Origin of the sequence: Acinetobacter sp. BEC1-S18-ESBL-01, from assembly GCF_014169935.1 — a bacterium.
GTDB lineage: Bacteria > Pseudomonadota > Gammaproteobacteria > Pseudomonadales > Moraxellaceae > Acinetobacter > Acinetobacter pittii.
Genome location: NZ_AP022302.1, coordinates 804,434 through 862,104 on the forward strand (window position 1 = coordinate 804,434; position 57,671 = coordinate 862,104).

Here is a 57,671-nt window from a genome sequence, read left to right on the forward strand (position 1 = left end):
GCGACTCAAAAGATAATGAAATTTGGTTGCCTGCACCTGTTGAAGATGACTGTAATGGCTTACATCGCAAACTACAGTTTCTCAATAATGTAACGCGTGAACCCATAGAAAAAGAAACTGTTTTTAAATATGCACAGCAGTTAACTCTAAATGGCACAATTGCTTTGAAGATTACTCAAACTAATAAGGGATTAGAGAAAATACAAGAAAAACAACCTGCGTGTTATGTACCTTTAGAGCTCTATTTACTTGGAAACACGAAGCGCTCCTATCCAGAAAATGAGTGTAAAGAGATTCAAACTTACGAATATCTACCAGATGAAACCAAAACTTTTATTGTCAATTATCCAGCATTTGACGTCATGAATGGTACTTGGAAATATGGTCTAGAAAGCACTTATTTGAAGAATGATCAAGAGTTAAAGCAATGTGAACCTTTAACTATCCAATTTAAAATAAGTGCACCACCTGAGCAGATTAAAATTAATTAAGTTGAGCAGCCCTTCAGCTAAGAAAAAAGCCTAATCAATTAAGCTCAATAAAATTTTAAGGGAAGCATGAGTTAAGCTTGCTCTAGCACTTTTTCATCATAAGTCATTTGGGCTGCTAAAACCTGTTCAATATTGGTTTCGGCCCATTCCTTTAATTGGAACGCCATTGAAGCGACATTTTGTCCCAGTGAAGTTAGTGAGTAATCAACACGAATAGGAGACGTATTCTGAATTTTACGCTCAATAAAACCATCTCTTTCCAGCATTTTTAACTTCTGTGATAAGACTTTAGGCGAAATACCTTGAATATTCTTTTTGAGCAAGTTGAAGTGCTGAGTTTCCTCTTCAAGCACATTTAAAATTAATAAAACCCACTTATCTGCAATTTTTTCAAAAAATAAACGAGCAGGGCAATGTTGTTGAAAAACATTATATTTTAGACATTCATTCATACTATTTACCTACTAATTTCTTAAAAAATTACCATAGTTACCAGTTAGTAACTAATTGACACCTAGTTTCTAAAATATATCATAAAGTGGAATTTAATAAAACAAAGGTTTGCTCCCATGTCTAACTCTAATATCGCGGTTGTATATTTCTCTGGTTATGGCCATACCAAAGTAGTGGCTGAAACGTTTGCAAACGAAATTAATGCTCAGCTCATCCAAATTGATCAAGAAGGTAATATTACTGAGCAAGATTGGCAGACATTAAATGATGCGAAGGGGATTGTTTTTGGTGCTCCGACTTATATGGGTACAGCACCATGGCAGTTTAAAAAGTTTGCTGATGCAACTTCAAAAGTTTGGTTTACACGTGGTTGGCAAGATAAAGTATTTGCAGGCTTCACAAACAGCGCGAGCTTAAATGGGGATAAGCAGGTTACGCTTATTCAATTACAGACTTTAGCATCGCAACATGGTGGAATTTGGGTGAGTCTTGGTTTATTACCAGCGAATACAAAAGATGCAACACGTGAAGATGTAAATAACTTAGGTGGTTCAGTTGGACTTTTAGTTCAATCACCTTCTGATGCAAGTGTAGAGGAAGTCCCTGCTGGAGACCTTGAAACAGCGAAACTCTATGCTCAACGTGTACAAAATATTGTGAACAAAATTTTTGGTTAATTTGACAATAAAAAAGGCGCTTTAAGCGCCTTTTTTATGAGGGATGGTTATTCATGTTCATTATGTTGAGGCGCTTGATATTTAAAACCTTTAGTTTTATAACCTAGGTATAAAATACCGAACATTGCCCACCATAATCCATATTTCAAGGCTGTCTCTTCAATCTCAAGCCATAGAGCGAAAATACTGAAGAAGCCAAGAAGTGGAATAATTACAAAGTTAAAAATATCTTTGAAATTCTTTGTACGGCCATCACGTAAAGCATAGCGTGAAATCACTGATAAATTAACAAATGTGAACGCAGTTAACGCACCAAAGCTAATCATTGAAATGACAATATCTAAGCTCATGAAACCTGCTGCTAGTGCTACAACACCAACAATAAGAATATTGTATGAAGGCGTATAGTTCTTTGGACTAACATGACCAAAGATTTTTTTATTGATTACACCATCACGTCCCATTGCATACATTAAGCGCGATACACCTGCATGAGCTGAAATACCAGATGCCATGACAGTAATAATTGCAAAAGCAAGAACGTATGACTGAAATAATGAACCACCTACAAGTAATAAAATGTCTGGCTGTGTTGCTGCAACATCTTCAAAGTAGTTTTTAGGATCATGTGGGAAGTAAATTTGCATGAAGTAAGTACTGATGACAAAGATTACACCAGCGATAAGTGCTGTTAAGAAAATCGCTTTAGGTAATGTTTTTTCAGTGTCTTTTGTTTCTTCTGCTAAAGAACTTAAAGAGTCGAATCCAGTAAACGAGAAGCAAAGTAATGTTGCACCAGTGACTAATGCCCCTACGGATGTCAACTCATTCCAGAAAGGCTCTAAGCTCCATAACTGATAACGGGTTGCTTCTGTAATTGGACCTTCTGCATTATAGCCCATTTGTAATTTGCTATAGACTAGATAAGTAAATATGCCGATCACGAGTAACTGTACAAATACAATCAGGCTATTAAAATTAGCAACAAAGCGTGCGCCACGTAAGTTAATACCAGTCATGAAAGCGGTTAATACAATTACCCATACCCAATGATTGACTGTAGGAAATAATGCATCAAGATAAATACCAGCCAAAATAATATTGACCATTGGTGAAAGCAAATAATCTAACCAAGATGACCAACCCACCATAAAACCAACATTAGGGTGAATTGATTTTTGTGCATAGGTATAAGCTGAACCTGAAGATGGATAGCGCTTAATCATATGTCCATAACTAATCGATGTTAGCAAAATGGCAATTAATGCAAAAATGTACGAAGTTGGAACATGGTAATGACTTTCTTCGGAAACTAGACCGAATGTGTCAAATAATGTCATTGGCTGAATATAGGCTAAACCAATAATAATAATATGCCAAAGACCTAGCGTTTTTCGTAGCTTAACTACAGACGGAGTCCCAGAGATAGTTGTCAACGGCGTTATCCTCATAATCGTTGATCAAGGATCAGCTTGGTGTTAAGGATCGTTTGAGACGAACGATCCCCCCTACAGAAAAAGATAAAGTGCGCCAATCTATCCTAAATTGATGCAAATTGTCAGTACTTTCATCGATTTTTTAGCAAATTTTTTGCCATATTTACAAATAAAATGATGAATATAGATTCACATCTATAAAAAAGGTCCTGATTTTATATAAAAATCAGGACCTTATGGGGGATTTTTGATTTAACTTATCTTATTACCATGCCTTTTGTAAAATATCGCGGATATCTTTTAGGCTTGCTTCTTTAGGGTTGTAAATAATTGAGCCGTCATTTAGTGCTTTTTCTGCAACTTCATCGAGCTGTGATTCCGTTACTTTGCCAGTTTCACGTAAAGTACGTGGTAACTTGGTTAAAGTAAATAAACGATCACGCATTGCTAAAATTGTTGCAATCGCTCTGTCTGCACGTTGAGTTGCTGGAGTTTGTGCATAGATATCAGCACCAGCTAATGGCAATAGTAATTCACCAATTTTCTGGCCATTTACCTGCTTATTATATTCAAGCACATATGGTAAGAATAAATTCATACATAAACCGTGGGGCAGGTGAGCAACAGCACCTAAAGCATGACCTAAAGAATGTACAAGGCCTACCATTGAGTTAGAGAATGCAATACCTGCCATTGTAGAGGCTTGTGCTAGTTCTAAACGACCTTGTGAGTCATTTGGGTTTTCTAGGACATTAAATAGGTTTTCACTAATCTTTTTAATTCCAGCACTTGCATAAGCATCGCTAAGTGGATTGGCAGCCATACATGTATAGGCTTCAACACAATGTGTTAAGGCATCCATACCTGTCATTGCAGTTAAATGAGGTGGCAATGTAAGTGTCATGCGTGGATCTAAAATCGCTGCATGTGGCATTAAGTAATAAGAAGCAAATGCCAATTTAACATTCTTTTGTGTATCTGAAACCACGGCAACCATAGTCACTTCAGATCCCGTACCTGATGTAGTCGGAATTACGAAAAATGGTTTTAATGGTTTTGGTAGGTTGTGTGCACCAGAATATTGAAGTAAGTCATCTCCACCTTCAGATACTAAAATGTTAGTTGCTTTAGAAGTATCGATAACTGAACCACCACCTACAGCAATAATCGCATCGCATTTATTCTTGCGATAAGCTTCTGCGGCAAGACGAACGACTTCTAAACTTGAGTCTGGTGGAACATCATCAAACACATGACCAATGACAGCATCAGTCGTACTGAACGCAGCTTCAATCGGGTTGAGTAGGCCATTTGCGCGCACACCTTTATCTGTAATGATGAGCGGACGTTTTGCGCCTAAAGTTGCAAGTTCAAACGGAATATGTTCTAACGCAGCATTACCAGCAATGACTTTTACAGGACAAAAGAATTCGTAATATGGTTTAGCCATGTTATGCGCTCCGCTTGAAATAGGACTTAGCTACTTTTAAGTAAATATTTGCAGCTTCGTTGAATTTTTCTTTTAGGGTGAGTTCGGTTGGGTATTCTTTGACTGCAAGAGACGCAACCAATTTAGGTAAAATGAGAGATTCCATTTTATTTAGACAGCGTACTAAGCGAATGGCAGCAGATACATCACCATCAGCAATCATTCGGTCATTAGCAAATGCTTGGGCAGTACTTTCTTGAAAAGAAAATACTAAAAAGGCATGAGTTAGATGTTTGAATGTAATAGTTAAGTCTGGCTTTCTTTCAGCTCTTTTGAGTAGCTCTAACTGTTTGTCTTCTGTGACTCGAGCAAAAAATGCTGGTCCATTTGGGAAAACATTCATTGAAAGTACAAAGTGAACAGGAAATTTAGATACTTCCTCTTGTATTTCAGTGTCCACTTGACTTGCCATGACTAAGCCACGACCAACAACATCCATCATGAGCTTAACGTAGGCAAGTTGCAGAGTAGGCTTTACAGCTTTTGTCGAAATCACTCGCGTATCCCTTGTTAAAATTATGCAAAAGCAAATTTAGAGTAATTACTCTAATCCATTTTTATTTCATCGCAAAGCGATTTATTCGGTTTTGACTTCTGGGTCATTAAAGTAACCAGTATTCTTAATATACTCAATAAAGTCTTGGCAAAGTTGAGTGAATGATGGATAAGGAGTCACCAAATCTTGTATACGCACCATTTCTAAGCCTGCGTAACCGCAAGGATTAATAGTTTGGAACCCATCTAAAGCACAGTCCAAGTTTAATGCTAATCCATGGTAGCTACGACCACGACGAATTTTAAAACCTAAGGAACCGATCTTACGGCCATCTACATATACTCCTGGTGCATCAGGCTTAGCATACGCTTCAATTCCGTATTTTTTTAAAACATCTATCATGAATTGTTCAGCAAAACTGACCAATGTTCGTACGTTCCATTTTAGACGATTAAGATCAAACATGAAGTAAGCAACAAGTTGGCCGGGTCCATGCCAAGTCACTTGTCCACCACGGTCAGTTTGCACTACAGGAATATCTGATGAAATTAGGATGTGTTCAGGTTTACCAGCTTGACCTTGAGTTAAAACATTATGATGTTGAAGTAACCATAACTCATCAGGCGTATCTTGATCTCGCTCATTTGTTAAGAGTTTCATGGTTTCAAATTTGCTTTGATAATCTTGTAAATCGTTCCATTGCCGAATGATTAAGTTAGGTTTATCAAGGCTCATCACAATCTCTTCCTATAATTAGTTTATGCGGCGCCCAGTTAATATCTACTAGATAAAAGCCGAAAACCTTGTAATTTTAAAGGATTTTATAAAAGGAATTCTAAATATTTGTAAGGTTTTTCGTGGTAGGGAGTTTTTAAAATTTCCAAAAAAAATACCACAGTAAGAATGCCTGACTGTGGTATTTATTGAAGAACTTAAAATTAAAGCGCAGTTCTAATCTGCGGACAAGCAGCCAAGTCAGCATAAAGTGCATGAACTTGTTCCAATTCTTCAAAGCGCAATTGTGCTGTTAAAGAATGATACTTGCCAGTGCGAGATTCTTGAACTTTTAATGTTGAGTGGTCGAAGTCTGGAAAATGTTTTACCAAAATATCGACTACAGCAACACGTAATTCTTCACCCGCATCGCCAATAAGTTTAATTGGATAATCCATCGGAAATACCCAAAGATGTTCTTGTAGTTCGCGAGATGGAGTGCGGTCTAACATAAGTTACCTCATGATTTGAAACGCCTGCATTATCGCAGGCGTTTATAGCTCTTTCTATTAAATGGGGCTTGGTTTTGAAATTTCAAGCTTTCAAAACTTAGTCATTTTCCAAGAAAGAACGTAAATGTTCAGAACGAGAAGGGTGGCGTAATTTACGTAATGCTTTCGCTTCAATCTGACGGATACGCTCACGTGTTACGTCAAATTGTTTACCAACTTCTTCAAGTGTGTGATCGGTTGGCATATCAATACCAAAACGCATCTTCAATACTTTTGCTTCACGTTCAGTTAAGTTTTCCAATACTTCACGAGTTGCTTCTTTTAAGCCTTCTGAAGTCGCAGCATCAATTGGAGAAGTGATGTTTTGATCTTCAATGAAATCCCCAAGATGTGAATCTTCATCATCACCAATAGGTGTTTCCATCGAAATCGGTTCTTTAGCAATTTTAAGTACTTTACGAACCTTAACTTCATCCATTTCTAAACGTTCACCTAATTCTTCAGGTGTTGGTTCACGGCCCATTTCTTGTAACAATTGACGAGATACACGGTTGATCTTGTTAATTGTTTCAATCATGTGTACTGGAATACGAATTGTACGAGCCTGATCGGCAATCGAACGAGTAATCGCCTGACGAATCCACCAAGTTGCATAAGTCGAGAATTTATAACCACGACGGTACTCAAACTTGTCTACAGCTTTCATCAAACCAATGTTCCCTTCTTGAATCAAGTCAAGGAACTGTAAACCACGGTTGGTATATTTCTTCGCAATTGAAATTACCAAACGGAGGTTGGCTTCTACCATTTCTTTCTTAGCGCGACGTGCTTTCGCTTCGCCAATTGCCATACGTTTAGAGATATCTTTAATTTCAGCAACGCTTAAACTAAGCTCTTTCTCAATATCTGCAATCTTTTGTTGGAATGCTAAAACATCTGGACGAACTTTTTCTAAATGTGCCTTGATTTCAGCAGGTGCTTTAGCAATTTGTTCATCTAACCAAGCTGGATTAGATTCCTGTTTAGGGAAAGATGTACGGAATTGAGTACGATCCATACGGCCACGACGTACTGCATAACGCATGATTTCACGTTCATTGGCACGAATTTGCTCATGTGTACCACGAATCATTTCAGAGATGATGTCAAATAAACGTGGTGTAAATTTAAACATCATGAACACAGTAGCTAAAGCTTCTAAAGCTTCTTCAGCCTCTGGACTGTTACGACCATGTTTTTCAACAACAGCTTTTGTTTTAGCCCAAGCAGCTTCTAGTTCAGTAAAACGAACTTTTGCAACTTCAGGGTCTGGACCTGAATCGCCTTCAGAGTCATCATCACCTTCAGACTCTTCTTCTTCATCGTCATCATCAAGCTTAACTTCTTTCGTTGATTTTGAAGATGATTCGTCTTCTTCTTCAAGTTCTTCAACTTCTTCTAAAACTTCTGGAATATCTTCATCAGTTTCAGGATCGAGGTAGCCTGATAAAATATCTGCAAGACGGCGTTCGCCAGTTAAAAAATCATTATATTCTTTTAATACAACTTCAACAGCATTTGGCCAGTAAGCAATTGAATTAAGGACATCACGGATACCTTCTTCAATACGTTTGGCAATGCTGATTTCACCTTCACGGGTTAACAGTTCAACTGTACCCATTTCACGCATGTACATACGTACAGGATCTGTCGTACGCCCAGGCTCATTTTCAACCGATGCAAGTACGGCAGCAGCTTCTTCTTCAGCAACCTCATCAGTTGCGTCAGCCGACTCACCGAACATGGTATCGTCAGATTCAGGTGCACGCTCGTGTACAGGAATACCAACGTCTTGAAGCATTTGAATAATGTCTTCAATCTGTTCGCTTTCAGTAATCGAGTCCGGCAGATGATCGTTAACCTCAGCGTAAGTTAAGTAACCTTGTTCTTTGCCTCGGCTAATCAGAGCCGCTACTTGAGAAGTAGGGGAATGCATATCGCTCATCTTTGCTTACTCTTTGTTGAATCTGTGGCAGTGAAAAACCGTGCATGATAGCACAATTTGCTTGAAATGTTTTGGCTTTGATCAGTAACCGTTAAATAAAAAATATCTTTGAATTCACGTCTGTTTTTTGAATATTGGGATAAAATCATTTTTTTCAAGCTTAAATCATCGAAAAAATCATAGAATTTTTTTTTGATCAAAAAAATAGTTCAGCTTTATAAATACACAATTTTTTGGGCGAAAAAAAGTACAAATATGCAGTTTAATGAAAAAAATATAAATAAAACTTGACACGATTTAATAACCAAGATAAATAGCGGCTAGACCCATTCACATTTTTTCATTAGAGGTAGTTTTAGTGTCTTCTACAGATTTTGAATTAGATGATAACTACGGTGATGATGATGATGTCGGTTTTGATGAGTCATCAGGCAAAATCACTGCGAAAGAATCATTAGAAAAACGTAGATTAATTGATGATCTATTGGCTCAACGCCGTTTAGAGCGTGAGTTAAAAGATTTTGATTACGATTTAGACGATGATGATCTTGATGATGAAGACTAATCAAATCTGAATAGGGCATCGTCAGCTTAGATGCTATGCTATCGTAGATTTCTTTTTTATAGTCAGGTAACACAATGAGTGCGTTAGATTTAGACCAATTAAGTGAATATCTAGATGGAGACCACAATGAGTATGGTCTGGATTTCGCTGCAACTCATGGTTTTCTGTGTGCAATTGCAGTAGGCCCTCAGTTTGATCGTTGGTTAGATGAATTATTTGATAATAACCATAAAAAAGTTCCTGCCGAAATTATTCAGCAGATCAAAGCGTGGTTAGAATCAATTCGACAAGACTTAGCAAATGAAAATGGAATTGAATTTCCGTTTGAAATTGAAGAAGCTGATGTTGAGTCTAGCTTAGGCGACTGGAGTGTTGGATTTGTTGATGCGATGTTCTTAAATGAAGATGCATGGTTTGCAGCTGAATATGAGGAACAATTAATTGATTTAACTTTACCAATGATGGTATTTAGTGGAATTGATGAAGAAGATCCACAGATGGAATCTTTCCGTCGTAATGGACAGTTAATGGATGAACTGGCAGAAGAAATCCCAGATAATTTGAATGAATTATACTTGATGTATCATACGCCAAATTAACTTATTAGAAGAAATAATAAATAACGTCCTTTCTAGGGCGTTTTTTATTGTAAAAAAATTAGTGGTATAAATAAAAAAGGGCAGTTAGAAATCTAAATGCCCTTTAAAAACTATATTATAGTTTTATAGGCGTTTACGCTTTGCAGCAGCAATTTGTGACTGGCGCATACGGAAACCAGCTTTTTGCTTTTCAGTGGTTTTGTCGATGCAATAAACGCAAGAAACACCGTGTTCGTAACTTGGTAGAGCAGACTCTTCAGGAGTTAAAGGCCAACCGCAAGCATGACATTTAATATTCACGCCTTCCTCTACACCATGAGTTACAGCAGTACGTCCGTCAAATACGAAACATTCACCTTCCCATAAGCTTTCATCAGCAGGGGTTTCTTCTAGGTACTTAAGGATACCGCCTTTAAGATGGTAAACCTCTTTAAATCCTTCTTGAAGAAGTAAAGAAGTTGATTTTTCACAGCGAATACCACCAGTACAGAACATCGCAATTTTTTTGTCTTTATGTTGCTCTAATTCTTTCTTGACGTATTCTGGAAACTCACGGAATGTTTCAGTTTTAGGGTCAATTGCGCCCTTAAATGTACCCGCTTTATATTCGTAATCATTACGTGTGTCGATTAAAATTACATCATCACGTGCGATTAAATCATTCCACTCTTTAGGATCAAGATAGTGACCGACTAAGTCACGAGGTTTAACCTCAACACCTAAAGTCACAATTTCTTCTTTAAGTTTAATTTTCATTTTGCGGAAAGGTTTGTCAGAACTATGGGATTCTTTGTATTCCATAGCGCCAAAGCCTTCATTGAGCAAAAACTGATGTAGTGTATCAATTGCTACGCGATCACCAGCAACAGTACCATTAATTCCTTCACCTGCTACAATCAGAGTTCCACAGAGGTTAATTGTTTTCACTAAGTCTAATAAACGTTGTTGAAGATCGGCAGGATCTTGAACTTCTTTAAATTGATATAGTGCTGCAACAACCCAACCTGCGGTCGCTTGCTGTTCTACAGGTGCAAGCTGTTCTACAGTAGCGTTCATGGAAAACTCCAAATGTATTAAGATAGAAATTTAAGGCGCATATTTTAGCGCGAAAATTAGTAATAAGCGAGAAAACCATAAAAAGTATATGGTTTATTTAAGGAGTTTGTTTTGAGTAATGATCATCGAACGCTCTCTCTCACCCCATGTGCAGGGCGTTGTTCAACAGTTTTTGGTGATCAGGTTTGTCGTGGTTGTCGCCGTTTTAACCACGAGGTGATTCAATGGAACACTTATACGGCAGAGCAGCGTTTAGCTGTATGGAAGCGTTTAGATGATCAATTGAATCAAATCTTAGTGCCGATGCTGCCTCATGCAGACTTACAGCATGTTGAGGGCTTTATTTTAAGTAAGCGTGTTCGGTTAATGGAAGGGGCGAGCCAGGGTCGTAAGCTTTACCATGCCTTAAAAATATGTGAAAAGAATAAACATCTAGCACACGAGAGTGGTTTGGGTATTTCGGAGTCTCAAGTCAAAACAATATGGGTTGAGTTTGAAAGACGTGTTTTAGCGTTGGCTAAAGCGAGCTATGAGTTGGCTTGGCTGCGAGCAGATGGAATTAGCCATCATTTGTTAACTATGTATGAAGAAGAATAAGTCTAGAGTAGAAAAGACGGAAATAAAAAAGCTGCCAGAAGGCAGCTTTTTTTTATTAATTTTCTTTCGAATATTAACGTTTGATGTCGCGTTGAGTTTCACCAGTATAAAGCTGACGAGGACGACCGATTTTGTAAGGGCCGCTGTGCATTTCTAACCAGTGGCTGATCCAACCAACTGTACGAGCAAGAGCGAAGATTACAGTAAACATTTCTGTTGGGATACCAATCGCTTTAAGGATGATACCTGAGTAGAAGTCTACGTTAGGGTAAAGTTTACGCTCAACGAAGTACGGGTCGTTCAATGCGATACGCTCAAGTTCCATAGCAAGTGCTAATTGAGGATCGTTGATGCCTAAAGCTTCAAGAACTTCGTCACAAGTTTGCTTCATTACTTTAGCGCGTGGGTCGAAGTTTTTGTAAACGCGGTGACCGAAGCCCATAAGCTTAACTTCTTTGCGTTTAACTTTTTCCATGAACTCTGCAACGTTTTCAACGCTACCGATTTCATCAAGCATCTTAAGAACTGCTTCGTTTGCACCACCGTGAGCAGGTCCCCAAAGTGCAGAGATACCAGCTGAGATACATGCATACGGGTTTGCACCAGTAGAACCAGCAAGACGTACTGTAGATGTAGAAGCATTTTGCTCATGGTCAGCATGAAGCGTGAAAATACGATCCATTGCGCGAGCAAGAACAGGATTAACTTTGTAATCACGGTCAGCAGGAGTAGCAAACATCATGTGCAAGAAGTTTTCCGCATAACTTAAATCGTTACGTGGATAGATGAATGGTTGACCTACTGTGTATTTGTAACTCCAAGCAGCAAGCGTTGGAATTTTTGCAATTAAGCGAATTGCAGTGATTTCACGGTGGTTGATGTCTTCAATATCTAGGTTGTTGTGATAGAACGCAGATAATGCACCTACAACACCAACCATGATTGCCATTGGGTGAGCATCACGGCGGAAACCATTGAAGAAACGGCTAACTTGATCGTGAACCATAGTGTGAGCACGTACTTTCGTATCAAACTCAACTTTTTGTTCAGCAGTTGGGAGCTCGCCATTTAATAATAAATAACAAGTTTCAAGGTAGTCTGCTTGAGTTGCTAACTGATCAATTGGGTAGCCGCGGTGTAATAAAATACCTTTGTCACCATCAATGAAAGTAATTTTAGATTCGCATGCGGCTGTCGCCATAAAACCAGGATCGAAAGTAAAATGACCTTCTTTCAGTATGCTGCTGACATCAATTACATCTGGACCTAAAGTGCCACTGTAGATTGGTAATCCAATTTCTTTGCCATCAAGATGTAATACGGCTTTTTTGCCATTTGCTTCAGACATTCAATAGATCTCCTGTCCTGGTGAATGTTGATCTGACTCGAAATCCTAATGTTCTCATGTGCGAATCAGACGGTGTCAAAATTTGCTATAAGATTAGTGAGTACTGAAATTTTGTCAATTATACTTATGGATAAAAAATGACGTTCCCACAGAGAGTTAGTCATCAAGACCCGAGCAAAAAAGTCAGTAAAATCACTGCATCGGGATGGTATAATAAGTCAATTCAACAAGAACGTGCAGAAAAAAAATGAAGGATGAGTACAATTGTAAGCAAATTTATAAATTGCAATTTAGAATAATAAGGCGGTAGAAAATGCCAATCTGCTTAAAAAAATCATAAAACTCATGGTGTAATTTCAAATTTATACTCAAAAAAAATTGTATTTTTATTTAGTTGTAACAAAGAATATTGTTCTTTTTTTAAGTTTAATTGTATAAAAAATAGCTCATCAGACGACTTTAAAATCATAAGAACTGTTTTTTAATGAAATTCACTTTCGAAAAATTAGTATAGATCGCTTAATATCTATCTGAAATATAAGTCTGTTCACTTATTTGAAATGTGGCTCACATTGAAAATAGGAGGGTATTGCGATCATTTTTCTATTGATATGAGGAATTTATAACTTTATCTTTAGTCTAAAATCGGCTTATTTAAAAGAAATTTCAGAAAAAATGAAATTAAATAAAAAGTTATTTTAAACAAGGACATGATGTATGTAGGTGTGGTTTTTTTATTGACCTAATAATGTAATATTGTTTTGAATGATTCTTATTTAATGGTTTTTTGCTGAAATGGCAAAGTGGATTGTTTGTATTTTGATACTTCGCGTTTTATAATTCAGTGTCGTTTATAGGTTAGGCATGAGCTGTGCTTGCCTAACAATGCCAGCTTTCCTTGGAATTAATTCAACAAACTCCGGTCGGAGTTTCTACCTACAGGATGCCCGCTGTGAAAAGCAACAGACCTGTCAATTTGTCCATGGGTCAGGTGTTAGCGGTAAATTTACGCTCACCCGTGGCTATTGCATCAATTTTACACCGTTTATCAGGTGTCATCGTTTTCTTATTAGTACCAGTTCTCTTATGGATTCTAGATAAATCATTATCTTCACCAGAAGGATTTGACTACGTTAAAAATGTCGTTTTTGGAAATATCCTTGTACGTTTTGTTGTTTGGGTATTTGCAGCCGGCTTGATATTCCACTTTATTGCTGGAATTAAGCACTTACTTGCAGATTTAGGTTTTGCTGAAGAACTGCAAAGTGGTCGTATTGCAGCGACAATTTCATTGATCTTATCTGTGGTAGCCATTATCGCAGCCTTTGTATGGATTATGTTCTAATGAAAAGTGCTACAGGTTTAACTGGTTCAGGTTCTCGTGATTGGTTTATCCAGCGTGTAAGTGCGGTTGTATTAGCAGCTTATACTGTTGTTCTTTTTGGTTGGATTCTCTGCAAAGGTGGATTTGACTATCAACAGTGGGCTGGCTTCATGATGACATTACCAATGAAGATTTTTTCTTTATTGGCAATTTTATCGCTTATCGCACACGCATGGATTGGTATGTGGCAGGTTTTCACTGACTATGTCACTACTCGTCAAATGGGTCCTTCAGCGAAAGGTTTACGCCTTGTACTGACGACGGCTGTCATTATTGCAGTGTTTGTGTACGCAATCTGGGGTATCCAGATTTTCTGGGCGAATTGATAGGAAGATATCATGGGCGCGATAACCCCTAAAGAAGATTATTCAAATATTCAAAACCTCACTTTCGATGCAGTTATCGTTGGTGGTGGTGGTTCTGGTATGCGTGCTTCTTACCAACTTGCTCAAGCAGGTTTGAAAGTTGCAGTACTTACTAAAGTTTTCCCAACACGTTCACATACAGTTGCTGCTCAGGGCGGTATCGGTGCGTCGTTAGGTAACATGCAAGAAGATAACTGGCATTTCCACTTTTACGATACGGTAAAAGGTTCTGACTGGTTAGGTGACCAAGACGCAATTGAATTTATGTGTCGTGAAGCACCAAAAGTTGTGTATGAACTTGAACACATGGGTATGCCGTTTGACCGTAACGCTGATGGTACAATTTACCAGCGTCCGTTCGGTGGCCACTCTGCGAACTATGGTGATAAACCAGTTCCACGTGCTTGTGCTGCTGCTGACCGTACTGGTCACGCATTATTGCACACGCTTTATCAAAGCAACGTGAAAATGGGTACTCAGTTCTTCGTTGAATGGATCGCGCTTGATTTGATCCGTAACGAAGCAGGTGATGTTCTTGGTGTAACAGCGATTGACCAAGAAACTGGTAATATCGCAGTATTCCAAGCAAAAGCGACATTGTTTGCGACCGGTGGTGCTGGTCGTGTTTACCGTGCATCAACAAATGCTTATATCAACACTGGTGACGGTCTTGGTATGGCTGCTCGTGCTGGTATTCCATTACAAGATATGGAATTCTGGCAATTCCACCCTACGGGTGTTGCGGGCGCAGGCGTATTGTTAACTGAAGGTTGTCGTGGTGAAGGTGCAATCCTTCGTAACAAAGACGGCGAACCGTTCATGGAACGTTATGCACCAACTTTAAAAGACTTGGCTCCACGTGACTTCGTATCACGTTCTATGGACCAAGAAATTAAAGAAGGTCGTGGTTGTGGTCCAAAAGGTGATTATATCTTACTAGATATGACTCACTTGGGCGCTGACACAATCATGAAGCGTTTGCCATCTGTATTTGAGATTGGTAAAAAATTCGCGAACGTTGACATTACTAAAGAACCAATTCCTGTAGTACCAACAATCCATTATCAAATGGGTGGTATTCCTACAAATATGCATGGTCAAGTGTGCTTACCTGAAGCAGGTACAGACAATTACACTAAACCTGTAAAAGGTTTCTATGCAATTGGTGAATGTTCTTGTGTATCAGTACATGGTGCAAACCGTTTAGGTACTAACTCACTTCTTGACTTGGTTGTATTTGGTAAAGCTGCTGGTGAGCACATTATCGACTACGTAACTAAGCATCATGGTGATGAATATGCACCACTTCCAACAAACGTATTAGAGCAAACTTTAGATCGCGTACGTAAATTGGATGAATCAACTTCTGGTGAAAATGCACAAGAAGTTGCTGATGCGATTCGTGATATCGTTCAAGACCACGCTGGTGTATTCCGTACTCAAGCTTTGCTTGATAAAGGTGTTAAAGAGATTCTTGCTCTTGAACCACGTGTGCGCAACATTCACTTGAAAGATAAATCTAAAGTATTTAACACTGCACGTGTTGAAGCGCTTGAAGTTGAAAACTTATATGAAGTTGCAAAAGCTACATTAATTTCAGCTGCTGCGCGTAAAGAGTGTCGTGGTGCGCATACTGTAGTTGATTATGAATTGCCAGCTGATCACCCAACTTATTCATACGGTCGCCGTGATGATGAGTGGATGAAGCATACTTTATGGTATTCATCAGATAACCGTTTGGAATATAAGCCAGTGCGCTTCAAACCGTTGACTGTTGATGCAATTCCACCAGCACCACGTACATTCTAATCGGGAGTATAAAGATGAGTAGAGGTACTCGTACATTCGAAATCTACCGCTATGATCCTGATAAGGATAAAGCGCCGTACATGCAAACTTTCAAGCTTGAATTGACTGATAAGCACCGTATGTTGCTTGATGCATTACTTGCTTTGAAGGTTCAAGATGAATCATTAACGTTCCGTCGTTCATGCCGTGAAGGTATTTGTGGTTCGGATGGTGTAAACATTAATGGTAAAAATGGTTTGGCTTGTTTATGGAATTTAAATGACCTGCCTGAGAAAATTGTAATTCGTCCATTACCAGGTTTGCCGGTTGTTAAAGATTTGGTTGTTGATATGAACCAATTCTATGATCAATATGACAAAATTCAGCCATTCTTGATCAATAACCAACCAGCTCCACCTAAAGAGCGTTTACAGTCTCCTGAAGAGCGTGAACACTTAAATGGTTTGTATGAATGTATTCTTTGTGCATGTTGTTCAACTTCATGCCCATCATTCTGGTGGAACCCTGATAAATTCTTGGGTCCTTCAGCATTGTTGAATGCATACCGTTTTATCATCGATTCTCGTGATACTGCTACTGCAGACCGTTTGGCTCGTCTTGACGATCCATTCAGTTTGTTCCGTTGTAAAGGTATTATGAACTGTGTGTCAGTATGTCCTAAAGGTCTAAACCCTACTAAAGCAATCGGTCACATCCGTAACATGCTATTAGATCAAGCGGGTTAATTCTGCACAAATAGAAAACGCGCATCCTTGATGTGCGTTTTTTTTTAATTTTATAATGTAAACTTTAGACTTTGGTCGAAAAGAGCGAGGATTTTATATATTGCACCATATATTAAAAGATAAAATCGCTTATGTATTTCGCCAATTTATAGGTGGTATGTGTCAAAAAAATCAATCGTTGTTTAAGAACATGATACGATTTGCCACAAAGTTATAGGTGAAAAAAGCGTATACTAGTGAAATTAATTTAAGTAGCACGATCTTAGATCTGTGCTTAATTTTTATGGTTAAAGTCATTTTAGAAAAGTTAATTTTAAAGTTAATTTTTCTAAAAAGATTTGCAAAAAATTGCTCGGTTTTAATCGAGTATAAGGTGAGTGATGATGCCATTGAGGGCGTTGTGATTCATTAATTACCTATGGAGTTTTCTCTCTAGGTAGTATGACGCCCCATGGTCTTAGAGACCTGTTGGGTAAGTAATGCCTTTTTTACCAATTTGGCATTATGCATCATGGGTGTGCTTAAAAGGCAGCCTGTAATATTTTTTGCAATAGGAAATGGGTCCACAAATGCAAGAAGTTGCTGACGCATTGCGTCTTGACACTGAACTTTCCGCTGATAGTGCAGCGTATATTGAAGAACTTTACGAGCAGTACCTGACTTCCCCAACCTCTGTAGCTGAGGACTGGCGCCAATATTTCGATAAATATCCAAAGGGTGACCAACCACACAGCGCTGTGCGTGAGCAATTCCTATTACTAGGACGTAATGCTAATCGTGTTCAACCTGTTGTACAAAGTACTGTAAGTACTGAGCATGAGCGTCGTCAAATTGGCGTTTTACAACTTATTGCTGCTTATCGTAATCGCGGACATCAAAAAGCTAAATTAGATCCATTAGGTCTTGCTAAGCGTGAAGAGATTCCAGATTTAGATCTTTCAGCTCACGGTTTAACCAAATCAGATTTAGACACTGTATTCAATACCGGCAATCTTGAAATCGGCAAAAGCGAAGCAACGCTTGCTGAAATGATTGAAGCAATGGAATCAATCTATTGTGGTTCGATTGGTGTTGAATACATGCATATCGTGGACACAAAAGAAAAACGTTGGATTCAACAACGTCTTGAAAGTGCCCGTGGTAAATTCAATTACACAAATGATCAAAAGAAAGGCTTCTTAGAGCGTTTAACTGCTGCTGAAGGTCTCGAAAAATATCTTGGTAATAAATACGTCGGTGCTAAACGCTTTGGTGTTGAAGGCGGCGAATCTTTTATTCCGATGGTAAACGAGATTATTCAGCGTGCTGGTGCTGTAGGTTGTAAAGAAGTTGTTATCGGTATGCCACACCGTGGCCGTTTAAACCTTCTTGTGAATATTATGGGTAAAAACCCTGCGGACTTATTTGGTGAGTTCGAAGGTAAATCAATTCATAAAAAAGGTTCTGGCGACGTTAAATACCACCAAGGTTTCTCAAGTAATGTAATGACTCCAGGTGGCGAAGTTCACTTGGCATTAGCATTTAACCCATCTCACTTGGAAATTGTTGGTCCTGTAGTTGAAGGTTCTGTACGTGCACGTCAAGTACGTCGTAGAGACATTGGCGGTGATGACGTTTTACCAGTTATTGTTCATGGTGATGCGGCATTTGCAGGTCAGGGCGTGAACATGGAAACCTTCCAGATGTCACAAACTCGTGGCTATACGGTTGGCGGTACAGTTCATATTATTGTGAACAACCAAGTAGGTTTCACAACTTCTGATCCTCGTGACGCACGTTCTACAGAATACTGTACAGACGTTGCTAAAATGATTCAGGCGCCAATTTTCCATGTAAATGGCGATGATCCTGAAGCTGTTATCTTTGCTACTCAATTAGCACATGATTTCCGTCACGAATTCCGTAAAGATGTTGTTATCGATTTGTTCTGTTATCGTCGTCGTGGCCATAACGAAGCAGATGAGCCATCTGGTACACAACCATTGATGTATCAAGTAATTGCGAAGAAAGCAACGACTCGTACACTTTATGCTGATCAACTTGTTCAAGAGAAAGTACTTGATCGTGCTGAAGCAGACCAAATGGTTGAAGATTACCGTTCTGATCTAGAAGCGGGTAATCATGTAGCAAATGCATTGATTCTTGAACCAAATACCAAAATGTTTGTTGATTGGACGCCATATTTGGGTCATGACTACACAGACGATTGGGATACTTCATTTGACTTAAATCGCTTAAAAGAATTAGGCGAGGGCATGAGCAAACTTCCTGAAGGGTTTGTAATGCAGCGTCAGGTTCAAAAAGTAATTGAAGACCGCGTAAAAATGCAAACTGGTGAAACTCCATTAAACTGGGGGGCAGCAGAAACTTTAGCTTATGCAACTTTATTAGATGAAGATTATCTAGTTCGTATTACTGGTGAAGACGTGGGTCGTGGTACTTTCTCACACCGTCATGCGAAATTGCATAACCAAGCTGATGGTTCAACTTACATTCCACTTTGTCATGTGAAAGAGAACCAACCACGTTTTGCGATTTATGACTCTCTTTTATCTGAAGAAGCAGTTCTTGCATTCGAATATGGTTACGCAACTACAATTCCTAAGAGCTTGATTATTTGGGAAGCACAATTTGGTGACTTCGTAAACTGTGCTCAAGTTGTGATTGACCAGTTTATTGCTTCTGGTGAGACTAAGTGGGAACGTGTTTGTGGTTTAACAATGTTGTTACCACACGGTTTCGAAGGTCAAGGCCCAGAACACTCATCAGCTCGTTTAGAACGTTTCTTACAGTTATGTGCTGAAGACAACATGCAAGTGATCACTCCAACGACACCTGCACAGATTTTCCATGCATTACGTCGTCAAGCTGTACGCCCAATTCGTAAGCCATTGATTGTAATGTCACCGAAATCTTTACTTCGTCATAAACTTGCTACTTCTACTTTAGAAGAGCTTGCAAATGGTTCGTTCCAAACTGTAATTGACGAAATCGATCAAATTAACAAGTCAGATATAACTCGTCTTGTACTTTGTGGCGGTAAAGTTTATTACGACTTACTTGAAAAACGTCGTGAACAGAACTTAACTAATGTCGCAATTGTACGTATTGAACAGTTGTATCCATATCCAGAGCAACGTCTTGCGGAAATCTTGGCTGCTTATCCAAATGTGAAAGAACTCGTTTGGGCACAAGAAGAGCCGAAGAACCAAGGCGCATGGTTATTTATTGCACCGCGTTTATATGACGATATCTTAAAATCTGGCAAACAAATCCGTATCAGTTTTGCAGGTCGTGAAGCTTCTGCTGCACCAGCTTGTGGCTCACCGTACTTGCATGCAAAACAACAAGCTCAGCTAATTAATGATGCATTGGCAATCGAAGCTGAACAATCAGGAGATTCTCAATAATGGCAACCGAAATTAAAGCACCGGTATTCCCAGAGTCTGTTGCAGATGGCACCATCGCAACTTGGCATAAAAAGGTGGGTGAACCTGTATCACGTGATGAAGTAATCTGTGATATTGAAACCGACAAAGTTGTTTTAGAAGTTGTTGCTCCTGCTGATGGTAGCTTAGTTGCAATCATTAAAGATGAAGGCGATACAGTTCTTTCTGACGAAGTTATTGCTCAATTTGAAGCTGGTGCTGGTGCAGCAGCGGCTGCTCCTGCAGCAGTAGAGCAAGCAGTTGCTCAAACTCAAGCTGGTGCAGCGCCTGTTGTTGAGCGTACAGAAACTGTATCTGATCAAGCTCCTGCAGTTCGTAAAGCATTAACTGAATCTGGTATTGCTGCTGCTGACGTACAAGGTACTGGTCGTGGTGGTCGTATCACTAAAGAAGATGTTGCAAACCATCAAGCTAAACCAGCTGCTAACGTTACTCCGTTAAGTGTGGCTGTTGGTGAGCGTATCGAAAAACGCGTTCCAATGACTCGTTTACGTAAGCGTGTAGCTGAGCGTCTTCTTGCTGCAACTCAAGAAACAGCAATGTTAACTACATTCAACGAAGTTAACATGAAGCCAATCATGGAATTGCGTAAGCAATATAAAGATGCTTTTGAAAAACGTCATGGCGCTCGTTTAGGCTTCATGTCATTCTTCGTTAAAGCAGCAACTGAAGCGCTTAAACGCTACCCAGCTGTAAACGCTTCAATTGATGGCGACGATATCGTTTATCACGGTTACTATGACATCGGTGTTGCAGTATCTTCTGATCGTGGTCTTGTTGTACCAGTATTACGTGATACTGATCGTATGAGCTATGCAGAAGTTGAATCTGGTATTGGTGCATATGCTGCTAAAGCACGTGATGGTAAATTATCTATCGAAGAAATGACTGGTGGTACTTTCACAATCACTAACGGTGGTACTTTCGGTTCGTTACTTTCAACTCCAATTTTGAATCAGCCACAAACTGGTATTTTGGGTATGCATAAAATCCAAGAGCGTCCTATGGCTGTAAATGGTCAAGTTGAAATCTTGCCAATGATGTATTTAGCACTTTCTTATGACCACCGTATGATCGATGGTAAAGAAGCTGTAGGTTTCTTGGTAGCAATCAAAGAATTGTTAGAAGAGCCAGCTAAACTCATCCTTGATCTTTAATTTCTTCGAATAATATTACCGAGGTAGAGTGATCCTCTATCTCGGACCATGGAGATAAACAATGTCTCAACAATTTGATCTTGTTGTTATTGGCGGTGGTCCTGGTGGTTATGAAGCTGCAATTCGCGCTGCTCAACTAGGTTTTAAAGTCGCTTGTATCGAAAAACGTATTCACAACGGTAAGCCATCTTTAGGTGGTACATGCTTAAACGTAGGTTGTATTCCTTCTAAAGCATTACTTGACTCTTCTCACCGTTACGAAGATACAGTACATCACTTAGCTGATCACGGTATCACTACAGGTGAAGTGAATTTTGATCTTGCTAAGCTTCTTGCTCGTAAAGACAAAATTGTTGACCAATTAACTGGTGGTATCGATCAATTGCTTAAAGGCAATGGCATTGAATGGTTAAAAGGTACTGGTAAATTACTTGCTGGTAAAAAAGTTGAGTTCGTTTCTCATGAAGGTGAAACTCAAGTTTTAGAACCTAAATACGTTATTCTTGCGTCTGGTTCTGTGCCTGTAAATATTCCAGTAGCTCCTGTAGATCAAGATATTATTGTTGATTCAACTGGTGCATTGAACTTCCCAGAAGTACCTAAGCGTTTAGGTGTAATTGGTGCAGGTGTAATCGGTTTAGAGCTTGGTTCTGTTTGGCGTCGTCTTGGTGCTGAAGTTGTTGTTTTTGAAGCAATGGATGCATTCTTACCAATGGCTGATAAAGCTTTGGCAAAAGACTACCAAAAACTTTTAACTAAGCAAGGTCTTGATATTCGTATCGGTGCTAAAGTTTCTGGTACTGAAATTAATGGTCGTGAAGTGACTGTTAAATACACTCAAGGCGGCGAAGAAAAAACTCAGACTTTTGACAAATTAATCGTTTGTGTAGGCCGTAAAGCTTATGCAGAAGGTTTATTGGCAGATGATTCAGGTATTAAATTGACTGAACGTGGTTTAGTTGAAGTAAACGATCACTGTGCAACTTCTGTAGAAGGTGTATATGCGATTGGTGACTTGGTTCGTGGTCCAATGCTTGCTCATAAAGCAATGGAAGAAGGTGTAATGGCTGTTGAGCGTATCCACGGTCATGCAGCTCAAGTGAACTATGACACAATCATTTCTGTTATCTATACACATCCGGAAGCGGCATGGGTTGGTTTAACTGAAGAACAAGCTAAAGAAAAAGGTCATGAAGTTAAAACTGGTCAATTCGGTTTTGCTGTAAATGGTCGTGCTTTAGCGGCGGGTGAAGGTGCTGGTTTTGTTAAGTTTGTTGCTGATGCAAAAACTGACCGTTTATTAGGTATGCATGTTATTGGACCTGCTGCATCTGATATCGTACACCAAGGTATGATCGCTCTTGAATTTGTATCTTCTGTTGAAGATCTTCAGTTAATGACATTTGGTCATCCAACATTCTCTGAAGTTGTTCATGAAGCTGCACTTGCTGTAGATGGTCGTGCAATTCACGCGATTCAACGTAAGCGTAAATAAAATAAAGAGCGGTTCTCCGCTCTTTTTCACATTCGATGGTGTGATTAAAAAAGCATCAAGGTGAAAGACGTAGACAGCAATTTGCATATGTAACATGAGAATGTTGCGCAAATTGAAGACAACAAACAAAGTTAAGTAGGTAACTAAATGAACTTACATGAGTATCAAGCTAAAGCGTTATTGAAAGAATATGGTATGCCAGTACAAGAAGGTATCTTGGCTACCAATGCAGACGAAGCAGTTGCTGCATTTGAACAGCTTGGTGGTAAATTCGCGGTAATGAAAGCGCAAGTTCATGCTGGTGGTCGTGGTAAGGCTGGTGGCGTTAAAGTTGCAAAATCTAAAGAAGACGTTATCGAATTTGCAAACAATATCATTGGTACTCGTCTTGTAACGTATCAAACTGATGCAAATGGTCAACCAGTAAACAGCATCATTGTTGCTGAAGACGTATATCCAGTTGAGCGTGAGCTTTACTTGGGCGCGGTTGTAGACCGTTCTAGCCGTCGTATTACTTTCATGGCTTCTACAGAAGGTGGTGTAGAAATCGAGAAAGTTGCGGAAGAAACTCCAGAAAAAATTATCAAAGTTGAAGTTGATCCATTAGTTGGCTTACAACCATTCCAAGCACGTGAAGTTGCGTTTGCTTTAGGTTTGAAAGACAAACAAATCAGTCAATTTGTAAAAATCATGACAGCTGCTTACCAAGCATTTGTTGAAAATGATTTTGCTTTATTTGAAATTAACCCACTTTCAGTTCGTGAAAATGGCGAAATTTTATGTGTAGACGCGAAAGTAGGTATCGACTCTAACGCGCTTTACCGTTTACCTAAAGTTGCTGCTTTACGTGACAAATCTCAAGAGAATGAGCGTGAATTAAAAGCATCTGAATTTGATCTTAACTATGTTGCTTTAGAAGGTAACATTGGTTGTATGGTTAACGGTGCTGGTCTTGCAATGGCAACTATGGACATCATTAAACTTTATGGTGGTCAGCCTGCAAACTTCCTTGACGTTGGTGGCGGTGCAACTAAAGAGCGCGTAATCGAAGCGTTCAAAATCATCCTTGCTGATACATCTGTACAAGGTGTTTTAATCAACATCTTCGGTGGTATCGTACGTTGTGACATGATTGCTGAAGCGATTATTGCAGCGGTTCAAGAAGTAAACGTAACTGTTCCAGTTGTTGTTCGTTTAGAAGGTAACAACGCTGAGTTAGGTGCTAAATTACTTGATGAATCTGGTTTGAAATTAATTTCTGCAAACGGCTTGTCTGATGCCGCAGAAAAAGTTGTAGCTGCAGTTAAAGCGTAAGGGGAGTATCAATCATGAGCGTATTAATTAATAAAGACACTAAAGTATTGGTACAAGGTTTTACTGGTAAAAACGGTACTTTCCACTCTGCACAAGCTTTAGACTACGGTACAAAAGTTGTTGGTGGTGTTACTCCAGGTAAAGGTGGTACTACTCACCTTGACTTACCAGTATTCAACACAATGAAAGAAGCTGTACGTGAAACAAATGCAGATGCATCTGTAATCTATGTACCAGCTCCATTTGTTTTAGACTCAATCGTTGAAGCGGTTGATTCAGGTGTTGGCCTAATCGTTGTGATCACTGAAGGTGTTCCAACAATCGACATGCTTAAAGCAAAACGCTACTTAGAAACTAACGGTAACGGTACTCGTTTAGTTGGTCCTAACTGTCCAGGCGTGATCACTCCGGGTGAATGTAAGATTGGTATTATGCCTGGTCATATTCACCAACCAGGTCGCATTGGTATCATCTCGCGTTCAGGTACATTGACTTATGAAGCTGTTGCTCAAACAACTAAGCTTGGTTTAGGTCAATCTACTTGTATCGGTATCGGTGGTGACCCAATCCCAGGTATGAACCAAATCGAAGCGCTTCAATTGTTCCAAGACGATCCAGATACTGATGCAATCATCATGATCGGTGAGATCGGTGGTACAGCGGAAGAAGAAGCTGCTGAATTCATCAAATCTAACGTGACTAAGCCTGTAGTAGGTTACATTGCTGGTGTAACTGCTCCTAAAGGTAAGCGTATGGGTCACGCTGGTGCGATTATTTCTGGTGGTCAAGGTACTGCTGAAGAGAAATTCGCTGCATTTGAAAAAGCAGGTATGGCTTACACTCGTAGCCCAGCTGAGCTTGGTTCAACTATGTTGCAAGTTTTAAAAGAGAAAGGTTTAGCTTAATCGCTTTACGCTGAATCTTAAAAAGCACCGCATCTGAAAAATGATGCGGTGTTTTTTTATTTATTAAAGAAAAATAAGAGTTTTTATAAGTATAGCTAATTCATAAATAAAATTTTTAGGCAAAAAAATACGCAATGATTGGGGTGATCATTGCGTAGAACAACGAATCTGTAAAAACAGTTTCGGTTTAAGGAGAAATGTCGAGAGGCTCATATGATGTAACCTACATAGAGGATAATAGATAAAGATAAGATATTCTTCATCGCTATTAGCGTTAATAAGTGTTACTTCACGTTAATAGGGTAAAAGCCTGTGAATGGCTATCAATACATTAGTAATTCTAAAAAATGAATATTATTGAATCTAATAAATAAAAAAAGCCCCGAAGGGCTTTTAGTTTTCAAAAAGGATTAAAATTTAAATAAACCTAAACCATCTTTAACTTCGTCTAAAGTCTGTTGAGTAATAAGACGGCACTTATCTGTACCTTGTCGTAAAACATCCATAATATAGTCAGGATCTTTAGCAAGTTCTTCGCGACGTTCACGAATAGGTGTAATTAACTCTTTTAAGACACCTTCAAGACGTTTTTTAACCGTACCATCACCAAGACCACCGCGACGATAGTGTGCTTTTAATTCTTCAACTTCTTCTTTATTTGGATCAAATGCATCTAAATAAGTAAATACAATATTGCCTTCAACTTGACCTGGATCTTCAATACGAAGGTGATTTGGATCGGTGTACATCGCATTAACAGCTTTTTTAATATCTTTATCAGAAGCATTTAAAACGATGGTATTGCCTAATGATTTAGACATTTTCGCTTTACCATCAAAACCAGGTAGACGTGCCATATTAGAAAGCAAAGCTTTACATTCAGGCAAAAGATCTTGACCGATTTGGCGATTTACTCGACGTACGATTTCATTCGTTTGTTCAATCATTGGAATCTGATCTTCACCTACTGGAACCACAGTTGCTTTGAAAGCAGTAATGTCAGCCGCTTGTGCAACAGGGTAGCAGAGGAAACCAGCTGGAATGTCACGCTCGAAACCACGCATTTGAATTTCAGATTTAATGGTCGGGTTACGTTCTAAACGCGCAACAGTCACGAAGTTAAGATAAAGCATTGTGAGTTCATTGAGTGCTGGTAAGCAAGATTGAACACAAATGGTAGTTTTTGTTGGATCAATGCCTACAGCTAAATAATCTAGAGCAACTTCTAGAATATTACGACGAACTTTATCTGGATTATCTGCATTATCTGTTAATGCTTGTGCATCTGCTAATAAGAGATGTTGATGATGGCTATCCTGTAAACCTACACGAGAACGCAAAGAACCGACAAAATGCCCAAGATGAAGTTGTCCGGTTGGGCGGTCGCCTGTCAAAATAATTGGACGCTGATCAACATTACTCATTATTTATTCCACTATCGTATTGGCTTAATCAGGGGTAGTAAGCCCTGTAATATAAAAGATTGGCATTATTGTACGGGAAATAAATTTTTTTCGTCAGCGATTGGGGAAACTTTTCTTAAAATAATATTGTGAATTTATTCAGTAAAATTACAGAAATTCAAAAAAATCATCTTACAATAGCTTAATAAATACAAACTTGGATAAGAAATGGCGAGTGGCTTACTTTTATTACTAGATGATATAGCAACAATTTTAGATGATGTTGCTTTAATGAGCAAAATGGCTGCCAAGAAAACTGCCGGAGTTTTAGGTGACGATTTGGCCTTAAATGCTCAGCAAGTAACAGGTGTGCGCGCAGATCGCGAACTACCTATTGTTTGGAAGGTGGCTAAAGGCTCATTTGTTAATAAGCTTATTTTAGTTCCTTTAGCATTGTTAATTAGTGTGATTGCACCTTGGCTTATTAATCCGTTATTAATGCTCGGAGGCTTATTTTTATGTTATGAGGGAGTAGAAAAAGTTCTTCATACGATTATGCATAAAAAAGCTTCTACATCAGAGGAAGCAAAAGCAGAGCTTGAAAATGAAGAATTAGACTTAGCAACTTTTGAAAAAGAAAAAATAAAAGGAGCAGTAAGAACTGACTTTATTTTATCGGCTGAGATCGTGGTGATTACGCTTGGTACAGTTGCTACAGCTACTTTAATGACAAAGGTAAGCGTTTTAAGTGTTATTGCTGTTGTGATGACGATTGGCGTTTATGGCCTAGTTGGTATGATTGTTAAGATTGATGATTTGGGATTATATTTAACAGAACAGTCGACCTCATTTAAACAAACTATAGGTCGAGGCCTATTAGCTTTTGCTCCTATTTTGATGAAATTACTTTCAATCGTGGGCACTATTGCAATGTTTTTAGTGGGTGGCGGGATTATTAATCATACGATTCCATTGCTTCATCACTTAACTGAAGACACAGTGGATCATGTGGAAACAATACCAGCAGTGGGTAACATCATTGGTGCTTTAATACCAACATTGATTAACTTTGGAATAGGACTTGTTGCAGGTGCAATTGTTCTATTAATTGTGAGCTTAATACAAAAAATGTGGCCTAAAAAAGCATCGGGTTCATGATGCCATTCTAAAAAGAAGAGGGAAATTATGCGCTGGAAAGGTCGACGAATTAGTAGCAATGTTGAGGACCGTCGAGGTGGTGGCGGTGTTAGAGCAGGCGGTATCAGTATTATTGGTTTGGTTGTTGCATTTGTTGCGTGGAAGTTCTTTGGTGTTGACCCACAGCAGGCTTATCAAGCAACGCAGCAAGTTACTGCTTCACAACAATCAAATGCAACTGCGCCAGAAAGTTTAACGGCCGAGCAAAAAGAAGCCTCGGATTTTGTTGGAACGGTTTTGGCTGATACAGAAGATACTTGGACCCCCATATTTAAACAGTTAGGTAAAAGCTATACGCCACCTAAATTAGTTTTGTTTAGTGGAATAGCTCAGTCAGGATGTGGCACAGCTCAATCTGCGATGGGGCCATTTTATTGTCCGGCAGACCAGAAAGTTTATATCGATACAGAATTCTTTAAAGATATGCGTCAGCAAATGGGAATTTCTGGTGAGCAGAACCAAACTGAGCTTTCTAGGGAAGATCAGGCAGGCGATTTCGCACAAGCTTATGTGGTTGCACATGAAGTAGGGCACCATGTTCAAACCTTGCTGGGTATTTCATCGCAAGTACAGCAAGCCCGTGCACAAGTCAGTCAAAGAGAAGGTAACCAATTATCTGTTCGTCAAGAATTACAAGCTGACTGTTTAGCGGGTATTTGGGCGAGTCATAATCAACAGCGAACTCAATTTTTAGAGCAAGGTGACATTGAGGAAGCGATGGATGCTGCTCAAAAAATTGGAGATGATTATTTACAGAAGCGTTCTACAGGTCAGGTTGTTCCTGATAGCTTTACTCATGGTAGTAGTGAACAGCGAATGCACTGGTTCCAAGTGGGTTTAAAAACTGGTGATATTAATCAATGCGATACTTTTAACAATCCAGTTTAAAATTTTATAGGATGAGTCTTGTTAAACATAATTTAATAAGCTCATCTTTTTTTCAGATCATAACTATAAATAATGTTAAGAAATTTAACAGATTGATAGATTGTTCAATCAATTCGGTAAACTTGTGTCCTAATTTCTGTTTTTTATGATTATGGCATAGTCATGTCAGCTTTTTATTAAGTTTGGTCGATCTAGCAAAGTTGTTTATTTGGTCGTTGACCCAGAAGAAGGGTGTTCATGGGTAATTTTTTTCTATTACAAGCTTTTACAGTGGTTTTTGCACTATCAATTGCAACCACGATCTTTAATAAGCGTATTTTAGGCTTTCCACAGGCGATTGGTGTTCCTCTGGTCTCAGCAATTTTTGTCTTTATTCTACAGTGGGGTGCCAGCCTACTAAATGGTAACCAGTTTATTACCATTAACATTCATAATATTGAAGAAGCAGTACGCCATATTGATTTTTATGATTTTTTAATTAATGGTGTTATTTGTTTTATTCTAACTTCTTCTGCACTCAAATTTAAAATTTCAGATCTAAAAAGTTATTGGAAACAAATTAGTATTTTGGCAACAATTGCCTTAGTGCTTTGCGCTGTATTGTTTGGCAGTTTACTCTATGGATTCCAATTACTTGTTGGATATCATGTACCAATTCTGGTGCTATTACTTTTAGGTGCAGCTTTAGGGGCAACAGACCCAATTGGTATTAAAGGTGTGCTTAGTTCGATTCGAGCACCACATCATTTAATTGTTAAGTTAGAAGGTGAATCATTATTTAATGATGCAATGTGTATTGCATTGTTTATGACTTTACTTAATGTTTTACAGGGTGAACATTTTTCATTAGTAGCGACATTAGAAGCTCTACTTTATGAAATTGTTGTCGCCGTAGGGATTGGTTGGGCATTTGGGGTAGGGGTGTTGCGTCTATTACGTGGTAAACACGAAATGGAGTCCCTGATTTTAACAACAGCTTTACTTGCAAGTGGAGCATATTTGGTTGCTTTGTTTGCACATGCATCAGCACCGATTGCTTGTGTAATTGGCGGTTTAATTGTTGGAAACAAATGGAAAGAAATACGAGAAGAGCGAGAGATTCAAGAAGTTAATCATTTTTGGCATACAGTAGAAGGAATCATTAACTCATTCTTATTTACTTTAATTGGCTTAGAGTTATTTATTCTTGATCTAAACTTTAGCCTGATTTTAGGCGGTATTGTTGCATTCTTTATTCTTCATATTTCTCGTTTTGCTGCCAACTTTATGGCTTTTGCGTTTTTCCCGAATATGCGGAAAATGAAAAGTTATAATGGTAGTTTAACTATTTTATCTTGGGGTGGGGTACGAGGAGGAATTTCACTTGCATTGATTTTGGCAGTAGCCAATATTCCCGCCTTAAGTCCCTATAGTAGTATCCTGATTGGATATACATTTATTAGTGTATTGTTATCAGGTATTGTGTGCGGCCTAGGCTTACCAGCTGTGATGAATGCTTTTTATTACAACCCCAACGAAGAAACTGAAGGCTTAAAAGGCTTTTATCAAAGGTTGTGCCATAAGATGAACCGAAGAGGTTTTCAGTATATTGTGGGGGAGGATGCGCTGGGTAGAGAAACAATCACCGTTTATAATCCAGATATTCTTGTAGACCAAAAAACTGAGGATGGAATTGCGACAATGCATGACCCGAATAAGTTACAAGAAGTAAAAAGATTTGAGAGTCCAGATAATTTCTAAATATAAATAGTTTTAAAATTTATAAAATATTTAAAAATGAGGTTTTAGTGTAATAGTAAAATATTACCTAAAGCCTTTTTTTTCTATATATCATTAATAATATATTTTATTTTATTAAGATATTAATAATTGTTATATGAATATTTTAATTAAATGATTTTTCAACAAATGGTAAATAGAAAAATAATAAATTTGTTTTATATATAAAACGTTTAACGTGATTTTTCATTAAATTAACATAAGAAAAACTTAACTAAGACTTATATATAATTTCTATTAATTAAAATTTTTTCTTTAGGTACTTTAGTATTTGTTTTTTTTATTTTAAAGTGTTTAATGTAAAAATGATCACATTACTTAATGTTTTTAAGTTGTAGGTCAAAAACTTAGAAAGATTAAGTAAAAAGAATTATACATAAAATCATTTAAATCAATAATATAAAAGGAATACAGATATGCCTGAAATACAAATTATTGCCAAGGATAGTCACGATACCTTGTCAACAATCAAGGGAACTTCTGCGAAGCTTTCAGAAGCGTCGGTCGTATTGGTAAAAGTGGCTGCCAGTGATGTATTGGTAGTGAATAGGGAGGGTACCAATGCAGTCATTCGCCTGAAAAATGGCGAGACTATTGTTATTGAAGGCTTCTTTAGTGGAACAGCTGAGCCTAAAGATAACAGTCTTGTTTTTCAAGATGAAAATGGACAGTTGATTTGGGCAAAATTCAAAGATGCTGAAAATGATGCGGACGCCGATGCCGATGCGGACGCTGACGCAGACAGTGATGTTGAACCACAAGCTCTGGTAGCTGAGGATTTACCTGCTGCTTTACCGGCAGAAGCACCACAAGAGTTGGTATCTGACGTTATTTACCAGCCTATTTCTTCAATTGAACCATTACTTTATCACGATGCAGGTGTAAACCCATGGTTGTGGGCAGCTATTCCTTTAGTTGCGGGCGGTATTATCGCTGCAGCATCGAATAGTGATAATGATGATGACTCAACACCTGCTGACACTACTCCACCAAATACAGATGGAGTTACTTTCTCTGTTGACCCTGTTACTTCAGATAACGTAATTAATGCATCAGAAGCAGCAGGTAATGTCACGATTACTGGTGTTTTGAAAAACATTCCAGCAGATGCGGCCAATACGGCCGTTACAGTTGTTATTAATGGGGTAACTTATAATGCAACTGTAGACAAAACAGCGGGTACATGGACAGTAAGTGTGCCTGGTAGTGGTCTAACAGCTGATGCAGATAAAACCATTGATGCGACTGTAACGTTTACAGATGCGGCAGGTAATAGCAGTACTGTTAAAGATACACAAACTTATACGATTGATACGACTGCACCGAATGCACCAGTGATTGACCCGGTTAACGGGACAGACCCGATCACAGGTACAGCAGAACCTGGTTCAACAGTAACTGTGACTTATCCGGACGGTAGTACGGCAAGTGTTGTAGCAGGACCGGATGGTACTTGGACTGTACCAAACCCTGGTTTGAATAATGGTGATGAAGTTACAGCTGTAGCAACAGACCCTGCTGGCAATACATCAGGACCAGGAACAGCTATTGTTGATGCAGTTGGTCCAAATACGGATGGTGTTAACTTTGCTGTTGATTCGGTAACAGCTGATAATGTGGTTAATGCATCAGAAGCGGCTGGCAATGTCACGATTACTGGTGTTCTGAAAAACGTTCCTTCAGATGCGGCTACTACAGCCGTTACAGTTGTTATTAATGGGGTAACTTATACTGCAACTGTAGACAGTGCAGCAGGTACATGGACAGTAAGTGTACCAGGTAGCGGTTTGGTTGCTGATGCTGATAAAACGATTGATGCTAAAGTAACCTTCACTGATGCAGCAGGTAATAGCAGCACAGTTAACGATACACAAACTTATACACTGGATACAGCTGCTCCTTCAGCGCCAGTGATTGACCCGGTTAACGGGACAGACCCGATTACAGGTACTGCAGAACCTGGTTCAACCGTAACAGTAACCTATCCTAATGGTGACACAGCAACAGTCGTGGCAGGACCTGATGGCAGCTGGTCAGTACCAAACCCTGGTCTTAATGATGGTGATGAAGTTGAGGCAATTGCTACAGATCCAGCAGGTAACCCATCTTTGCCAGGTACAGCTACTGTTGATGCAGTTGCACCAGCAGTTGTTATAACTGATTTATTAACGAATGACAGTACACCTGCGTTAACCGGTACAGTGAACGATCCGACAGCCACTGTGGTTGTGAATGTGGATGGTGTTGACTATCCAGCAGTGAACAATGGTGACGGCACCTGGACGCTTGCAGACAATACACTTCCTGCGTTAACTGATGGTCCACACACCATTACCGTGACTGCAACAGATGCAGCAGGTAACGTAGGTACAGATACAGGTGTTGTGACAGTTGATACAGCAGCTCCTTCAGCGCCAGTGATTGACCCGGTTAACGGGACAGACCCAATTACAGGTACAGCAGAACCTGGTTCAACAGTAACAGTAACTTATCCGGACGGTAGTACAGCAAGTGTTGTAGCAGGAACGGATGGTACTTGGACTGTGCCAAACCCAGGCTTAAATGATGGTGATACGGTAACAGCAGTAACAGAAGATCCTGCTGGCAATACATCAGGTCCAACAACAGCTGTGGTTGATGCGGTTGCACCGACAGTAGCGCTTAACGATGTATTGACCAATGACAGTACACCTGAGTTAACCGGTACAGTGAACGATCCGACAGCCACTGTGGTGGTAAATGTGGATGGTACTGACTATCCGGCAGTAAACAATGGTGACGGCACCTGGACGCTTGCAGACAATACACTTCCTGCGTTAACTGATGGTCCACACACCATTACCGTGACTGCAACAGATGCAGCAGGTAACGTAGGTACAGATACAGGTGTTGTGACAGTTGATACAGCAGCTCCTACAGCACCAGTGATTGACCCGGTTAACGGGACAGACCCAATTACAGGTACAGCAGAACCTGGTTCAACAGTAACAGTAACTTATCCGGACGGTAGTACAGCAAGTGTTGTAGCAGGAACGGATGGTACTTGGACTGTGCCAAACTCAGGCTTAAATGATGGCGATACAGTAACGGCAGTAACAGAAGATCCTGCTTGCAATACATCAGGCCCAGCAACAGCTGTGGTTGATGCGGTTGCGCCGACAGTAGCGCTTAACGATGTATTGACCAATGACAGTACACCTGAGTTAACCGGTACAGTGAACGATCCGACAGCCACTGTGGTTGTGAATGTGGATGGTGTTGACTATCCGGCAGTGAATAATGGTGACGGCACCTGGATGCTTGCAGACAATACACTTCCTGCGTTAACTGATGGTCCACATACCATTACCGTGACTGCAACAGATGCAGCAGGTAACGTAGGTACAGATACAGGTGTTTTGACAGTTGATACAGCAGCTCCTACAGCACCAGTGATTGACCCGGTTAACGGGACAGACCCAATTACAGGTACAGCAGAACCTGGTTCAACAGTGACTGTGACTTATCCTGACGGCAGTACAGCAAGTGTTGTAGCAGGACCAGACGGTACGTGGACTGTGCCAAACCCTGGCCTGAATGATGGCGATGAAGTTGAAGCGATTGCTACAGATCCAGCAGGTAACCCATCATTACCAGGCACAGCTATTGTCGATGCAGTTGGCCCAAATACCGATGGTGTCAACTTCGCAGTTGATTCAGTAACAGCTGACAATGTAATTAATGCATCAGAAGCAGCGGGTAATGTCACGATTACTGGTGTTCTGACAAACGTTCCTTCAGATGCGGCTACTACAGCCGTTACAGTTGTTATTAATGGGGTAACTTATAATGCAACTGTAGACAGTGCAGCAGGTACATGGACAGTAAGTGTGCCTGGTAGCGGTTTAACAGCGGATGCAGATAAAATAATTGATGCCAAAGTAACCTTCACTGATGCAGTAGGTAATAGCAGCACTGTTAATGATACACAAACTTATACAATTGATACCACCGCACCAAATGCACCTGTACTTGATCCAATCAATGCGACTGACCCAGTGAGCGGTACAGCAGAACCTGGTTCAACAGTGACTGTGACATATCCTGACGGCACCACTGCAACAGTCGTGGCAGGCACAGACGGAACATGGTCAGTACCAAACCCGGGTAACCTGGTGGATGGCGATACAGTGACTGCAACAGCCACTGACCCTGCAGGCAATATCTCATTGCCAGGTACAGGCACAGTCTCTGCAGACATCACACCGCCGGTGGTTGCACTAGATGATGTACTCACTAACGACAGCACACCAGCACTTACTGGTACAGTGAACGATCCGACAGCCACTGTGGTTGTCAATGTGGATGGTGTTGACTATCCAGCAGTGAACAATGGTGACGGCACCTGGACGCTTGCAGACAATACACTGCCTGCGTTAACTGATGGTCCACACACCATTACCGTGACTGCAACAGATGCAGCAGGCAATGCAGGTACCGATACAGCAGTGGTGACGATTGATACCACCGCACCAAATGCACCTGTACTTGATCCAATCAATGCAACTGACCCAGTGAGCGGTACAGCAGAACCTGGTTCTACAGTGACTGTGACATATCCTGATGGCACCACTGCAACAGTCGTGGCAGGCACAGATGGCAGCTGGTCAGTACCAAACCCGGGTAACCTGGTGGATGGCGATACAGTGACTGCAACAGCGACTGACCCTGCAGGCAATACTTCATTGCCAGGTACAGGCACAGTCTCTGCCGACATCACACCGCCGGTGGTTGCACTTGATGATGTGTTGACGAATGACAGTACACCAGCACTCACTGGTACAGTGAACGATCCAACAGCCACTGTGGTTGTCAATGTGGATGGTGTTGACTATCCAGCAGTGAACAATGGTGACGGCACCTGGACGCTTGCAGACAATACACTTCCTGCATTAACTGATGGTCCACACACCATTACCGTGACTGCAACAGATGCAGCAGGCAATGCAGGTACCGATACAGCAGTGGTGACGATTGATACCACCGCACCAAATGCACCTGTACTTGATCCAATCAATGCAACTGACCCAGTGAGCGGTACAGCAGAAGCTGGTTCTACAGTGACTGTGACATATCCTGACGGCACCACTGCAACAGTCGTGGCAGGCACAGATGGCAGCTGGTCAGTACCAAACCCGGGTAACCTGGTGGATGGCGATACCGTGACTGCAACAGCCACTGACCCTGCAGGCAATATCTCATTGCCAGGTACAGGCACAGTCTCTGCAGACATTACACCGCCAGTGGTTCTCCTTGATGATGTGTTGACTAACGACAGCACACCAGCACTCACTGGTACAGTGAACGATCCGACCGCAACAGTGGTTGTCAATGTGGATGGCACTGACTATCCGGCAGTGAACAATGGTGACGGCACCTGGACACTTGCAGACAATACACTTCCTGCGTTAACTGATGGTCCACACACCATTACCGTGACTGCAACAGACCCTGCAGGCAATGCAGGTACCGATACAGCAGTGGTAACAATTGATACCACAGCACCAAATGCACCTGTACTTGATCCAATCAATGCGACTGACCCGGTGAGCGGTACAGCAGAACCTGGTTCAACAGTGACTGTGACATATCCTGATGGCACCACTGCAACAGTCGTGGCAGGCACAGACGGAACATGGTCAGTACCAAACCCGGGTAATCTGGTGGATGGCGATACGGTTACAGCAACAGCAACTGACCCTGCAGGCAATACTTCATTGCCAGGTACAGGCACAGTCTCTGCAGACATCACACCGCCGGTGGTTGCGCTGGATGACGTGTTGACCAATGACAGCACACCAGCACTCACTGGTACAGTGAACGATCCGACAGCAACAGTGGTTGTGAACGTGGATGGTGTTGACTATCCGGCAGTGAACAATGGTGACGGCACCTGGACGCTTGCAGACAATACACTGCCTGCGTTAACTGATGGTCCACACACCATTACCGTGACTGCAACAGATGCAGCAGGCAATGCAGGTACCGATACAGCAGTGGTGACCATTGATACCACCGCACCAAATGCACCTGTACTTGATCCAATCAATGCAACTGACCCAGTGAGCGGTACAGCAGAAGCGGGTTCTACAGTGACTGTGACATATCCTGATGGCACCACTGCAACAGTCGTGGCAGGCACAGACGGAACATGGTCAGTACCAAACCCGGGTAATCTGGTGGATGGCGATACGGTTACAGCAACAGCGACTGACCCTGCAGGCAATACTTCATTGCCAGGTACAGGCACAGTCTCTGCTGACATCACACCGCCGGTGGTTGTACTTGATGATGTACTCACTAATGACAGCACACCAGCACTCACTGGTACAGTGAACGATCCAACAGCCACTGTGGTTGTCAATGTGGATGGTGTTGACTATCCGGCAGTGAACAATGGTGACGGTACCTGGACGCTTGCAGACAATACACTTCCTGCGTTAACTGATGGTCCACACACCATTACCGTGACTGCAACAGATGCAGCAGGCAATGCAGGTACAGATACAGCAGTGGTGACGATTGATACCACAGCACCAAATGCACCTGTACTTGATCCAATCAATGCAACTGACCCAGTGAGCGGTACAGCAGAAGCGGGTTCTACAGTGACTGTGACATATCCTGATGGCACCACTGCAACAGTCGTGGCAGGCACAGACGGAACATGGTCAGTACCAAACCCGGGTAACCTGGTGGATGGCGATACGGTTACAGCAACAGCAACTGACCCTGCAGGCAATACTTCATTGCCAGGTACAGGCACAGTCTCTGCTGACATCACACCGCCGGTGGTTGTACTTGATGATGTACTCACTAATGACAGCACACCAGCACTCACTGGTACAGTGAACGATCCAACAGCCACTGTGGTTGTCAATGTGGATGGTGTTGACTATCCGGCAGTGAACAATGGTGACGGCACCTGGACGCTTGCAGACAATACACTTCCTGCGTTAACTGATGGTCCACACACCATTACCGTGACTGCAACAGATGCAGCGGGCAATGCAGGTACCGATACAGCAGTGGTAACAATTGATACCACCGCACCGAATGCACCTGTACTTGATCCAATCAATGCGACTGACCCAGTGAGCGGTACAGCAGAACCTGGTTCAACAGTGACTGTGACATATCCTGATGGCACCACTGCAACAGTCGTGGCAGGCACAGACGGAACATGGTCAGTACCAAACCCGGGTAACCTGGTGGATGGCGATACGGTTACAGCAACAGCCACTGACCCTGCAGGCAATACTTCATTGCCAGGTACAGGCACAGTTTCTGCAGACATCACACCGCCGGTGGTTGCGCTGGATGACGTGTTGACCAATGACAGCACACCAGCACTTACTGGTACAGTGAACGATCCGACAGCCACTGTGGTTGTCAATGTGGATGGTGTTGACTATCCGGCAGTGAACAATGGTGACGGCACCTGGACGCTTGCCGACAATACACTTCCTGCATTAACTGATGGTCCACACACCATTACCGTGACTGCAACAGATGCAGCAGGCAATGCAGGTACCGATACAGCAGTGGTGACCATTGATACCACCGCACCAAATGCACCTGTACTTGATCCAATCAATGCAACTGACCCAGTGAGCGGTACAGCAGAAGCGGGTTCTACAGTGACAGTCAGCTTCCCTGACGGCACCACTGCAACAGTGGTAGCTGGAACAGATGGCAGCTGGTCAGTACCAAACCCGGGTAACCTGGTGGATGGCGATACCGTGACTGCAACCGCGACTGACCCTGCAGGCAATATTTCATTGCCAGGTACAGGCACAGTCTCTGCAGACATCACACCGCCGGTGGTTGCACTGGATGACGTGTTGACCAATGACAGCACACCAGCACTCACTGGTACAGTGAACGATCCGACAGCAACAGTGGTTGTGAATGTAGATGGTGTTGACTATCCGGCAGTGAACAATGGTGACGGCACCTGGACACTTGCAGACAATACACTTCCTGCATTAACTGATGGTCCACACACCATTACCGTGACTGCAACAGATGCAGCAGGCAATGCAGGTACAGATACAGCAGTGGTGACAATTGATACCACCGCACCAAATGCACCTGTACTTGATCCAATCAATGCGACTGACCCGGTGAGCGGTACAGCAGAACCTGGTTCAACAGTGACTGTGAGCTTCCCTGACGGCACCACTGCAACAGTCGTGGCAGGCACAGACGGAACATGGTCAGTACCAAACCCGGGTAACCTGGTGGATGGCGATACCGTGACTGCAACAGCAACTGACCCTGCAGGCAATACTTCATTGCCAGGTACAGGCACAGTCTCTGCAGACATCACACCGCCGGTGGTTGCACTAGATGATGTACTCACTAACGACAGCACACCAGCACTTACTGGTACAGTGAACGATCCGACAGCCACTGTGGTTGTCAATGTGGATGGTGTTGACTATCCAGCAGTGAACAATGGTGACGGCACCTGGACACTTGCAGACAATACACTTCCTGCATTAACTGATGGTCCACACACCATTACCGTGACTGCAACAGATGCAGCGGGCAATGCAGGTACCGATACAGCAGTGGTGACGATTGATACCACAGCACCAAATGCACCTGTACTTGATCCAATCAATGCAACTGACCCAGTGAGCGGTACAGCAGAAGCGGGTTCTACAGTGACTGTGACATATCCTGATGGCACCACTGCAACAGTCGTGGCAGGGACAGATGGCAGCTGGTCAGTACCAAACCCGGGTAACCTGGTGGATGGCGATACCGTGACTGCAACAGCGACTGACCCTGCAGGCAATACTTCATTGCCAGGTACAGGCACAGTCTCTGCAGACATCACACCGCCGGTGGTTGCACTAGATGATGTACTCACTAACGACAGCACACCAGCACTTACTGGTACAGTGAACGATCCGACAGCCACTGTGGTTGTGAACGTGGATGGTGTTGACTATCCGGCAGTAAACAATGGTGACGGCACCTGGACGCTTGCCGACAATACACTTCCTGCATTAACTGATGGTCCACACACCATTACCGTGACTGCAACAGATGCAGCAGGCAATGCAGGTACCGATACAGCAGTGGTGACCATTGATACCACCGCACCAAATGCACCTGTACTTGATCCAATCAATGCAACTGACCCAGTGAGCGGTACAGCAGAACCTGGTTCTACAGTGACTGTGAGCTTCCCTGACGGCACCACTGCAACAGTGGTAGCTGGAACAGATGGCAGCTGGTCAGTACCAAACCCGGGCAACCTGGTGGATGGCGATACCGTGACTGCAACAGCCACTGACCCTGCAGGCAATATTTCATTGCCAGGTACAGGCACAGTCTCTGCAGACATCACACCGCCGGTGGTTGCACTAGATGATGTACTCACTAACGACAGCACACCAGCATTTACTGGTACAGTGAACGATCCGACAGCCACTGTGGTTGTCAATGTGGATGGTGTTGACTATCCGGCAGTGAACAATGGTGACGGCACCTGGACGCTTGCCGACAATACACTTCCTGCATTAACTGATGGTCCACACACCATTACCGTGACTGCAACAGATGCAGCAGGCAATGCAGGTACCGATACAGCAGTGGTGACCATTGATACCACCGCACCAAATGCACCTGTACTTGATCCAATCAATGCAACTGACCCAGTGAGCGGTACAGCAGAAGCGGGTTCTACAGTGACAGTCAGCTTCCCTGACGGCACCACTGCAACAGTGGTAGCTGGAACAGATGGCAGCTGGTCAGTACCAAACCCGGGTAACCTGGTGGATGGCGATACCGTGACTGCAACCGCGACTGACCCTGCAGGCAATACTTCATTGCCAGGTACAGGCACAGTCTCTGCAGACATCACACCGCCGGTGGTTGCACTAGATGATGTACTCACTAACGACAGCACACCAGCACTTACTGGTACAGTGAACGATCCGACAGCCACTGTGGTGGTGAATGTGGATGGTGTTGACTATCCAGCAGTGAACAATGGTGACGGCACCTGGACGCTTGCAGACAATACACTGCCTGCGTTAACTGATGGTCCACACACCATTACCGTGACTGCAACAGATGCAGCAGGCAATGCAGGTACCGATACAGCAGTGGTGACGATTGATACCACCGCACCAAATGCACCTGTACTTGATCCAATCAATGCAACTGACCCAGTGAGCGGTACAGCAGAACCTGGTTCTACAGTGACTGTGACATATCCTGATGGCACCACTGCAACAGTCGTGGCAGGCACAGATGGCAGCTGGTCAGTACCAAACCCGGGTAACCTGGTGGATGGCGATACAGTGACTGCAACAGCGACTGACCCTGCAGGCAATACTTCATTGCCAGGTACAGGCACAGTCTCTGCCGACATCACACCGCCGGTGGTTGCACTTGATGATGTGTTGACGAATGACAGTACACCAGCACTCACTGGTACAGTGAACGATCCAACAGCCACTGTGGTTGTCAATGTGGATGGTGTTGACTATCCAGCAGTGAACAATGGTGACGGCACCTGGACGCTTGCAGACAATACACTTCCTGCATTAACTGATGGTCCACACACCATTACCGTGACTGCAACAGATGCAGCAGGCAATGCAGGTACCGATACAGCAGTGGTGACGATTGATACCACCGCACCAAATGCACCTGTACTTGATCCAATCAATGCAACTGACCCAGTGAGCGGTACAGCAGAAGCTGGTTCTACAGTGACTGTGACATATCCTGACGGCACCACTGCAACAGTCGTGGCAGGCACAGACGGAACATGGTCAGTACCAAACCCGGGTAATCTGGTGGATGGCGATACAGTGACTGCAACAGCGACTGACCCTGCAGGCAATACTTCATTGCCAGGTACAGGCACAGTCTCTGCCGACATCACACCGCCGGTGGTTGCACTTGATGATGTGTTGACGAATGACAGCACACCAGCACTCACTGGTACAGTGAACGATCCAACAGCCACTGTGGTTGTGAACGTGGATGGTGTTGACTATCCAGCAGTGAACAATGGTGACGGCACCTGGACGCTTGCCGACAATACACTTCCTGCATTAACTGATGGTCCACACACCATTACCGTGACTGCAACAGATGCAGCAGGCAATGCAGGTACCGATACAGCAGTGGTGACGATTGATACCACCGCACCAAATGCACCTGTACTTGATCCAATCAATGCAACTGACCCAGTGAGCGGTACAGCAGAAGCTGGTTCTACAGTGACTGTGACATATCCTGATGGCACCACTGCAACAGTCGTGGCAGGCACAGACGGAACATGGTCAGTACCAAACCCGGGCAACCTGGTGGATGGCGATACGGTTACAGCAACAGCTACTGACCCTGCAGGCAATACTTCATTGCCAGGTACAGGCACAGTCTCTGCCGACATCACACCGCCGGTGGTTGCACTTGATGATGTGTTGACGAATGACAGCACACCAGCACTCACTGGTACAGTGAACGATCCAACAGCCACTGTGGTTGTGAACGTGGATGGTGTTGACTATCCGGCAGTGAACAATGGTGACGGCACCTGGACGCTTGCAGACAATACACTTCCTGCGTTAACTGATGGTCCACACACCATTACCGTGACTGCAACAGATGCAGCAGGCAATGCAGGTACAGATACAGCAGTGGTGACGATTGATACCACCGCACCAAATGCACCTGTACTTGATCCAATCAATGCAACTGACCCAGTGAGCGGTACAGCAGAAGCTGGTTCTACAGTGACTGTGACATATCCTGATGGCACCACTGCAACAGTCGTGGCAGGCACAGACGGAACATGGTCAGTACCAAACCCGGGCAACCTGGTGGATGGCGATACGGTTACAGCAACAGCTACTGACCCTGCAGGCAATACTTCATTGCCAGGTACAGGCACAGTCTCTGCCGACATCACACCGCCGGTGGTTGCACTTGATGATGTGTTGACGAATGACAGCACACCAGCACTCACTGGTACAGTGAACGATCCAACAGCCACTGTGGTTGTGAACGTGGATGGTGTTGACTATCCGGCAGTGAACAATGGTGACGGCACCTGGACGCTTGCAGACAATACACTTCCTGCGTTAACTGATGGTCCACACACCATTACCGTGACTGCAACAGATGCAGCAGGCAATGCAGGTACAGATACAGCAGTGGTGACCATTGATACTAGCGTTCCAGTTGTATCTTTAGATGACTTAACTACTAATGACACAACTCCTGCTTTAACAGGGGTAATCAATGACCCAACAGCAACAGTGGTTGTGAATGTGGATGGTGTTGACTATCCGGCAGTGAATAACGGTGATGGTACTTGGACTCTTGCAGACAATACTTTGCCTGCATTAATAGATGGTCCTCATACTGTAACTGTAACTGCAACTGATCCAGCTGGTAATACGGCTACAGATACAGCTACGCTTACTATTGATACCGTACCTGCAGACCTGATCGGTGCGATCACGATTCCTGAAGACTTAAATGGCGACGGTATCTTAAATGCAGACGAGCTAGGCACAGACGGTACCTTCAATGCACAAGTGGCGTTGGGACCAGATGCAATCGATGGCACAGTGGTGAATGTGAACGGTACTAACTACACCGTGACAGCAGCTGACCTTGCAAACGGCTTCATCACTGCAGCGATTCCTGTCACAGGCGAAGGCCCTGTAACCATCCATGCAGAAGCAGTGGATGCACAAGGTAACCTTGATGTTGCAGATGCAGACGTCACCGTGACTGTAGATACCTTGCCTGCAGACCTGATCGGTGCGATCACGATTCCTGAAGACTTGAATGGTGACGGTATCTTGAATGCAGACGAGCTTGGTACAGACGGCACCTTCAATGCACAAGTGGCGTTGGGACCAGATGCAATCGATGGCACAGTAGTGAATATCAACGGTACTAACTACACCGTGACTGCAGCTGACCTTGCAAACGGCTTCATCACCGCAGCGATTCCTGTCACAGGCGAAGGCCCTGTGACCATCCATGCAGAAGCAGTGGATGCACAAGGTAACCTTGATGTTGCAGATGCAGATATCACCGTGACTGTAGATACCTTACCTGCAGACCTGATCGGTGCGATCACGATTCCTGAAGACTTAAATGGCGACGGTATCTTGAATGCAGACGAGCTAGGCACAGACGGCACCTTCAATGCACAAGTGGCGTTGGGACCTGATGCAATCGATGGCACAGTAGTGAATATCAACGGTACTAACTACACCGTGACTGCAGCTGACCTTGCAAACGGCTTCATCACCGCAGCGATTCCTGTCACAGGCGAAGGCCCTGTAACCATCCATGCAGAAGCAGTGGATGCACAAGGTAACCTTGATGTTGCAGATGCAGATATCACCGTGACTGTAGATACCTTACCTGCAGACCTGATCGGTGCGATCACGATTCCTGAAGACTTAAATGGCGACGGTATCTTGAATGCAGACGAGCTAGGCACAGACGGCACCTTCAATGCACAAGTGGCGTTGGGACCAGATGCAATCGATGGCACAGTAGTGAATATCAACGGTACTAACTACACCGTGACTGCAGCTGACCTTGCAAACGGCTTCATCACCGCAGCGATTCCTGTCACAGGCGAAGGCCCTGTAACCATCCATGCAGAAGCAGTGGATGCACAAGGTAACCTTGATGTTGCAGATGCAGATATCACCGTGACTGTAGATACCTTACCTGCAGACCTGATCGGTGCGATCACGATTCCTGAAGACTTAAATGGCGACGGTATCTTGAATGCAGACGAGCTAGGCACAGACGGCACCTTCAATGCACAAGTGGCGTTGGGACCAGATGCAATCGATGGCACAGTAGTGAATATCAACGGTACTAACTACACCGTGACTGCAGCTGACCTTGCAAACGGCTTCATCACCGCAGCGATTCCTGTCACAGGCGAAGGCCCTGTAACCATCCATGCAGAAGCAGTGGATGCACAAGGTAACCTTGATGTTGCAGATGCAGATATCACCGTGACTGTAGATACCTTACCTGCAGACCTGATCGGTGCGATCACGATTCCTGAAGACTTAAATGGCGACGGTATCTTGAATGCAGACGAGCTAGGCACAGACGGCACCTTCAATGCACAAGTGGCGTTGGGACCAGATGCAATCGATGGCACAGTAGTGAATATCAACGGTACTAACTACACCGTGACTGCAGCTGACCTTGCAAACGGCTTCATCACCGCAGCGATTCCTGTCACAGGCGAAGGCCCTGTAACCATCCATGCAGAAGCAGTGGATGCACAAGGTAACCTTGATGTTGCAGATGCAGATATCACCGTGACTGTAGATACCTTACCTGCAGACCTGATCGGTGCGATCACGATTCCTGAAGACTTAAATGGCGACGGTATCTTGAATGCAGACGAGCTAGGCACAGACGGCACCTTCAATGCACAAGTGGCGTTGGGACCAGATGCAATCGATGGCACAGTGGTGAATATCAACGGTACTAACTACACCGTGACAGCAGCTGACCTTGCAAACGGCTTCATCACTGCAGCGATTCCTGTCACAGGCGAAGGCCCTGTGACCATCCATGCAGAAGCAGTGGATGCACAAGGTAACCTTGATGTTGCAGATGCAGACGTCACCGTGACTGTAGATACCTTGCCTGCAGACCTGATCGGTGCGATCACGATTCCTGAAGACTTAAATGGCGACGGTATCTTGAATGCAGACGAGCTAGGCACAGACGGTACCTTCAATGCACAAGTGGCGTTGGGACCAGATGCAATCGATGGCACAGTGGTGAATATCAACGGTACCAACTACACCGTGACAGCAGCTGACCTTGCAAACGGTTTCATCACTGCAGCGATTCCTGTAACAGGCGAAGGCCCTGTGACCATCCATGCAGAAGCAGTGGATGCACAAGGTAACCTTGATGTTGCAGATGCAGACGTCACCGTGACTGTAGATACCTTGCCTGCAGACCTGATCGGTGCGATCACGATTCCTGAAGACTTAAATGGCGACGGTATCTTGAATGCAGACGAGCTTGGTACAGACGGCACCTTCAATGCACAAGTGGCATTGGGACCTGATGCAATCGATGGCACAGTGGTGAATATCAACGGTACTAACTACACCGTGACTGCAGCTGACCTTGCAAACGGCTTCATCACCGCAGCGATTCCTGTCACAGGCGAAGGCCCTGTGACCATCCATGCAGAAGCAGTGGATGCACAAGGTAACCTTGATGTTGCAGATGCAGATATCACCGTGACTGTAGATACCTTACCTGCAGACCTGATCGGTGCGATCACGATTCCTGAAGACTTAAATGGCGACGGTATCTTAAATGCAGACGAGCTAGGCACAGACGGCACCTTCAATGCACAAGTGGCATTGGGACCTGATGCAATCGATGGCACAGTGGTGAATATCAACGGTACTAACTACACCGTGACAGCAGCTGACCTTGCAAACGGTTTCATCACTGCAGCGATTCCTGTCACAGGCGAAGGCCCTGTAACCATCCATGCAGAAGCAGTGGATGCACAAGGTAACCTTGATGTTGCAGATGCAGACGTCACCGTGACTGTAGATACCTTGCCTGCAGACCTGATCGGTGCGATCACGATTCCTGAAGACTTAAATGGCGACGGTATCTTGAATGCAGACGAGCTTGGTACAGACGGCACCTTCAATGCACAAGTGGCGCTGGGACCAGATGCAATCGATGGCACAGTGGTGAATATCAACGGTACTAACTACACCGTGACAGCAGCTGACCTTGCAAACGGTTTCATCACTGCAGCGATTCCTGTAACAGGCGAAGGCCCTGTGACCATCCATGCAGAAGCAGTGGATGCACAAGGTAACCTTGATGTTGCAGATGCAGATATCACCGTGACTGTAGATACCTTGCCTGCAGACCTGATCGGTGCGATCACGATTCCTGAAGACTTGAATGGTGACGGTATCTTGAATGCAGACGAGCTTGGTACAGACGGCACCTTCAATGCACAAGTGGCATTGGGACCTGATGCAATCGATGGCACAGTAGTGAATATCAACGGTACTAACTACACCGTGACTGCAGCTGACCTTGCAAACGGCTTCATCACCGCAGCGATTCCTGTCACAGGCGAAGGCCCTGTAACCATCCATGCAGAAGCAGTGGATGCACAAGGTAACCTTGATGTTGCAGATGCAGATATCACCGTGACTGTAGATACCTTGCCTGCAGACCTGATCGGTGCGATCACGATTCCTGAAGACTTAAATGGCGACGGTATCTTGAATGCAGACGAGCTAGGCACAGACGGTACCTTCAATGCACAAGTGGCGTTGGGACCTGATGCAATCGATGGCACAGTGGTGAATGTGAACGGTACTAACTACACCGTGACTGCAGCTGACCTTGCAAACGGCTTCATCACTGCAGCGATTCCTGTCACAGGCGAAGGCCCTGTAACCATCCATGCAGAAGCAGTGGATGCACAAGGTAACCTTGATGTTGCAGATGCAGACGTCACCGTGACTGTAGATACCTTGCCTGCAGACCTGATCGGTGCGATCACGATTCCTGAAGACTTGAATGGTGACGGTATCTTGAATGCAGACGAGCTTGGTACAGACGGCACCTTCAATGCACAAGTGGCATTGGGACCTGATGCAATCGATGGCACAGTAGTGAATATCAACGGTACTAACTACACCGTGACTGCAGCTGACCTTGCAAACGGCTTCATCACCGCAGCGATTCCTGTCACAGGCGAAGGCCCTGTAACCATCCATGCAGAAGCAGTGGATGCACAAGGTAACCTTGATGTTGCAGATGCAGATATCACCGTGACTGTAGATACCTTGCCTGCAGACCTGATCGGTGCGATCACGATTCCTGAAGACTTAAATGGCGACGGTATCTTGAATGCAGACGAGCTAGGCACAGACGGTACCTTCAATGCACAAGTGGCGTTGGGACCAGATGCAATCGATGGCACAGTGGTGAATGTGAACGGTACTAACTACACCGTGACTGCAGCTGACCTTGCAAACGGCTTCATCACTGCAGCGATTCCTGTCACAGGCGAAGGCCCTGTAACCATCCATGCAGAAGCAGTGGATGCACAAGGTAACCTTGATGTTGCAGATGCAGACGTCACCGTGACTGTAGATACCTTGCCTGCAGACCTGATCGGTGCGATCACGATTCCTGAAGACTTGAATGGTGACGGTATCTTGAATGCAGACGAGCTTGGTACAGACGGCACCTTCAATGCACAAGTGGCATTGGGACCTGATGCAATCGATGGCACAGTAGTGAATATCAACGGTACTAACTACACCGTGACTGCAGCTGACCTTGCAAACGGCTTCATCACCGCAGCGATTCCTGTCACAGGCGAAGGCCCTGTAACCATCCATGCAGAAGCAGTGGATGCACAAGGTAACCTTGATGTTGCAGATGCAGATATCACCGTGACTGTAGATACCTTACCTGCAGACCTGATCGGTGCGATCACGATTCCTGAAGACTTAAATGGCGACGGTATCTTGAATGCAGACGAGCTAGGCACAGACGGCACCTTCAATGCACAAGTGGCGTTGGGACCAGATGCAATCGATGGCACGGTGGTGAATATCAACGGTACTAACTACACCGTGACAGCAGCTGACCTTGCAAACGGCTTCATTACAGCGACTCTTGCCGCAACAGCAGCAGATCCTGTGACTGGTCAGATTGTGATTCATGCTGAGGCTGTAGATGCACAAGGTAACGTAGATGTTGCAGATGCAGATGTAACGGTAACTCTAGATGTTACTCCACCTGATATCACTACAACTGTGTTAGCAATTGACCCAGTTACTGCTGATAACATCTTGGATGCGACAGAAGCTGGTGGATCAGTGACCTTAACAGGTACATTGACCAACATCCCTACAGATGCAGTAACAACAGGTGTTGTGGTTACTGTAAATGGTGTTGACTATACAGCCACAGTTGATGCCGTAGCAGGTACTTGGACAGTTGATGTAGCTGGTAGTGGTCTTGCAGCAGATTCAGACTTAACTGTTGATGCTACTGCGACATTCACAGACCTCGCAGGAAACGTTAGTACACTTCAAGATACGCAAACTTATACTCTTGCAAGCTCTATCATTGCTTTCGATAACACTGATACAGCTGTACTTGCTCCTCAACCATTGCTTGTACAAGATGATGCAGCACTAGGAAGCAACACTTATCTAGCACTTGTATCACTTGCTGGACTTGATTTGCAGTTAGGATCAGAGTCAATCGGCTTTACAGTAGCTGCTGGTCAAGAAGGCAATGCGACCTTTACTTACAGCGCTTTAATTGGAGTAGATGCATTATCTGATTACTCTCTAGTAGTTCAGAAACTTGACCCAGTAACAGGCCAATGGACTTCGGTCTATGGTGGTGGTGAGGCTGATATTCTTGATCTTACTTTACTAGGTTCAACTCCTGGTGTGGTTCTTGATGGTCTAGAAGAAGGACAATACCGTGCATTCATGACTTACAACGGTCTTCTAGGTATCGGTTTACTGGGTACCTTAACTGGCACAATGGATGTTTATGACACAACACAAGTAGGTGGATATTACACTGAAGTTGCTGATGGGAATGTGATTACTGATATCAATACCAGTGGTGAAACAGACGTTGTAACCGCTACGACTGTAGTTACAGCGGTAAATGGTCAGCCTGTTACAGCGGTAGATACTGTGATTAATGGGTTGTATGGTACGTTGGTAATCGATCCAGACGGTACATACACTTATACGCCTAATGCAAGTGCAACCGGTGTAGGTCAAACAGATGTATTTGTCTACACATTAACTGATCCTGTAACTGGTGATACGGCTGAAGCAAACCTCAATATTCAATTGAGCTCTGTGAAAGCAGTGGATAATGTTGTAACTGCAGAGATCAACCCAGAACCGTTGCTAGTTGCAGATGATGTTGCTCTAGGTAGTTCAACTTACCTTGCAGCAGTATCGTTGGCTGGTCTGGACTTACAATTGCTTGGTAACGACGCAATTGAGTTTACTGTTGATCCAAACCGCGAAGGTACAGCAACGTTCACATTCGATGCGATCATCACAGCAGATTTACTTAGCGATTATGCAATCGTTGTTCAGAAATTTGATGAAGCAACAGGACAATGGGTATCAATTGGTGGTACTAACCCAGAAGCATCACTCATCGATCTAACGCTTGTCGGTGGAACACCAACAGCAGTTCTTGAAGGATTGGATGCTGGTCAGTACCGCGCATTCATCGGATATGAAGGTTTGCTAGGTGTAGGTTTGGGCGGAACATTAACTGGTACGATGGATGTCTACAATCCATACATCGTGGCTAGTTACTCTGTTGAGCCGATCTCTGGCAATGTCATCAAAGATGCGAGCCTCACTGGTGAAGTTGATGCAGCAAGCAGCAGTGCTGTGATCTCTCAAGTGAATGGTATTGCGGTTGATCCAGTTGCTGGTGCAACAATCACTGGTACATACGGTACATTGGTGATCGACCAAGATGGTAACTACACTTATACCCCAACTGTAGACGGAGCAAACCTAGGTCAGGTAGATCAATTTACCTACACCTTGCTTGATCCTGTAACGGGTAATACTTCTGAGGCAACACTTTACGTTCGTCTCGATAGTGACAGTGTAGATATGACTTGGAACGATGCAGATCCATCTCAACCAGCTGTAATTACTAGTCCGCTTCCAGTAGATGCGATGGATAACGTTGCTTCAGCTGAAATAGACATGGTTTATCCAGTAACGACTGAGGTACTTGATAACGCGATTAGTTACAACTGGTTACTCGGTGTCGGTGGTATCGTTATCGGTTCTAAAGAAGGTACAGCGACATTTACAGTTGATCCAGGTAATCTGACTGATGCGATTATTGCAGTGAACTTTGGTTCGGTTGCTACGGTTGTCGACGGTTTACATGTGGTATTAACACGATTAAATCCAGATGGCACTCGTACTGTAGTTGCAGATAGCTCTGATACTGGCGTGATCGATTTGTTAGGTATCTTTGGTTCTGAAGTTCAATTCAAGATTGATAACTTAAGTGCCGGTACTTATGAGTTGTTCATGGAAAGCAACACATTACTTACAGCTCTAGGTAGTGTTACTGCGGATATCACGCTGAATCATGGTGATATCACTCAACCGCCTGTACTGGTCGTTGACCCTGTAACTGGTAATGTACTTGCTGATGATAACTCTGCGGTTTACGGTACAAACTATGTGCCGGACTACATTACAACAACTTCAGTAGTAACTGCTGTTACAGCTGAAAATGGTAATACAACTACAGTTGTAGCGGGTACTCCAGCAACGGTTGTAGGCGTATATGGAACTCTGACTATTAATGCAGATGGTACTTATAGTTATCAGGCAACTGCGGATATGGCGAATGTAGGTAAAGTTGATAGCTTCACTTACACAGTGACAGATCCTGTAACTGGTAGAACTGATACTGCTACATTACATGTTCAAGTTGGTTCGCCAGATGTTGATGTAACTTGGAATACAGCAGATCCTTCGGCAGATGCTACACTTCCAACACCATCTGTAACAGCTGATACAGATGATGCAACAATCAGCATGGCGCCAGTGGTAGATCCAGTTGTGGATGTTGCGAGTGGTAACGTGACCATTGGTAACTTGGCTGGCTTCCCACCACTACCTGTATTAAGCAGTACCGTAACTTCAAGTCAGTTTACAGTAGCGGCAAATACAGTAAGTGATGTACATGTACAGTTGAACTATACAGCATCATTAAGCTTATCCGCCCTTCCAACGACTGGATATACAATTCAACAGTTAGTTGGTACAACTTGGGTAGATACTGCATATTCTGGTTCTGCAACTGCATTGGCAGGTGTACTCGGTGCTCCAGCATTCTCGGCAGATGTGCCTCATTTGTCGGAAGGGACTTATCGAGTTGTGTTCAGCTTATCAAGTCTGATTTCTCTTGGTACTGTAACTCTAGATTCTGTAGTGACCACGACAGCGACTCATCTAGACCAATACACACCAGATGGACAAACAGACTGGATTACTGGCAACGTACTTACTAATGATGTTGTAGAAGGTACTCAGCTCTATGTAATGAACTCAACAACTGGTACTTATGAACTAGCTGCTGGTCAAGGAGTGAATACAGGTGAAGGTACGTTGTATCTATACAATGATGGTTCTTACTTCTACAAACCATTAGACAGCGCGGCAAATGCGACTGTTGATGCGATTGATTACAAGTTGGTTTCAGTGATCGATGGTAGTGAATATGCCTCTACATTGACGATTAACTTGAGTCAAGAGTTGAATAGCCTTGCAGTAAGTACTGCGGCAAATGATACATTTGCTCTTGGAAATGGCTCTGATACCTTGATTTACAACACATTAACAGCTGCAAGCGTAACTAACGCAACTGGTGGTAATACAACAGCTGGTGGTGTAGATGTATGGACTGACTTCCACGTAGGTGACACTGCAACCGATGATCAGGCTGATAAGATTGACTTAAGTAACTTGTTAATTGGTTCTCAAACTAACTTAACAATTGGTCAATATGTGACAGTAAGTTATGATGCTGGTACTCAAACTGCGACAATCAGCGTAGACCGTGATGGTGGATTACTTGTAGAAGGTACTTACACTGAAACACCATTGCTTCAATTGACTAACCTTACTGGTCCAGTCACATTGAATGACTTGATCAACAATGGTCAAATCATTTTCTAATCTGACAATCGACTTATAGAAAAAAGAGCCTTTGGGCTCTTTTTTTATGTTTAAACAATACGTTAACTTAGCTTTTTATATGTTCATGCTATGATGGATTGAAAACTTTATAGAACAACAAATAACGGATAGGGACTGATTTCGAGTGACAGCATTTTTAAACTTCCAAAGACAACTGAACCTTTGGTTAGAACATATCGCTCCACATGCTTCCGCTTTTCAGGATGAAACAATTTTATTTATATCTTATGGGCCTAAAGACCAAAGATGTAACGTATGGCATAGTGAAAAAACAAACTTTTCTCAAGCAAAAATACAATTATTAGCTTTCATTAATGACCAGTTTGCACATGAGTCACTTGTTGATTATATAAAAATTGATGTTGCATATAATTTAACGAAACAAGTTTGGACAGTAGTAGAGCAGCAGGTCCATCATCAATTTCACAATAACCACTACCGTAAAGGTATTGGATTTGATGAACACTGTTCAGTGGTTTTTCTGGAGCAAGAGATTTATGGAAAGGCAATTATTCGAGGTTTGAGCTATGACAAACCCAACTTTTTTGACGAAACAAATCTGAATTATGCAATTAAGCAAAAATATAACGCGACTAAACCACAGATTAAACTACAAGAGCTACAAGACATTTGGACTTTTGATACCTACGCAGCATTTTATGAAAATGGGCAATTCATTAATTTAGCGAGCGGTTATGATGCGAATGGTATTAGGGCGATTTCGAGCAATAAGAAACAGCATTTTCAGTCGTTAATTGAAAAAAATTCGGCATTTTTGCATGATCAAATTCAAGAAAATGGCAAATTTATCTATGGCTATTTTTCTGCCTATGATCGAGATATTCGTAACTACAATACGGTACGCCACTGTACCTCGGTGTATGCGTTGCTGGAAACATTTGAAGTGCAGAGCAAACCAGAATATTGGCCCAAGATACATGCTGCTATCCAATATTCACTGACCAACTTTTATAAAGAAAAAGACTCAGAAACTGCTTTCATGATTGATGGTAAAGAAGGGGAATTTGAAATTAAATTAGGTGCCAATGCGGCTGCTATTTTAATGTTAACTAAATATCAAGAAATTACTCAAAAAACTAATTATCAAAAATATGCAGAGAAACTTGCAAATGGTATTTTAAAATTAATAGATTCAAATGGCTCAACGACTCATGTATTAAATTATCCAGATTATGATTTAAAAGAAAAATTCAGAATTATTTATTATGATGGTGAAGCTGCTTTAGCTTTATTAAGGTTATATCAAATTAACCAAGATTCTAGATTATTAGAAACTGTTAAATTAATGTTTGAATGTTTTATTGAAAAGAGATATGAAAAATACCATGATCATTGGTTAAGTTACTGTACAAATGAACTCACTAAAATATGCCCTGAAGATAAATATTTTATTTTTGGTTTAAATAATTATTTAAAACATTTTATTTTTATTCGCAATCGAAAAACGACTTATGCGACTTTACTAGAAATGTTAATGGCTGCTTATAAAATGGTAAGCCGCTTAAAAGAGCAGGGGCGCACAGTACTTTTTGAGCAGGCGTATATGCCTGAGCTTCAAAAATTAATTGAGTTTAGAGCTGATTTTCAAACGACAGGATTTTTTTATCCGGAAATGGCGATGTATATGGCTCGGCCAGATAAAATTTTACATGCGTTTTATATTCGTCATGATCGTTTTCGAGTACGGATTGATGACCAAGAGCATAACTTATCAGGTTATATCGCTTACGTAAAAGATTACAAGGGATATGAACCATGAAGTATCAACCCGTTGAAATCAAATTATTGGCTCATATCGACACTACAAGTTTCGATGAAGCTTTATGGCAATTCGAATTTGACGATGATATTTCAAAACTACTTCTAATCGACTACGCATTAGAACAATTTCAGCAAAAAAATGTACAAGCTCAAGATGTCTATGTTGTGCCACAAAATATGAGTAAGCACATTGGACAACAAAAATTAGGTTTAAAAACATCAGAAAGTTATACATTTACCGAGTTATTGCAGTTCTTAATTTTTACTCAAGCAGCAGATGTAAAAGATGCTTTAAGTAAGATGCTCTGTGGTACAAATGAGCAAGCATCTTTAATTTTCTCTAAAAGAGCCGCTACCTATAACTTAACTTTAAAAAATGAAGCTACCCAAAATCAACTAAAGCATTTGTTTTTATTGATCAGAAAAATTTATAGCTATCCCAATGATATAAAAGAACTATTCTTTATAAAGGAGCTGAATTTTCAAGGAAAGTCTTATCTCCCTCATACACCATTAATGGGACAGCATGTAGTAGAGGTCTTATATCTTACAAACTCATTTAGAAAAATTTATCTCACTTTCTTTGAAGAAAACCAAACGATCGGTTTCTTTTCTTTTTTAGATGATATTCAGCGTGCTGAGCACTTAATTCCTTATTATCACTGTTTTCAAGCACAGACTATAAGACCTAAAGTTTGCTCAGCTCCAAGTGGCATTATTAACATTCTAGGCGATACCTACTTTGGGGAAATCTACACTGAAAAACGTAAGGCTAGAGGGCAAATAGATGCTCTGCAACAGTATGGATATGACTATTCTTTTAAAAAAATAAAAGCTTTTTTAGGTGAACATGACTTAAATATTGCTAACTTTGAAGCGGTATTTTCTTTAGAAAACCAATCTCCTTTAGGTCATAAAAAGCCTTTTATTCTTAAAGCTGATGCTGAACAAACATTAGCAGCATTCAAAAATATTCACCTTAATCATGTGGCCTTGGCAAACAACCATCTAAAAGATTATGGGGATCGTGGGCTGACCTATACATTACAACAGTTGGATCAGGCTAACATTTCTTATATTGGTGCTGGTGTAAACCAAAAAGATGCTCATAACTACTTTGAGCTCTCTTTTGAAAATAAGCGCTATGCTATTTTTAACGGATACTGGCACAGAGATACTGCCTATCTCGATTATGATTTTTATGCTTTAGGTCATAAGAGTGGGGTCGCGTGTTTAAATGGTGTTTTGCTTGAACAAATAGGGCGCTATAGGCTGACTCATCCTGAACATAAAATTATTGTTATTTGCCATTGGGGTGTCGACTTTAAGCCCATTACAAAAGAGCAGAGTAAGCTTGCTGTGATTCTAACCCAAGCTGGCGCTGACTTGATCATTGGTCATGGTGCTCATACTATTCAACCTGTCCAGATCATCAACCAAAAGCCAGTCGTGTTTGGTATTGGAAATGCTGTGTTTAATAGCAATGGCGAATATGAAAAACACAATGCTTTACCATTGGGTTGTATAGCAAGGTTAGACTTGTCAAAAGACTTACTTCGTCTTTATCCAATTTACACCAATAATTTGAAAACATTTTGGCAGCCATATCCAGTCAATGCTGAAGATCTCTTAAAAGCTAGTACTTACATGACATCTTCACTGACCCCTGAAAATTACATCGCTACCCAAGATAACTTAGGAGCATATATTGAAATTAAATTTTAGGGATATAGTTTGTATGTCGATAAAATAGTTTGAAGTTGTACTGGCGTAAATCCTAAATTCCTTAAGCCACCACTTCCTAATTTCCATTCGGCGCTTGCCATGATGTTTGTTGGAGTACGTTTTGTAGCTTTTGGTGCACAAACATGTTTTAGTCCAAACACATGTCCCATTTCATGCACGCTACCAGCCTGAATATTATAATTGAGGCGGTTCCAGTCTAATAAAATAAAGGGTTTGCCATTATTACGAAAAGCTCTACTTGTTACATCTTCAAATTTCCATTTCGTTGAGTAGGCATCATAAATAAAAACAATCACTTCTTTACTTGCAGTTCGTTTCGGAAAACACGTATTTACACTGGCAGGAATGGTTTCAATAGTAATTGGGTAGGGCTGATTAATCTGTTGTTTTAAATCACAATGTAATTTTGAAAACTCTTCATAAGGAATATAACGATGTAATTTAAATTTAAAAATTTTATTATTTTTATCATCTACATAGTATTTATTTAATATTTTAATTTCCTTACGCATCTGTTGATAATTATCAAACTTTGTAGCTTCTGGAGAGTTGGTTGTAAAAACAAAAGTGACCGGAATAATAGGGCGGCCATCTGTAGAGACTTTAGGTGTTTCTCCTAAAGGAAGAGGAGGGCGTGTAGTACAAGAAACGCATAATAAAGTGCCAGTAATCACCAGTAATGTTTTTTTCATGCAGATTTCCCTCAAGCCCACCTTGGATTGCATTTAGTTTTGTTCAAAATTTTTTATATGATATGAATGATGTCAATTTTTATGGAGTCCATTTTGACAACTCAGTATGAACTACATCGGCAAATTTTAGAAGTCATTGCTTTGATTCCTTACGGAAAAGTTGCAACGTATGGACAAGTGGCTCGTATGGCAGGATTACCAAAACATGCGAGATTAGTGGGCTATGTTTTGAAACATCTTGAAGCTGATTATCAAGTTCCTTGGTATCGTGTGATTAATTCTCAAGGCAAAATTAGCCTAAGTAAATTTAATGAAAAAGGTGAAAATATTCAGCAGTTAAAGCTAGAAGCTGAAGGAGTCTATTTGTTAAACGGTAAAGTAAACTTAAAGCAATTTGCTTGGCAGCCTTAATATTTATGTTAGAGAGTAAATACACATGCAAAAGAATAATAAATGGTGTAGTGGAGCAGTATTACTTTTAAGTTTGATGGCGCAGGTGAGTTATGCTGAAAAGGATATTTCAACTCAACCTTTTGCAAATATAAAGGCTTCTCAGCAAGACATAGATTTGATATGCAAGCAACTGAGACAGAAATGCAGTGGTGACGCTATCCTGTGGAAGGGAAAAAATACGCAAGATTCGATTTATTACCTAATAGATGAAAGTCCACAAATTGTTCAGGTTAAGAAGCAAAATAATCAATTTAAAGTAGTTGATCAATGGGACTTTAAAGATTATCAACATCATAATAAAGAGCCTCACACCGATGATTTGGCACCAGATGGATTACAAATCTTTCCAGCTTTATATCCATTAAATAAAAATGAGTTTGCAATCGCAGTAGTTAATAAATGGTTTACGGGTTACTCAGGAGGAGGGCGTTTTGAAGAAAATGCTGACTTTATTAAGCTTAAACCCCATGGGAAGTATCAAGTCGCACTAAAAGATATTGCTTTTTCTTCACGAGAAATGATTCGAGCATGTTTTTCAGAACAAGATTATAAAAAATCGCCCCATTGTCATGATGAGGCATGGATGATACTAAACATTCAATTTAAAGATGTGGGGCAACCATATTATTTATGGCAATTAAATTATAAAAATTATTCTTGGGAAGCTTTCAAAAGTAAAAAAACGATAACGGTTGAGCAATCGCGTGAAGAGGTTATGCCTTTTAAGAAATAGAAGCCTATCTTGCTCACTTTAGCCAGACAGGCATTCTCACTTTAGCGAACAATTAACACAGGAATATGGCTTTCCCCTAAAACTTTTTGTGCAACACTTCCCAACACGA

Annotated in this window: 36 protein-coding genes (2 of these 36 running past the window's edge); 23 read left to right on the forward strand and 13 right to left on the reverse strand. The window is 42.1% G+C overall.

Annotation, left to right across the window (positions count from 1 at the left end):
- Positions 1-491 carry the 3' portion of a hypothetical protein gene (locus tag H7R46_RS03920; protein ID WP_080630982.1) on the forward strand. Its footprint begins 142 nt before the window's first position, so the window shows 491 of its 633 coding nt (coding positions 143-633); its start codon lies off the left edge, out of view; it ends in the stop codon at positions 489-491.
- A gap of 71 nt (positions 492-562) precedes the next feature.
- Here H7R46_RS03920 and H7R46_RS03925 read toward each other — a convergent pair whose 3' ends face one another.
- Complete coding sequence (locus H7R46_RS03925; protein WP_002116344.1) at positions 563-943, reverse strand: winged helix-turn-helix transcriptional regulator; 381 nt, start codon at positions 941-943, stop codon at positions 563-565.
- Positions 944-1,060: 117 nt separating this feature from the next.
- Between H7R46_RS03925 and H7R46_RS03930 the strand changes: the two genes are divergently transcribed.
- Positions 1,061-1,621, forward strand: coding sequence for a flavodoxin family protein (locus H7R46_RS03930; RefSeq protein WP_005064539.1), 561 nt, complete (start codon positions 1,061-1,063; stop codon positions 1,619-1,621).
- A gap of 47 nt (positions 1,622-1,668) precedes the next feature.
- On the opposite strand, the gene H7R46_RS03935 is transcribed toward H7R46_RS03930, so the two are convergent.
- The 6 genes from H7R46_RS03935 to rpoD all read right to left on the reverse strand — a co-directional run bounded on the left by H7R46_RS03935 (position 1,669) and on the right by rpoD (position 8,252).
- A complete protein-coding gene (locus H7R46_RS03935) occupies positions 1,669-3,072 on the reverse strand; it encodes an APC family permease (RefSeq protein WP_005064540.1) in 1,404 nt (467 codons plus the stop codon).
- A gap of 250 nt (positions 3,073-3,322) precedes the next feature.
- Positions 3,323-4,507, reverse strand: coding sequence for an iron-containing alcohol dehydrogenase (locus tag H7R46_RS03940; RefSeq protein ID WP_005064543.1), 1,185 nt, complete (start codon positions 4,505-4,507; stop codon positions 3,323-3,325).
- 1 nt (position 4,508) lies between these two features.
- Positions 4,509-5,042 carry a hypothetical protein gene (locus H7R46_RS03945; RefSeq protein ID WP_005064546.1) on the reverse strand — a complete coding sequence of 178 codons (534 nt, stop codon included), beginning with the start codon at positions 5,040-5,042 and terminating at the stop codon, positions 4,509-4,511.
- Between the two features lie 81 nt (positions 5,043-5,123).
- A complete protein-coding gene (gene lipB, locus H7R46_RS03950) occupies positions 5,124-5,777 on the reverse strand; it encodes a lipoyl(octanoyl) transferase LipB (protein WP_005064548.1) in 654 nt (217 codons plus the stop codon).
- A 203-nt stretch (positions 5,778-5,980) separates the two neighbouring features.
- The gene (locus tag H7R46_RS03955; protein WP_002116017.1) at positions 5,981-6,268 is read right to left on the reverse strand and encodes a YbeD family protein; all 288 of its coding nucleotides are present in this window, start codon (positions 6,266-6,268) and stop codon (positions 5,981-5,983) included.
- Between the two features lie 97 nt (positions 6,269-6,365).
- Positions 6,366-8,252, reverse strand: a complete 1,887-nt coding sequence (rpoD, locus tag H7R46_RS03960) for an RNA polymerase sigma factor RpoD (protein ID WP_002116414.1) — start codon at positions 8,250-8,252, stop codon at positions 6,366-6,368.
- 358 nt (positions 8,253-8,610) lie between these two features.
- On the opposite strand from rpoD, the gene H7R46_RS03965 reads away from it, so the two are divergent.
- Positions 8,611-8,817 carry a PA3496 family putative envelope integrity protein gene (locus H7R46_RS03965; protein WP_002116495.1) on the forward strand — a complete coding sequence of 69 codons (207 nt, stop codon included), beginning with the start codon at positions 8,611-8,613 and terminating at the stop codon, positions 8,815-8,817.
- A gap of 74 nt (positions 8,818-8,891) precedes the next feature.
- On the forward strand, positions 8,892-9,416 hold the full coding sequence (locus H7R46_RS03970; protein WP_005064552.1) for a YecA family protein: 525 nt from the start codon (positions 8,892-8,894) through the stop codon (positions 9,414-9,416).
- 123 nt (positions 9,417-9,539) lie between these two features.
- Here the strand turns inward: H7R46_RS03970 and H7R46_RS03975 are convergent, their stop codons facing one another.
- A complete protein-coding gene (locus H7R46_RS03975; RefSeq protein ID WP_005064553.1) occupies positions 9,540-10,472 on the reverse strand; it encodes a rhodanese-related sulfurtransferase in 933 nt (310 codons plus the stop codon).
- Positions 10,473-10,583: 111 nt separating this feature from the next.
- Between H7R46_RS03975 and H7R46_RS03980 the strand changes: the two genes are divergently transcribed.
- Complete coding sequence (locus H7R46_RS03980) at positions 10,584-11,069, forward strand: DUF1289 domain-containing protein (protein ID WP_005064555.1); 486 nt, start codon at positions 10,584-10,586, stop codon at positions 11,067-11,069.
- 73 nt (positions 11,070-11,142) lie between these two features.
- Here the strand turns inward: H7R46_RS03980 and gltA are convergent, their stop codons facing one another.
- Both gltA and H7R46_RS03990 read right to left on the reverse strand, forming a co-directional pair.
- Positions 11,143-12,417, reverse strand: a complete 1,275-nt coding sequence (gene gltA / locus H7R46_RS03985; RefSeq protein WP_002116327.1) for a citrate synthase — start codon at positions 12,415-12,417, stop codon at positions 11,143-11,145.
- Between the two features lie 343 nt (positions 12,418-12,760).
- Positions 12,761-12,886 (reverse strand): hypothetical protein, encoded by a 126-nt coding sequence (locus H7R46_RS03990; RefSeq protein WP_014207478.1) that lies wholly within the window; start codon positions 12,884-12,886, stop codon positions 12,761-12,763.
- Positions 12,887-13,360: 474 nt separating this feature from the next.
- On the opposite strand from H7R46_RS03990, the gene sdhC reads away from it, so the two are divergent.
- The 10 genes from sdhC to sucD all read left to right on the forward strand — a co-directional run bounded on the left by sdhC (position 13,361) and on the right by sucD (position 25,020).
- Entirely contained in the window at positions 13,361-13,762 is a 402-nt protein-coding gene (gene sdhC, locus H7R46_RS03995; RefSeq protein WP_005804648.1) for a succinate dehydrogenase, cytochrome b556 subunit, read from the forward strand.
- Positions 13,762-14,127: a succinate dehydrogenase, hydrophobic membrane anchor protein gene (sdhD, locus tag H7R46_RS04000; protein ID WP_000833672.1), complete on the forward strand. Its 366-nt coding sequence runs from the start codon at positions 13,762-13,764 to the stop codon at positions 14,125-14,127. The genes sdhC and sdhD overlap by 1 nt, the downstream gene beginning before the upstream one ends.
- A 12-nt stretch (positions 14,128-14,139) precedes the next feature.
- Positions 14,140-15,975, forward strand: coding sequence for a succinate dehydrogenase flavoprotein subunit (gene sdhA, locus H7R46_RS04005; protein WP_002116225.1), 1,836 nt, complete (start codon positions 14,140-14,142; stop codon positions 15,973-15,975).
- Between the two features lie 14 nt (positions 15,976-15,989).
- Positions 15,990-16,700, forward strand: a complete 711-nt coding sequence (locus tag H7R46_RS04010) for a succinate dehydrogenase iron-sulfur subunit (RefSeq protein WP_002116292.1) — start codon at positions 15,990-15,992, stop codon at positions 16,698-16,700.
- Between the two features lie 283 nt (positions 16,701-16,983).
- A complete protein-coding gene (locus H7R46_RS04015) occupies positions 16,984-17,112 on the forward strand; it encodes a hypothetical protein (protein WP_002116082.1) in 129 nt (42 codons plus the stop codon).
- Between the two features lie 157 nt (positions 17,113-17,269).
- Positions 17,270-20,110 carry a 2-oxoglutarate dehydrogenase E1 component gene (locus H7R46_RS04025; RefSeq protein WP_005064560.1) on the forward strand — a complete coding sequence of 947 codons (2,841 nt, stop codon included), beginning with the start codon at positions 17,270-17,272 and terminating at the stop codon, positions 20,108-20,110.
- Entirely contained in the window at positions 20,110-21,306 is a 1,197-nt protein-coding gene (odhB, locus tag H7R46_RS04030) for a 2-oxoglutarate dehydrogenase complex dihydrolipoyllysine-residue succinyltransferase (RefSeq protein ID WP_005064561.1), read from the forward strand. The genes H7R46_RS04025 and odhB overlap by 1 nt, the downstream gene beginning before the upstream one ends.
- Positions 21,307-21,367: 61 nt before the next feature.
- The gene (lpdA, locus tag H7R46_RS04035; protein WP_002116053.1) at positions 21,368-22,801 is read left to right on the forward strand and encodes a dihydrolipoyl dehydrogenase; all 1,434 of its coding nucleotides are present in this window, start codon (positions 21,368-21,370) and stop codon (positions 22,799-22,801) included.
- A 147-nt stretch (positions 22,802-22,948) separates the two neighbouring features.
- On the forward strand, positions 22,949-24,115 hold the full coding sequence (gene sucC, locus H7R46_RS04040) for an ADP-forming succinate--CoA ligase subunit beta (protein ID WP_005064564.1): 1,167 nt from the start codon (positions 22,949-22,951) through the stop codon (positions 24,113-24,115).
- Between the two features lie 14 nt (positions 24,116-24,129).
- Entirely contained in the window at positions 24,130-25,020 is an 891-nt protein-coding gene (gene sucD, locus H7R46_RS04045) for a succinate--CoA ligase subunit alpha (RefSeq protein WP_000114637.1), read from the forward strand.
- A gap of 410 nt (positions 25,021-25,430) precedes the next feature.
- Here sucD and trpS read toward each other — a convergent pair whose 3' ends face one another.
- Complete coding sequence (gene trpS, locus H7R46_RS04050) at positions 25,431-26,444, reverse strand: tryptophan--tRNA ligase (protein WP_002116097.1); 1,014 nt, start codon at positions 26,442-26,444, stop codon at positions 25,431-25,433.
- Positions 26,445-26,651: 207 nt separating this feature from the next.
- On the opposite strand from trpS, the gene H7R46_RS04055 reads away from it, so the two are divergent.
- The 6 genes from H7R46_RS04055 (at position 26,652) to H7R46_RS04080 (ending at position 55,663) form a co-directional block, all read left to right on the forward strand.
- Complete coding sequence (locus H7R46_RS04055) at positions 26,652-27,581, forward strand: DUF808 domain-containing protein (RefSeq protein WP_005064567.1); 930 nt, start codon at positions 26,652-26,654, stop codon at positions 27,579-27,581.
- Positions 27,582-27,608: 27 nt separating this feature from the next.
- A complete protein-coding gene (locus H7R46_RS04060; RefSeq protein WP_005064570.1) occupies positions 27,609-28,508 on the forward strand; it encodes a neutral zinc metallopeptidase in 900 nt (299 codons plus the stop codon).
- 237 nt (positions 28,509-28,745) lie between these two features.
- Complete coding sequence (locus tag H7R46_RS04065; protein WP_005064573.1) at positions 28,746-30,248, forward strand: cation:proton antiporter; 1,503 nt, start codon at positions 28,746-28,748, stop codon at positions 30,246-30,248.
- Positions 30,249-30,703: 455 nt separating this feature from the next.
- Complete coding sequence (locus H7R46_RS04070; protein WP_182924242.1) at positions 30,704-52,135, forward strand: BapA/Bap/LapF family large adhesin; 21,432 nt, start codon at positions 30,704-30,706, stop codon at positions 52,133-52,135.
- Positions 52,136-52,280: 145 nt separating this feature from the next.
- Complete coding sequence (locus H7R46_RS04075; RefSeq protein WP_032012682.1) at positions 52,281-53,936, forward strand: poly alpha-glucosyltransferase; 1,656 nt, start codon at positions 52,281-52,283, stop codon at positions 53,934-53,936.
- The gene (locus tag H7R46_RS04080) at positions 53,933-55,663 is read left to right on the forward strand and encodes a CapA family protein (protein WP_005067580.1); all 1,731 of its coding nucleotides are present in this window, start codon (positions 53,933-53,935) and stop codon (positions 55,661-55,663) included. The genes H7R46_RS04075 and H7R46_RS04080 overlap by 4 nt, the downstream gene beginning before the upstream one ends.
- Here the strand turns inward: H7R46_RS04080 and H7R46_RS04085 are convergent.
- A complete protein-coding gene (locus H7R46_RS04085) occupies positions 55,660-56,376 on the reverse strand; it encodes a metalloprotease (protein WP_182924243.1) in 717 nt (238 codons plus the stop codon). The two genes, H7R46_RS04080 and H7R46_RS04085, sit on opposite strands and share 4 nt — an antisense overlap.
- A gap of 81 nt (positions 56,377-56,457) precedes the next feature.
- Here H7R46_RS04085 and H7R46_RS04090 point away from each other — a divergent pair, with 81 nt between their 5' ends.
- Both H7R46_RS04090 and H7R46_RS04095 read left to right on the forward strand, forming a co-directional pair.
- Positions 56,458-56,787 carry an MGMT family protein gene (locus H7R46_RS04090; protein ID WP_005067582.1) on the forward strand — a complete coding sequence of 110 codons (330 nt, stop codon included), beginning with the start codon at positions 56,458-56,460 and terminating at the stop codon, positions 56,785-56,787.
- Positions 56,788-56,812: 25 nt separating this feature from the next.
- Positions 56,813-57,562: a hypothetical protein gene (locus tag H7R46_RS04095; protein WP_005067585.1), complete on the forward strand. Its 750-nt coding sequence runs from the start codon at positions 56,813-56,815 to the stop codon at positions 57,560-57,562.
- 41 nt (positions 57,563-57,603) lie between these two features.
- Here the strand turns inward: H7R46_RS04095 and H7R46_RS04100 are convergent, their stop codons facing one another.
- A protein-coding gene (locus tag H7R46_RS04100; RefSeq protein ID WP_004790445.1) for a universal stress protein crosses the window boundary here: on the reverse strand, positions 57,604-57,671 show its final stretch. The gene runs 370 nt beyond the window's last position; 68 of the gene's 438 nt are visible here — the last part of the coding sequence; its start codon lies beyond the right edge, outside the window — the gene reads right to left on this strand; the stop codon is at positions 57,604-57,606.

Bases quoted from the DNA above. Each gene is read 5' to 3' on its own strand.
- H7R46_RS04085 (WP_182924243.1), bottom strand. From the start codon at position 56,376: ATGAAAAAAACATTACTGGTGATTACTGGCACTTTATTATGCGTTTCT.
- H7R46_RS03935 (WP_005064540.1), bottom strand. From the start codon at position 3,072: ATGAGGATAACGCCGTTGACAACTATCTCTGGGACTCCGTCTGTAGTT.
- H7R46_RS03955 (WP_002116017.1), bottom strand. From the start codon at position 6,268: ATGTTAGACCGCACTCCATCTCGCGAACTACAAGAACATCTTTGGGTA.
- H7R46_RS03925 (WP_002116344.1), bottom strand. From the start codon at position 943: ATGAATGAATGTCTAAAATATAATGTTTTTCAACAACATTGCCCTGCT.
- gltA (WP_002116327.1), bottom strand. From the start codon at position 12,417: ATGTCTGAAGCAAATGGCAAAAAAGCCGTATTACATCTTGATGGCAAA.
- H7R46_RS04010 (WP_002116292.1), top strand. From the start codon at position 15,990: ATGAGTAGAGGTACTCGTACATTCGAAATCTACCGCTATGATCCTGAT.
- H7R46_RS03990 (WP_014207478.1), bottom strand. From the start codon at position 12,886: ATGATTTTAAAGTCGTCTGATGAGCTATTTTTTATACAATTAAACTTA.
- rpoD (WP_002116414.1), bottom strand. From the start codon at position 8,252: ATGAGCGATATGCATTCCCCTACTTCTCAAGTAGCGGCTCTGATTAGC.
- sucC (WP_005064564.1), top strand. From the start codon at position 22,949: ATGAACTTACATGAGTATCAAGCTAAAGCGTTATTGAAAGAATATGGT.
- H7R46_RS03975 (WP_005064553.1), bottom strand. From the start codon at position 10,472: ATGAACGCTACTGTAGAACAGCTTGCACCTGTAGAACAGCAAGCGACC.
- sucD (WP_000114637.1), top strand. From the start codon at position 24,130: ATGAGCGTATTAATTAATAAAGACACTAAAGTATTGGTACAAGGTTTT.
- H7R46_RS03940 (WP_005064543.1), bottom strand. From the start codon at position 4,507: ATGGCTAAACCATATTACGAATTCTTTTGTCCTGTAAAAGTCATTGCT.
- H7R46_RS04060 (WP_005064570.1), top strand. From the start codon at position 27,609: ATGCGCTGGAAAGGTCGACGAATTAGTAGCAATGTTGAGGACCGTCGA.
- H7R46_RS03930 (WP_005064539.1), top strand. From the start codon at position 1,061: ATGTCTAACTCTAATATCGCGGTTGTATATTTCTCTGGTTATGGCCAT.
- sdhD (WP_000833672.1), top strand. From the start codon at position 13,762: ATGAAAAGTGCTACAGGTTTAACTGGTTCAGGTTCTCGTGATTGGTTT.
- H7R46_RS04065 (WP_005064573.1), top strand. From the start codon at position 28,746: ATGGGTAATTTTTTTCTATTACAAGCTTTTACAGTGGTTTTTGCACTA.
- H7R46_RS04015 (WP_002116082.1), top strand. From the start codon at position 16,984: ATGGTTAAAGTCATTTTAGAAAAGTTAATTTTAAAGTTAATTTTTCTA.
- lipB (WP_005064548.1), bottom strand. From the start codon at position 5,777: ATGAGCCTTGATAAACCTAACTTAATCATTCGGCAATGGAACGATTTA.
- sdhC (WP_005804648.1), top strand. From the start codon at position 13,361: ATGCCCGCTGTGAAAAGCAACAGACCTGTCAATTTGTCCATGGGTCAG.
- lpdA (WP_002116053.1), top strand. From the start codon at position 21,368: ATGTCTCAACAATTTGATCTTGTTGTTATTGGCGGTGGTCCTGGTGGT.
- trpS (WP_002116097.1), bottom strand. From the start codon at position 26,444: ATGAGTAATGTTGATCAGCGTCCAATTATTTTGACAGGCGACCGCCCA.
- odhB (WP_005064561.1), top strand. From the start codon at position 20,110: ATGGCAACCGAAATTAAAGCACCGGTATTCCCAGAGTCTGTTGCAGAT.
- H7R46_RS04055 (WP_005064567.1), top strand. From the start codon at position 26,652: ATGGCGAGTGGCTTACTTTTATTACTAGATGATATAGCAACAATTTTA.
- H7R46_RS04070 (WP_182924242.1), top strand. From the start codon at position 30,704: ATGCCTGAAATACAAATTATTGCCAAGGATAGTCACGATACCTTGTCA.
- H7R46_RS04095 (WP_005067585.1), top strand. From the start codon at position 56,813: ATGCAAAAGAATAATAAATGGTGTAGTGGAGCAGTATTACTTTTAAGT.
- H7R46_RS04080 (WP_005067580.1), top strand. From the start codon at position 53,933: ATGAAGTATCAACCCGTTGAAATCAAATTATTGGCTCATATCGACACT.
- sdhA (WP_002116225.1), top strand. From the start codon at position 14,140: ATGGGCGCGATAACCCCTAAAGAAGATTATTCAAATATTCAAAACCTC.
- H7R46_RS03970 (WP_005064552.1), top strand. From the start codon at position 8,892: ATGAGTGCGTTAGATTTAGACCAATTAAGTGAATATCTAGATGGAGAC.
- H7R46_RS04090 (WP_005067582.1), top strand. From the start codon at position 56,458: ATGGAGTCCATTTTGACAACTCAGTATGAACTACATCGGCAAATTTTA.
- H7R46_RS04025 (WP_005064560.1), top strand. From the start codon at position 17,270: ATGCAAGAAGTTGCTGACGCATTGCGTCTTGACACTGAACTTTCCGCT.